The sequence below is a fragment of the Robiginitalea insularis genome, assembly GCF_052497835.1.
On sequence record NZ_CP199296.1, the window covers coordinates 1,983,647 to 2,027,500 of the forward strand.

36 protein-coding genes and 1 rRNA gene (2 of these 37 only partly in view) are annotated in these 43,854 nt (G+C 47.4%); 17 read left to right on the forward strand and 20 right to left on the reverse strand.

Annotated features, from left to right (window positions below; translation table 11 throughout):
- Positions 1-521, forward strand: the 3' portion of a protein-coding gene (gene era / locus ACT6NV_RS09025) for a GTPase Era (RefSeq protein ID WP_445384151.1). The gene continues 367 nt to the left of window position 1, outside the view; only the last 521 of its 888 coding nucleotides appear in the window; its start codon lies off the left edge, out of view; it ends in the stop codon at positions 519-521.
- Here era and ACT6NV_RS09030 read toward each other — a convergent pair whose 3' ends face one another.
- Positions 522-1,010, reverse strand: coding sequence for a GTP-binding protein (locus ACT6NV_RS09030; protein WP_445384152.1), 489 nt, complete (start codon positions 1,008-1,010; stop codon positions 522-524).
- 159 nt (positions 1,011-1,169) lie between these two features.
- On the opposite strand from ACT6NV_RS09030, the gene ACT6NV_RS09035 reads away from it, so the two are divergent.
- Together ACT6NV_RS09035 and der are read left to right on the forward strand one after the other, a co-directional pair.
- Positions 1,170-1,880 (forward strand): acetyltransferase, encoded by a 711-nt coding sequence (locus tag ACT6NV_RS09035; protein WP_445384153.1) that lies wholly within the window; start codon positions 1,170-1,172, stop codon positions 1,878-1,880.
- Between the two features lie 76 nt (positions 1,881-1,956).
- Entirely contained in the window at positions 1,957-3,258 is a 1,302-nt protein-coding gene (gene der, locus ACT6NV_RS09040) for a ribosome biogenesis GTPase Der (RefSeq protein WP_445384154.1), read from the forward strand.
- A gap of 2 nt (positions 3,259-3,260) precedes the next feature.
- On the opposite strand, the gene ACT6NV_RS09045 is transcribed toward der, so the two are convergent.
- From ACT6NV_RS09045 to ACT6NV_RS09070, 6 genes are read right to left on the reverse strand one after another with little or no spacing between them, the layout of a single operon-like run.
- Positions 3,261-3,719, reverse strand: coding sequence for a hypothetical protein (locus ACT6NV_RS09045; RefSeq protein ID WP_445384155.1), 459 nt, complete (start codon positions 3,717-3,719; stop codon positions 3,261-3,263).
- Between the two features lie 60 nt (positions 3,720-3,779).
- Positions 3,780-4,586, reverse strand: a complete 807-nt coding sequence (locus tag ACT6NV_RS09050; protein WP_445384156.1) for a TPM domain-containing protein — start codon at positions 4,584-4,586, stop codon at positions 3,780-3,782.
- On the reverse strand, positions 4,567-5,004 hold the full coding sequence (locus ACT6NV_RS09055) for a TPM domain-containing protein (protein WP_445384157.1): 438 nt from the start codon (positions 5,002-5,004) through the stop codon (positions 4,567-4,569). The genes ACT6NV_RS09050 and ACT6NV_RS09055 overlap by 20 nt, the downstream gene beginning before the upstream one ends.
- 9 nt (positions 5,005-5,013) lie before the next feature.
- Positions 5,014-5,613: a LemA family protein gene (locus ACT6NV_RS09060; protein WP_445384158.1), complete on the reverse strand. Its 600-nt coding sequence runs from the start codon at positions 5,611-5,613 to the stop codon at positions 5,014-5,016.
- A gap of 60 nt (positions 5,614-5,673) precedes the next feature.
- Positions 5,674-6,003 (reverse strand): MerR family transcriptional regulator, encoded by a 330-nt coding sequence (locus ACT6NV_RS09065; RefSeq protein WP_445384159.1) that lies wholly within the window; start codon positions 6,001-6,003, stop codon positions 5,674-5,676.
- Positions 6,003-6,980: a M23 family metallopeptidase gene (locus tag ACT6NV_RS09070; RefSeq protein WP_445384160.1), complete on the reverse strand. Its 978-nt coding sequence runs from the start codon at positions 6,978-6,980 to the stop codon at positions 6,003-6,005. The genes ACT6NV_RS09065 and ACT6NV_RS09070 overlap by 1 nt, the downstream gene beginning before the upstream one ends.
- A gap of 102 nt (positions 6,981-7,082) precedes the next feature.
- Between ACT6NV_RS09070 and alaS the strand changes: the two genes are divergently transcribed.
- Positions 7,083-9,704, forward strand: coding sequence for an alanine--tRNA ligase (gene alaS / locus ACT6NV_RS09075; RefSeq protein ID WP_445384161.1), 2,622 nt, complete (start codon positions 7,083-7,085; stop codon positions 9,702-9,704).
- 17 nt (positions 9,705-9,721) lie between these two features.
- Entirely contained in the window at positions 9,722-10,669 is a 948-nt protein-coding gene (locus ACT6NV_RS09080; RefSeq protein WP_445384162.1) for a GSCFA domain-containing protein, read from the forward strand.
- A gap of 12 nt (positions 10,670-10,681) precedes the next feature.
- Here ACT6NV_RS09080 and ACT6NV_RS09085 read toward each other — a convergent pair whose 3' ends face one another.
- The 3 genes from ACT6NV_RS09085 to ACT6NV_RS09095 all read right to left on the reverse strand — a co-directional run bounded on the left by ACT6NV_RS09085 (position 10,682) and on the right by ACT6NV_RS09095 (position 13,329).
- Complete coding sequence (locus tag ACT6NV_RS09085; protein ID WP_445384163.1) at positions 10,682-12,436, reverse strand: aromatic amino acid hydroxylase; 1,755 nt, start codon at positions 12,434-12,436, stop codon at positions 10,682-10,684.
- Positions 12,437-12,539: 103 nt separating this feature from the next.
- Positions 12,540-13,109 carry a DUF4136 domain-containing protein gene (locus tag ACT6NV_RS09090; protein WP_445384164.1) on the reverse strand — a complete coding sequence of 190 codons (570 nt, stop codon included), beginning with the start codon at positions 13,107-13,109 and terminating at the stop codon, positions 12,540-12,542.
- Between the two features lie 58 nt (positions 13,110-13,167).
- Entirely contained in the window at positions 13,168-13,329 is a 162-nt protein-coding gene (locus ACT6NV_RS09095) for a DUF5522 domain-containing protein (RefSeq protein ID WP_445381320.1), read from the reverse strand.
- Positions 13,330-13,501: 172 nt separating this feature from the next.
- On the opposite strand from ACT6NV_RS09095, the gene ACT6NV_RS09100 reads away from it, so the two are divergent.
- From ACT6NV_RS09100 to hemL, 4 genes are read left to right on the forward strand one after another with little or no spacing between them, the layout of a single operon-like run.
- Positions 13,502-13,837, forward strand: a complete 336-nt coding sequence (locus ACT6NV_RS09100; RefSeq protein WP_445384165.1) for a hypothetical protein — start codon at positions 13,502-13,504, stop codon at positions 13,835-13,837.
- Between the two features lie 8 nt (positions 13,838-13,845).
- On the forward strand, positions 13,846-14,748 hold the full coding sequence (locus ACT6NV_RS09105) for a 1-aminocyclopropane-1-carboxylate deaminase/D-cysteine desulfhydrase (protein ID WP_445384166.1): 903 nt from the start codon (positions 13,846-13,848) through the stop codon (positions 14,746-14,748).
- On the forward strand, positions 14,745-15,575 hold the full coding sequence (locus tag ACT6NV_RS09110) for a glucosaminidase domain-containing protein (protein ID WP_445384167.1): 831 nt from the start codon (positions 14,745-14,747) through the stop codon (positions 15,573-15,575). Before ACT6NV_RS09105 ends, ACT6NV_RS09110 begins: the two co-directional genes overlap by 4 nt.
- A 1-nt stretch (position 15,576) precedes the next feature.
- The gene (gene hemL, locus ACT6NV_RS09115) at positions 15,577-16,854 is read left to right on the forward strand and encodes a glutamate-1-semialdehyde 2,1-aminomutase (protein WP_445384168.1); all 1,278 of its coding nucleotides are present in this window, start codon (positions 15,577-15,579) and stop codon (positions 16,852-16,854) included.
- 69 nt (positions 16,855-16,923) lie between these two features.
- On the opposite strand, the gene ACT6NV_RS09120 is transcribed toward hemL, so the two are convergent.
- The 5 genes from ACT6NV_RS09120 to lysS all read right to left on the reverse strand — a co-directional run bounded on the left by ACT6NV_RS09120 (position 16,924) and on the right by lysS (position 23,805).
- Positions 16,924-17,355 carry a hypothetical protein gene (locus ACT6NV_RS09120; RefSeq protein WP_445384169.1) on the reverse strand — a complete coding sequence of 144 codons (432 nt, stop codon included), beginning with the start codon at positions 17,353-17,355 and terminating at the stop codon, positions 16,924-16,926.
- A gap of 101 nt (positions 17,356-17,456) precedes the next feature.
- A complete protein-coding gene (locus ACT6NV_RS09125) occupies positions 17,457-17,618 on the reverse strand; it encodes a hypothetical protein (RefSeq protein WP_445384170.1) in 162 nt (53 codons plus the stop codon).
- A gap of 191 nt (positions 17,619-17,809) precedes the next feature.
- Positions 17,810-20,311 carry a zinc-dependent metalloprotease gene (locus tag ACT6NV_RS09130; RefSeq protein ID WP_445384171.1) on the reverse strand — a complete coding sequence of 834 codons (2,502 nt, stop codon included), beginning with the start codon at positions 20,309-20,311 and terminating at the stop codon, positions 17,810-17,812.
- Between the two features lie 351 nt (positions 20,312-20,662).
- On the reverse strand, positions 20,663-22,096 hold the full coding sequence (locus ACT6NV_RS09135; protein WP_445384172.1) for an SLC13 family permease: 1,434 nt from the start codon (positions 22,094-22,096) through the stop codon (positions 20,663-20,665).
- Positions 22,097-22,116: 20 nt separating this feature from the next.
- Entirely contained in the window at positions 22,117-23,805 is a 1,689-nt protein-coding gene (lysS, locus tag ACT6NV_RS09140; protein WP_445384173.1) for a lysine--tRNA ligase, read from the reverse strand.
- 139 nt (positions 23,806-23,944) lie between these two features.
- Between lysS and ACT6NV_RS09145 the strand changes: the two genes are divergently transcribed.
- The 3 genes from ACT6NV_RS09145 to ACT6NV_RS09155 all read left to right on the forward strand — a co-directional run bounded on the left by ACT6NV_RS09145 (position 23,945) and on the right by ACT6NV_RS09155 (position 25,171).
- A complete protein-coding gene (locus ACT6NV_RS09145; RefSeq protein ID WP_445381330.1) occupies positions 23,945-24,100 on the forward strand; it encodes a YqaE/Pmp3 family membrane protein in 156 nt (51 codons plus the stop codon).
- Between the two features lie 20 nt (positions 24,101-24,120).
- Positions 24,121-24,831, forward strand: a complete 711-nt coding sequence (lipB, locus tag ACT6NV_RS09150; RefSeq protein WP_445384174.1) for a lipoyl(octanoyl) transferase LipB — start codon at positions 24,121-24,123, stop codon at positions 24,829-24,831.
- 115 nt (positions 24,832-24,946) lie between these two features.
- Positions 24,947-25,171 (forward strand): hypothetical protein, encoded by a 225-nt coding sequence (locus ACT6NV_RS09155; protein ID WP_445384175.1) that lies wholly within the window; start codon positions 24,947-24,949, stop codon positions 25,169-25,171.
- Positions 25,172-25,275: 104 nt separating this feature from the next.
- On the opposite strand, the gene ACT6NV_RS09160 is transcribed toward ACT6NV_RS09155, so the two are convergent.
- The gene (locus ACT6NV_RS09160; RefSeq protein ID WP_445384176.1) at positions 25,276-27,738 is read right to left on the reverse strand and encodes a hypothetical protein; all 2,463 of its coding nucleotides are present in this window, start codon (positions 27,736-27,738) and stop codon (positions 25,276-25,278) included.
- Between the two features lie 28 nt (positions 27,739-27,766).
- Positions 27,767-28,363 carry a ribonuclease HII gene (locus ACT6NV_RS09165; RefSeq protein WP_445384177.1) on the reverse strand — a complete coding sequence of 199 codons (597 nt, stop codon included), beginning with the start codon at positions 28,361-28,363 and terminating at the stop codon, positions 27,767-27,769.
- 222 nt (positions 28,364-28,585) lie between these two features.
- Between ACT6NV_RS09165 and ACT6NV_RS09170 the strand changes: the two genes are divergently transcribed.
- The 3 genes from ACT6NV_RS09170 to ACT6NV_RS09180 are packed head-to-tail and all read left to right on the forward strand — an operon-like array spanning position 28,586 to position 33,941.
- Positions 28,586-31,624, forward strand: a complete 3,039-nt coding sequence (locus ACT6NV_RS09170) for a SusC/RagA family TonB-linked outer membrane protein (RefSeq protein ID WP_445384178.1) — start codon at positions 28,586-28,588, stop codon at positions 31,622-31,624.
- 20 nt (positions 31,625-31,644) lie between these two features.
- The gene (locus ACT6NV_RS09175; RefSeq protein WP_445384179.1) at positions 31,645-33,096 is read left to right on the forward strand and encodes a RagB/SusD family nutrient uptake outer membrane protein; all 1,452 of its coding nucleotides are present in this window, start codon (positions 31,645-31,647) and stop codon (positions 33,094-33,096) included.
- Positions 33,097-33,107: 11 nt separating this feature from the next.
- Entirely contained in the window at positions 33,108-33,941 is an 834-nt protein-coding gene (locus ACT6NV_RS09180; protein ID WP_445384180.1) for a hypothetical protein, read from the forward strand.
- A 344-nt stretch (positions 33,942-34,285) separates the two neighbouring features.
- On the opposite strand, the gene ACT6NV_RS09185 is transcribed toward ACT6NV_RS09180, so the two are convergent.
- The 3 genes from ACT6NV_RS09185 to ACT6NV_RS09195 all read right to left on the reverse strand — a co-directional run bounded on the left by ACT6NV_RS09185 (position 34,286) and on the right by ACT6NV_RS09195 (position 40,028).
- Entirely contained in the window at positions 34,286-34,951 is a 666-nt protein-coding gene (locus tag ACT6NV_RS09185) for a hypothetical protein (RefSeq protein WP_445384181.1), read from the reverse strand.
- An 86-nt stretch (positions 34,952-35,037) separates the two neighbouring features.
- A complete protein-coding gene (locus ACT6NV_RS09190) occupies positions 35,038-35,751 on the reverse strand; it encodes a hypothetical protein (protein WP_445384182.1) in 714 nt (237 codons plus the stop codon).
- Complete coding sequence (locus tag ACT6NV_RS09195) at positions 35,748-40,028, reverse strand: thrombospondin type 3 repeat-containing protein (RefSeq protein ID WP_445384183.1); 4,281 nt, start codon at positions 40,026-40,028, stop codon at positions 35,748-35,750. Before ACT6NV_RS09195 ends, ACT6NV_RS09190 begins: the two co-directional genes overlap by 4 nt.
- A gap of 171 nt (positions 40,029-40,199) precedes the next feature.
- Here ACT6NV_RS09195 and ACT6NV_RS09200 point away from each other — a divergent pair, with 171 nt between their 5' ends.
- Both ACT6NV_RS09200 and ACT6NV_RS09205 read left to right on the forward strand, forming a co-directional pair.
- Entirely contained in the window at positions 40,200-42,185 is a 1,986-nt protein-coding gene (locus ACT6NV_RS09200) for a putative porin (RefSeq protein ID WP_445384184.1), read from the forward strand.
- A 479-nt stretch (positions 42,186-42,664) separates the two neighbouring features.
- Positions 42,665-43,854, forward strand: a 16S ribosomal RNA gene (locus tag ACT6NV_RS09205) (it continues 338 nt past the right edge of the window).

The window sequence follows — 43,854 nt, forward strand, 5'->3', positions numbered from 1 at the left end:
TTGATACCAGCGAACAGGAGAAGCTGGAAGCCCAGGTGCAATTCTGGAACGAAGAACTGCCCGCTGCGGAGGTGATCCCTATCTCTGCCCTGGAGCGATTCAACCTGGATACGGTTTTTAACCGAATTCTGGAGCTGCTTCCGGAAAGTCCGCCTTATTTTCCCAAAGATCAGCTTACCGACAAGCCGGAGCGTTTTTTTGTGAACGAGATCATCCGGGAAAAAATACTGCAGCATTATAAAAAAGAGGTTCCTTATTCGGTGGAAATTGAAACCGAAAGTTTTGAAGAAACAGACGATATCATACGGATTGGAGCCGTGATCATGGTAGAGCGGGAAACACAGAAGGGAATTATTATTGGTCATAAGGGCAGCGCCCTTAAAAGGGTGGGAACCGAGGCCCGAAAGGATATGGAAGCTTTTTTTGACAAGAAGGTCTTTCTGGAACTCTTCGTAAAAGTCAATAAGAACTGGCGCAGCGACAGCCGTCAACTCAGGCGCTTCGGCTATCAGTCTAAATAACTACCCCTGCAGGGCCTTTTGAAAAAAGTTGTGTAACTCCCGCATTTGCGGTTTACCCCTGGCACGTCCTGCCCTTCCGAAGGCATAGAGTACAAACCAGAGCACTACCATAAAAACCATAGCTCCGACAAGGATGCCGTAATCCCGGCCCAGGGCTGCACTGCTATAGGCCCAGATGCCAAAGATGATAAAGAGTGTGGCCACCCCGAAGTGCAGGAACATAAAGAAAGTCCACAGGGTAGGGTTTGGGCCAAACAGGCCATAGATCTTGCATCCTCCGTCTTCTTCATCCAGGATCTCCAATTGGAGCTGGGGAGACCAGAAATGCCTCCGGGCTTCACCTATCTTGATAAAGATGTGGTCATCCATGCGCTTCAGTTCAAAGGCAGGGTCATTAGACTGCTCCAGGCGCTGCAGAACCCCTGCTGCCGGTTCGGCCAACAGTTGCTGAAAGCGGGGGCGCAGGACTATTTCATTGGGTAGTGACAATGGATCGTTTTGATTACTTAAAAAACGCTTTAAATCAATACTTCACAAGTGGTTTTTTAAATTTTATTAATCTTTTATAGAAATCATTGAGTTCTTTTAGTATCTTCGAAATATCGATAAAGTGTATAAAAATATCGATGAAATGCAAAAAACATTATCATGAAATTAAAGAATATCATCATTTTTGGTGCTTCTGGTCATGGTAGTGTTGTTCTGGATTGCCTCGAGAAAGATAGCAAATACAAACCTTTGGGGTTTATTGATTCCTATAAAAAGAAAGGTACTAAAAAAGACGGATATGAAGTCCTGGGAAGTGAGTATGATTTGCCTTATCTAATTGAAAAATTCAATATACATGGGGGAATCGTGGCTATTGGTGATAACTGGGCAAGATCAAGGATGGTCAGGCGCATAAAGAAAATAGTTCCCAATTTTACTTTTGTAAGTACCACTCACCCAAGCGCCGTTATAGGTAAAGGAGTCCATATTTCATCGGGAACGGTTATCATGCCTGGAGTAATAGTGAATGCAAATTCACATATTGGACCTCACTGTATTCTAAACACTAAAGCCTCCCTGGATCACGATGGGTGGATGGGAGCGTATTCAAGTTTGGCACCGGGTTGCTGTATTGGAGGAAACTTTCATCTTGGTGAATATTCCGCTATTTGCTTAGGAACTAATATTATTGAAAACATTACTATTGAAGAACATAGCGTTGTTGGTTCAAGTAGTTTGGTTTTAAAGAATTTCCCCTCTTTTATTGTGGCTTATGGAAGGCCTGCAAGAATTATAGGTAACCGGAAAAAAGGGGATCCTTATTTATCCGGCAGCAAGTTGGATACTGAAGTTTTGGCCTCTGAGGACTAACACTGGTGACCTCAATTACTAAGTTTCGTTTTTTAAGTCTCTTAATAGCACTACCTTTACCGCCAAATTCAGGTATATGTCTGGTATTGTTGCCATTGTGGGAAGGCCAAATGTAGGGAAATCCACATTTTTTAACCGAATGATTCAAAGGCGGGAGGCCATTGTGGATGCGATAAGCGGGGTTACCCGAGACCGGCATTACGGCAAATCGGACTGGAACGGAAAGAAATTTTCCCTGATAGATACCGGTGGCTATGTGAAAGGGAGTGAAGATGTTTTTGAGCAGCAGATAGACCGGCAGGTAGAACTGGCTATTGATGAGGCAGATGCCATCCTTTTTATGGTGGATGCGGAAAGCGGGATTACGGGAATGGATGAAGATGTTGCCAGATTGCTGCGGAAAGTGGAAAAACCGGTTTTCCTGGTGGTCAATAAAGTGGACAATGCCAAAAGGCTGGAGGACGCCGTGGAATTCTACAACCTGGGCCTGGGGGATTATTATCCGGTTTCCAGTATCAACGGCAGTGGAACAGGGGAATTACTGGATGCCCTGGTGGAAGTACTGCCAGAGGAAGAAGTGCCTGAGGAAGACCTGCCCCGCTTTGCGGTAGTAGGCCGTCCCAATGCTGGCAAGTCTTCCTTTATCAATGCCCTGATCGGGGAGGAGCGCTATATCGTAACGGATATCGCCGGAACTACCCGAGACAGTATCGATACCCGCTACAATCGTTTCGGTTTCGAATTCAACCTTGTGGATACGGCCGGGATCCGCCGCAAGGCCAAGGTAAAGGAAGATCTGGAATTTTATTCCGTAATGCGTTCGGTACGCACCATTGAGCATTCAGATGTGTGCCTGCTGCTTGTGGATGCTACCCGGGGTTTTGACGGGCAGGTGCAGAATATTTTCTGGCTGGCACACCGAAACCATAAAGGGATCGTAATCCTGGTGAATAAATGGGATAAGGTAGAAAAGGATACCGCCTCCGTAAAGGAGTACACCAAAAAAATACACGAAGTGATTTCTCCTTTTGTGGATGTCCCCATCTTATTTATCTCCGTGCTGAATAAGCAGCGAATCTTTAAAGCAATTGAAACGGCAGTTGCCGTGTATCAGGCCCGTTCCCGAAAGATACCTACCCGAAAGCTGAATGACATTATGCTTCCGATAATTGAAAGGAACCCCCCTCCGGGTTATAAAGGCAAGTATGTCAAAATCAAATTTTGTACCCAGCTGCCAACCCCCTATCCGCAGTTCGCATTTTTCTGTAATTTACCGCAATACGTCAAGGAGCCCTACAAACGCTTTCTGGAGAATAAATTGCGAAAGGAATTTGATTTTACAGGGGTTCCCATGGATATTTTTATGCGGAAGAAATAAGATCAATTCAAAACAACAGTAAAAAAAGGTCCTCCGATCAGCGATTGCGGCTCCCCGTCAATTGAGACGGCGTTTACCACAGGGATGCCGCCGCAACAGCTTTCCGCTTCCGTAAGGCCCATATCTATCACAAGGGGAATGGAAAAGTCCGCCCCGAGTTTTAAAGTCAGTTCATAGACCTGGGGTTCCCATGTCGGGTTATTTAACTGCAGGCTCGTGATTTCGCCGGAACCGGTTTGGACCGGCTGGATTTCCAGGATCAGGGAAGCCTCATCAGTTCCGGTGACGGATATGGTTTCAAGAGTATAGGTCCTGTTTTCCAAAACGTTCTCATCATTAGAAATCAGCTCAAAAAGGAAAACAGGGGGCCCGGCACAAAGTACCGTGCTGCAGTCAATCCTGTTTTCATCGCAGGAGAGGATTAAAAGAAGTGTAAAAACGAGGATTAGCTGTTTTTTCATGGATAGCATTTTAAGAATGGGATGCTAACTCGTGAAAAAGGTTGCATAGGGCACAGGGGATTACCACCCACCAGAAGCCCCGCCTCCGCCAAAGCCGCCTCCACCAAAGCCGCCTCCAAAGCCACCCCCGCCAAAACCACCTCCGCTGCCGAAGCCACCACCGCGAGAACCGGAGCGTCCCATATTGCTGAGGATAATGATGTCCCAGATGTCCAGGCCTTTTTTGCGGCCACCGCCCCTGCCACCGCCACGGCGGTTTTTGCGTGAAGCCAGAATTACAATAATGATGATAAAAATGATAAAGGGCAACAGTGCCCGGAAAGGAAATTTATTGGGGCCCGGCCCTCTGCTTTCCGGGGCCGTAAATTCGCCGGTCAGGACCTGGAAAATCGCATCCGTACCCCTGTCCAGGCCCGCGTAGTAGTCGTCCTTTTTGAATTCGGGGATGATGATGCGCTCAATGATCCGTTTGGAGAGGGCATCCGTGAGGAATTCTTCAACCCCGTATCCGGTATTGATGGCAATCCTGCGGTCATCCCTTGCGAGCAGTACCAGGATGCCATTGTCTTCCTTGGCCTGGCCAATGCCCCATTTCTGGCCCCACTGGGCTCCCAGGTAGTTGATGTTTTCCCCTTCGGTACTCCCGATTATGGCAACTACAATCTGGGTGGAGGTACTGTCTGAATACCGGATCAGCTTTTGCTCCAGTTGACTGGCCTCTGAGCTGGTAAGCAAGCCATAATAGTCATACAGACTGGTTTGTTCCGACAGCGACGGTTTTTCGGGAATCTCAAACTGTGCCTGCAGCCAGTTGCTGCTGACGGCTGCCAGCAGTACCAGGACGATTTTAATTCCTGGATACCTCATTGCTCAGTTCGTTTGTGTCCCCGGGTTTCCATGGGAAATGTTTTTTTAATTCCTTTCCTGCCGACAGTACGCCTGCGATTATCCCTTCTTTAAATGCTCCGTTTTTGAAATGCTGGCCTATGAGGTCTCTAGTATTATCCCAGAAATTGTCGGGAACCCGTTTGTTAATGCCTGAGTCCCCTATAATGGCAAAGCGGTGGTCGTGTACGGCAATGTAGAGCAATACCCCGTTGGATTCCCGGGTATTGTCCATTTTAAGGCGATAGAAGAGCTCCTGTGCCCTTTTCATGTGATCACCTTTGAAACTGTGTTCCAGATGGACGCGGATCTCCCCGGAGGTATCCTTTTCGGCCTCCAGGATGGCCTGCACAATTTCCGCCTCGTCCTGTTTGCTCAGAAAAGATTCGACCTCAGACATACTTTAGATTTAATCAAATTCAAAATCCACTTCAGGGGCCTGTTCGGAACCCGGATCGGCTTTGTAACGAGGCATATCCTCAAAACCAAACCATCCTGCAAAAATACTGTTTGGGAATTTTGAAATGTGTATATCATAGGTGTTTACCTGCTCGTTAAAGCGGTCCCTTGCTACATTGATGCGGTTTTCGGTCCCTTCGAGCTGGGCCTGCAGTTCCAGGAAATTCTGGTTGGCCTTGAGTTCAGGGTAGCGCTCCACGGTTACCAGCAGCCTGGAGAGGGCAGAGGAGAGGCCGGTCTGGGCCTCCTGAAAGGCTGCCAGCTGTTCTGCGTTCAGGTTATTGGCATCTATAGTGGTAGAAGTTGCTTTGGCCCGCGCTTCGATGACATCCGTAAGGGTTCCTCTTTCAAAATCGGCTGCCCCCTGTACGGTTTTGACCAGGTTGCCGATTAAATCATTCCGTCGCTGGTAGCTGCTTTCCACATTAGACCAGGCTGTTTTGGCATTGGCCTCGTATTCCACAGCGGTATTGTTGAATCCTACGGCCCAGCGATAGAGTCCTACGCCTACAACCAGCAGGATAATTACGGGAATTAACCACTTTTTCATTTGTTTATCGGATTTAACGGTTAGTAAACTATTTGTAGCGAAAACCGGACTTTTGTTACACTAAAGCTGGTCCTTTATTTTGGTGAGTTCAGCCTTTACCCGCTCCAGTTTCCGGATGATTTCGTAATTGTCCAGGGTTTTCTGCTTGTTTTCTTTCAAGTGGATCTTTGCCCCTTCCAGGGTAAACCCCCTTTCCTTTACCAGGTGGTAGATCAATTCGAGGTTTTTAATGTCATTAGGGGTAAACTTGCGGTTCCCTTTGGCATTTTTTTTGGGTTGTAACACGTCAAACTCCTTCTCCCAGAAGCGTATCAGGGAAGTGTTTACGTCAAAGGCTTTGGCAACTTCACCAATACCGTAATAGCGTTTTTCAGGTAGTTCTACATGCATTAGTCAAGCGATTGGTTTTCCTGGCTGGCCGTTTTGAGCATGTTTTCAAACTCCTCGGCGGTTAAACTTCCATAATAGAAGTTGATGGGGTTGATCTTGTCCCCGTCTTTCCACACCTCATAATGCAGGTGCGGGGCTTCGGAACGGCCCGTGCTACCCACAAAACCGATAAGGTCTCCTCTTTTTACCTGTTGCCCCCTTTTAACATTGTAACGGCTCAGGTGGGCATAAAGGGTCATATAGCCGTATCCGTGATCTACACGAATGTGCTTTCCGTAACCGGAAGCATTGTTGTCTGCCCGGATGACCTTTCCGTCTCCGGTGGCGTAAACGGGTACCCCTCTGGGTGCTGTAAAATCCATTCCCCAGTGCATTTTCCGCGCTTTGGTAAAGGGGTCGGACCGCCAGCCATATCCAGAGGCCATCCTTGTAAGCTCTTCATTGTTTACGGGCTGTATGGCCGGGATGGCCGCCAGTAGTTTTTCTTTTTCTTCTGCCAGTTTGGTGATCTCGTCCAGTGATTTGGACTGGATAACCATCTGTTTTTGAATAATTTCCATACGCCTTGTAGTGGAAATGATCATTTCTGAATTGTTAAATCCTTCCAGGTCCTTATATCGGTTCACCCCTCCGAAACCTGCCCTGCGCTGTTCTTCCGGGATAGGGTTGGCCTCAAAATACAGGCGGTATATATTGTTGTCCCTGTCTTCAATATTGGTGAGTACCTGTTCCATCTGGTCCATTTTCCGGTTCAGGAGTTCAAAGCGGAGTTCATAATTGTTGAGCTCCCGCTGCAGGGCCAGTTCTTTGGGAGTATTTAGTAAATTGGTGTTTAACAGGAAGATCAGGCCCAGAAATCCAAAGAGGGCAGCACCGAGTACAAACAGGAATATATTGCGGTACTTCCTGGATTTTTTGGGTTCAATTTTCCGGTAGGATAAGGTATCCGGATCGTAATAGTACTTTACCTTAGTCATATATGGATTTTATCCTATTTTTGTGCGTCGATAGCTGCAAGTAACAAATATAAAAATTGTTTTGCACAAAAACTTAAATTTAAAGTAAGCCAGGCTTTTCCAATGACTTCCAGGGATATAAGAAGCAAATTTTTAGAATTTTTTAAGGAGAAAGGGCATAAAATAGTGCCTTCGGCTCCCATGGTAATCAAGGATGATCCTACCCTGATGTTTACCAATGCCGGGATGAACCAGTTCAAGGAATATTTCCTGGGGATCAGCAAGGCGAGCGCCCCAAGGGTTGCAGACACCCAGAAGTGCCTGAGGGTTAGCGGGAAACACAATGACCTGGAAGAGGTTGGAAAGGATACCTACCACCACACCATGTTCGAGATGCTAGGGAACTGGAGCTTTGGCGATTACTTTAAGAAAGAAGCCATCCCCTGGGCCTGGGAATTTTTGACAGGGGTCTGTAAGATAGATCCGGACCGTTTATATATCACCATTTTTGAAGGGACGAAGGATGCCGATAAGCTGGAAAAGGACCAGGAGGCTTTTGATTACTGGAAGGCTATCCTCCCGGAGGAGCGCATCCTAATGGGTTCTAAAAAGGATAACTTCTGGGAAATGGGGGATCAGGGACCCTGCGGTCCCTGCTCGGAGATCCATGTGGATATCCGCTCAGCAGAAGAACGCAAAAAAACGGACGGGGCACAGCTGGTGAACCAGGACCACCCGCAGGTAGTGGAAATATGGAACCTGGTTTTTATTCAATACAACCGAAAGGCCGATGGACGCCTGGAACCCCTGCCACAGCGGCATGTGGATACGGGTATGGGCTTTGAAAGGCTTTGTATGGTATTGCAGGGGGTGCAATCTAATTACGATACAGATCTCTTCACTCCCCTGATTCGGGAAATAGAGGCCATTACCGGCTCCAAATATGGTTCCGGGCGTGAGACGGATATTGCCATAAGGGTTCTTGCCGATCATATCCGCGCGGTTTCCTTTGCTATAGCAGACGGGCAGTTGCCGGCGAATTCAGGAGCGGGATATGTAATCCGGAGGATCCTCAGGAGGGCTATCCGCTACGGTTTCACTTTTTTAGGCGCCAGGGAACCTTTTATGTTCAAACTGGTAAAAGTTCTGGGCAATCTCATGGGGGATGCCTTCCCTGAGCTCAGGGAACAGCAACAACTTATTGAAAATGTGGTGCGGGAAGAAGAAGTTTCCTTCCTCAAAACCCTGGAGCAGGGTCTGGGCCTGCTGGATGATATTATCGGCCGCACTTCCGGGAAAATTGTGGATGGAAAACAGGCCTTTGAACTGTACGACACCTTCGGCTTTCCCATAGACCTGACGGCCCTTATCCTTGAGGAGAAAGGCTATTCCCTGGATGAAGAGGGTTTCCGCCTGGCCATGGAGGAACAGAAAAACCGCTCCCGGGCAGCCTCGGAAATTGCTCGTGATGACTGGACCGTATTACACGAGGGGCATCAGCCGGAATTTATTGGCTATGACCAGCTCACGGCAACGGTTCAACTGGTCAAGTACCGAAAGGTTTCTTCTAAAAAAGAGGGGGATCAATTTCAACTGGTCTTTGATAAAACCCCATTTTATCCGGAGGGCGGCGGTCAGGTAGGGGACAAAGGTTATCTGGAAACCGGGAACGGCGATGTCGTTTACATCCTGGATACACGTAAGGAAAACAATGAAATCCTGCATATCAGCAAAAATCTGCCTTCGGACCTTGAAGGGAAATTAAAGGCCGTGGTAGACCGTAAGCAGCGGGAGCGAACCGCGCGAAACCATTCGGCCACCCACTTGCTGCACCAGGCGCTGAGAACGGTCCTCGGAACCCATGTGGAACAAAAGGGTTCAGCGGTGCATTCCAAATACCTGCGTTTCGACTTTTCGCATTTTTCCAAACTCTCCCAAGCAGAACTGGAGCAGGTGGAGTCTTTTGTCAATGCACGTATCGAGGAACAGCTGCCGCTTGTTGAACAAAGGAATATTCCCCTGAAACAGGCACAGCAGGAAGGGGCTATGGCGCTTTTCGGGGAGAAATACGGGGATTCGGTACGTACCATCCGCTTCGGGGAATCCATAGAACTGTGTGGGGGTACGCATGTGGCCAATACGGCCGACATCTGGCATTTTAAAATCGTGTCGGAAAGCGCTATTGCCGCAGGGGTAAGGCGTATAGAGGCGATTACCTCCGATGCCGTAAGGGATTATTTTGCCGAGGCAGACCACACCCTGCATGAAATAAAAGGACTGTTGAAAAACGCCAAAGACCCGCTGCAGGCCATTAACGGACTGCAACAGGAAAATTCGGAGCTGAAAAAGGAAATAGAGCGGCTTACTCGTGAAAAAGCCGGACTGCTCAAGGCGGAACTCAAAGAAGCCATCCGGGAGGCAAATGGCGTGCATTTCCTCGCCAAAAAGATTGACCTGGATGCAGCTGCCATAAAGGACCTCTGCTTTGAACTGGGACAGGAGTATTCAGACCTCTTTTTGCTGCTGGCTACCGAGCAGGAAGGCAAGGCCATCCTGAGCTGCTATATTTCGAAACCAGTTGTGGCAGAGCGGAATTTAAATGCGGGGGCCATTGTCAGGGAATTGGGTAAGCATATTCAGGGCGGTGGTGGCGGTCAGCCCTTTTTCGCCACCGCCGGGGGCAAACGACCCGAGGGAATACCCGAGGCTTTAAAGGCTGTTGAGGCCTATCTGGAAACGTCCTGACCCAAAGAGCATAATGCATGAAATGGAGCACCGAAGTACCTGTAAGGCAGGGAGAACCCCTAATCGGCTATGAGCAGCCGGTAGTATTGCTGGGATCCTGTTTTGCAGCCCACCTGGGTGCTAAATTAGCCCATTTCCAATTTCAACAACTCACCAACCCCCTTGGAATTTTGTACCACCCAAAGGCCATTGAAACAGTTATTGACCGCTCACTGGCCGGGCACTCTTATGTTAAGGACGATTTTTTTAAAAATCAGGACCTCTGGCGCAATTTTGAGGCCCATTCAGACCTGGCCGGGCCTGACCTGAACAAAACTATAACCCTCCACAATGAGGCACTACAGGCGCTTTGCGAAGACCTGGGACGGGCTTCACATATCGTTATTACCCTGGGCACTGCTTTGGCCTACCAGCTTTTGAGCAGTGGGGACTGGGTTGGAAACTGCCAGAAAATGCCCGCATCCCTGTTTGAAAAGCAATTAATGGACCCCGGGCAGTTGGAGGAATCCCTTTTTCGGGCCTTGTCTAAAATCAGGGAGGTCAATCCGGGGGTGCACTTCCTAATGACCGTATCCCCCGTTCGCCATATCAGGGATGGCCTTGTCGAGAACCAGCGCAGTAAAGCCCATCTATTGGCAGCAGTGCATAAACTGGCAGACTCCGGTCTTGTTCAGTATTTCCCGGCTTATGAGATCATGATGGATGAGCTCAGGGATTACCGCTTCTATGAGCCGGATCTGGTTCACCCTAATGCTATGGCAATAGACTATATCTGGGAACGATTCAAAGCTAGCTGGATAGACCCGGAACTGAATCCGGTGCTGGAGGAAGTAGACCGTATTCGCAAAGGCCTGGCACATCGCCCTCTGCACCCCGATTCTGATGCCCATCGCAACTTTCGACAAAAGCTGGAGGGACAGATAAAGGAGCTGGCAGGGCGCTATCCTTTTATGGATTTCTCATAAATCAGGATACATTCAAGAGGTAACCCGGGTACCCTCCGCAAGGGCAATCCCGTCATCTATTAAATGCCCAACTTCCGGCCGCTGTTGTTTTACGGTTTCCAGGTGGTCCCGTATTTCTTTTGCGAACGGGGCATCCTGGGCCCCTGTGGCCAGTTCCAGCAGCTCCACAGACAACAACCAGTCTTCGGGGTGGTTTGCCTGTAATTCCTGTAATACTTTGTTTCGGGATATGGTGGTGTTAATCCCTTCACGGAACTCCCTGATTTGCCCGTAGAGGCGTTCCAGTTGCTGCCGTTTCTGGTCCTTTTTGACTTTGATAGTAGTGCTTTCTGTTTTGTGCGTAACCAGGTCAAAGCTGTTCAAATCTGCCGGACCGTTAAACGCGGCCACGATTTGCTCCCCCACGGCCATATGGTACAATCCCCATTCGGGTTTGAACAGGATTTCATCCCTGTATTTTACCAGACAATTCTCGAAAGTAATCAGGATAATTTCCCCCCTTAAATTTCTGGTTCCTGTGATAATATCCCCGCTAAGGGTAATTCCTCCCGTAAATTCAAGATCTACACGTTCCCCCTCATATATTTTATAAGCTTTCAGGTCCCTCGGGCTCATATCTTCGATAGCCAGGTTGATCCCTTTAAGTTTCCCAACCGGGGCCCCGAACCCATCCGGGTGCTGTGCAGTGCTGTGCCCGATCAATTCCTTCTCCCGATACGCCAGGGCTGTAGGTCCTTTCGTTTGCAGGTAAATTGCCTTGCCATCGTGTTCAATGGCCCGGGTAAATATTCCTGAAATCTGCAGGCCTGTACTCAGCTCCACGGTTCCAAGTGCCTCAGAGCGTATCAGTTTCTGCAGGCCGTCCAACCCGCCTTTCCGAAGCGCCATGGTGTTGGCAAACTCCTCCAGCACCTGGCTCAGAAAAGCAAAATCCGGTGTTACAAAAAGCTGGGGTTGCGGTTTTGTAATGTCAAAAGAAGTACGGGCCGCTTCTATGGAATAGGGTATTTTCTTGACTTTGTCTGTCATACACCAATTGCTTTCCCCAATAGAGGACAGCAAACCGGCCCCGTATATCTTAGGATGCTCCAGGCTTCCGATCAGCCCGTATTCTACAGTCCACCAATGCAGGTTACGGATCAGGGCCATCTCGCTGGGCTCCCCCATATTTTCCTGTAATACTTCAATTTTTTGTTCAGCCTTCTCAATATCCTTCTCATCTGTACCGGGGGCCTCTTTTATGATGGAGAGGTGCCTGACGGCTTCATATAATTCGTAGTCTTTGGCACTGGAGATCGCCTTACAGCCGATTTCACCGAAACGCCTCAGGTATTCGGCGTATTCCGGATTCGCAATAATGGGGGCGTGACCGGCCCCTTCGTGAATGATATCGGGCGCCGGGGTGTATTCAATATGCTCCAGTTGCCGGATGTCTGAGGCTATAACCAGAACATTATACGCCTGAAACTCCATAAAAGCAGCGGGAGGAATAAATCCATCCACGGCTACTGCAGCCCACCCGATTTCTTTCAGGATACGGTTCATTCCATACATATTCGGGATATGGTCAATGGAAATCCCCGTTTTCTTAAGACCTGAGGTATACGAATCATGAGCCACCCTGCTGAGGTAATCCACATTTTTCCGCATTACATACCGCCATACAGCCTGGTCTACAGGGGAGTAATCTTCATAATTCTGTGGTTTGATATACTGCTGTAAGTGCTTGGGCAGCCGGTCCAGAATTGGGTTGCTTTCGTAACTCATGAATGCTTTTTTTAAGGTCCCATAAAGATACAAAAACCCGGGAAATCCCGGGTTTAAACCTTGGCCTGGCCTCCGGGCTGGACCCGGGATGGTTTTGTATTATTTACCGGCCGGCACCCATGGGTTGCGGCGGGTATTTTTCCATGATTTTTGAGACAAATTCCCGGATACGGGCTTCTTTCTTCCGGACATCCTGCATATTGCCAAGGGTTCCCGTACCACGGCCCTGCCAGACCAGTTCTTTGCGTTCCGAATCAATCAGGTCTATATAAAGGGCGCCCTCGGTTCGTGTACTAACGCTTGGTCCGTACCAGCCCGGGCCACCCCAGAACCAGGGGTTCCAATAGCCCCAACCGTAACCCCAGCCCCAGCCAAAATTATTGTTGTAGACATCTACCCGCTCTTTTTCGGTAGTAAAAATACTTACCAACAAATCGGGGTTTTCAGATTTCACAAATCCTTTTGATGCCATTTCGGTTTCGATGGCCCTCAAAATCCGTTTTTTATCGAGATCCGAGATCTGCGCCTTATCTATGCCAGTTTTGTAAAAGGCATAACTTCTGTATTGATTGAAGTTTGTATTGGTGTCGTAATCGGAAATTACGCGGACGGTAGAACAACTCATAAAAAGGGCTGTTCCCACAAGTAGCAGGAGGAAACGGATGGATTTCATAACGGCAATTTTTAGCATTTTTATTTAAAATTAGTGCAAATATCATGCCGAACCAAGCTTATTTATAGCCGCTTGTTTTAGGATTGAATCCATACGGACAGTGCCTGCATCCGCTTTCACAGCAGTAGCCCCTTTTTAGCAGATATTGAGCGGTAAAGACCCGGTAACCTTCCTCAGTCCAGTAATAATCTCCCGCTTCCAGGGGTATTTTTTCTGCCATTTTTGTCTTGCTGTATACACCGTTTTCTCAACCGCAAAAATAAGCATAAAAGCCAAACTACCCTCCGGGCCAAAACCACCCTATTGTTTATTAATCGTAGATAACTCCCGTCCGTTCAGCGAAAAGGACAGTGTTGAAAACAATATATTTGTAGTGAAACGTTTTATAGCAGATGATCCTGGTTTTTAAACATCTCTTTTACCGGAATTACGTCGGGCTATCGCTATGGCCCTTTATCATCCTGCGAAATAAAAACCTGATGGAGGATGCGGTTCTGATCAATCACGAACGCATTCACCTGAGGCAACAGACGGAAATGCTGGTCGTTTTTTTTTACCTCTGGTATTTTACCGAGTGGCTTATCAGGAGCCTGATCTGTCAGGATTTTTACCAGGCTTACAAGAACATCAGTTTTGAACGCGAAGCCTATGCCCGCGAAAGGCATCTGGAGTATCTTTCCGGGCGCAAACCCTTTGCTTTTATCAATTATCTCTTTAAAAAACCCTGAGCTCTGTTTTGAAATCTGTGACTCAGCTGCTAAAGCTACCCCTTCTTGAGCATAAAAAGGTAGAGCTTTATGTAAAAAGGGAAGACCTGCTTTTTCCGGAACTCTCCGGGAACAAATACAGAAAGCTGAAATACAATCTGAAAAGGGCTGCTGAAAGGGGTCATGGGGCTTTGCTTACTTTTGGCGGGGCTTTTTCCAACCACATACATGCTACAGCGGCGGCTGGAAAATTATTTGGCTTTAAGACCATTGGGCTCATCCGGGGTGAGGAATTGGCCGGGAAGCCATTAAACCCCACCCTGCAGGCTGCCAGTGATAATGGAATGCAGTTGGTTTTTATAAGCCGGGAGGCATACAGACAGAAAGCGGACCCCGGATTCCTGGAAAAAATAAATGTAGAGTACAAGTATCCGTATATCCTTCCGGAAGGTGGGACCAATGAAGCGGCCATAGCGGGCTGTTCGGAAATCCTCAGTCCTGAAGATCAGCAATTCCATTATATCTGTTGCAGTGTAGGCACCGGAGGTACGCTTGCGGGCCTGGCTTCCGCTGCGGCCCCCAATCAGACCGTATTGGGATTTCCGGCTCTGAAGGCGGAGGGCTTTTCCAGCGAATTAAGCAATTTAATACCATCAAACAATTGGGCTCTGGTAGACAAGTATCATTTTGGGGGGTACGGCAAAATAAACAGGGAACTTATCGAATTTATCAATGGTTTCTACCGGGAAACAGGTATACCTTTGGATCCTGTTTACACCGGGAAACTGTTCTATGGGATTCTGGAAGAGGTTCGGGTTGACGGTTTTAAAGCGGGGTCCAAAATCCTGGCAATTCATACCGGGGGCTTGCAGGGAATTGAAGGGATGAATCCGAAATTGCAGAAAAAGAACTTACCTTTGTTGGAGGTATGAAAAGAATAGTAGGGTATTTATTCCTGTCTTGCCTGTTCCTGGCGGGATGCGGGACAAAAAAACGCAGCACACTTAACAAGGGTGAAACCAACTCGGTTTCCAATCGATCAAACCCCCCGGAAGGTAATTATCCTTTACCACCGGACCAGGGCAGGTTTAAATTTGTCCCAACGGCCTCCCCGGAGGAGTATATTCAGAATTTTTCCGGGATAGCACAGGCCGAAATGCAGGCTTATGGTATTCCTGCCAGCATCACGCTGGCACAGGGGCTTTTGGAAAGCGGTTTTGGTAACGGTCCCCTGACTCGTAAAACCAATAATCATTTCGGGATTAAATGCCACACCGGCTGGGAGGGGGATTATGAACGACATGATGACGATGCCCGGGGGGAATGTTTCCGTAAGTACAACCACCCGATGTATTCCTACAGGGACCACAGTATATTTCTGACCACCCGCTCACGTTATGCCAGCCTTTTTGAACTGCGTAAGAACGATTACAAAGGATGGGCCAGGGGTTTAAAGGCGGCAGGTTATGCCACCGACCGTAAATACCCCCAGAAATTGATTGCCCTGATCGAGCGCTACCGGCTGTATCGATTTGATTCAGAAGTGTTAGGGGAAGAATTCACGGTAACAGCCGGGCTTGCTTCCTCAGATGTTGGCGGACATAGTGTTCATGAAGTTCAGGCCGGAGATACCCTGTATGCGCTCTCCAGGCGATACTACATGACCGTAGAAGAATTAATGCAGATAAACGGCCTGGACAGTACTGAAATCTCCATTGGCCAGCTTCTTAAAGTTAAACCCGAAAAGGTAAAAAAGTAAAATGCGATACACCCGAAGCAGTGCACTGTTCCGCAAAGCGAATCAGGTCCTGCCCGGAGGGGTTAATTCCCCAGTCCGGGCTTTTAAGGCGGTAGGAGGCACACCTGTTTTTGTAAAAGAAGCCAAAGGGGCTTATTTTACCGATGAAGACGATAATACCTACATCGACTTTATTGCCTCCTGGGGCCCCTTGCTTTTTGGCCACGCCTACCAGCCTGTTGTGGACGCAGTGGTCCAAAGAGCCAGGCTGGGCACTTCTTACGGGATGCCCACCAGCCTGGAAACAGAACTTGCTGAAAGGGCTGTATCCATGGTTCCGAACATAGAGAAAATACGATTTGTAAACAGCGGCACGGAAGCCTGTATGAGTGCTATCCGTCTGGCCCGGGGGTATACAGGCAAGGAAAAAATCATAAAATTTGCGGGCTGCTACCACGGGCATGCCGATGCCTTTCTGATTCAGGCCGGCAGCGGGGCAGTAACATTTGGAAGCCCGAATAGCCCGGGGGTGACCCAGGGTACCGCCAAGGACACCCTTCTGGCTGCTTATAACAATCTGGAAAGCGTGGAGCGCCTGGTTGAGGCCAATAAAGGGCAGGTAGCCGCAGTAATCATAGAACCCGTTGCCGGGAACATGGGCTGTATTCCGCCTGAACCGGAATTTATTGAAGGGTTGAGGGAGCTGTGCTCATCTGAAGGAATCCTATTGATATTTGATGAGGTCATGACCGGATTCCGCCTGGCCAAAGGAGGCGCCCAGGAAACATTGGGGATCAGGGCAGACCTGGTCTGCTTTGGCAAGGTTATCGGAGGCGGATTGCCCGTAGGTGCCTTTGCGGCAAATACAGAGATCATGAGTTATCTGGCTCCGGAAGGCCCCGTCTATCAGGCCGGAACCCTTAGTGGCAACCCCCTTGCAATGGGTGCCGGACTTGCCATGCTGGATAGCATGGAAAAGGATCCACAGGTTTTCAAAAGGCTGGAAGAGAAAACGGCCTACCTGCATAAGGGACTACAAACCGTTTTGAGCAACAAGGACATCCCTGTTCAGATAAACCGTTACGGTTCCATGATTTCTGTTCATTTTACGGATCAGCCTGTTCGGGATTTTGAATCGGCTGCAAGCGGGAATAACCCGCATTTCAACCGTTACTTTCATGGTATGCTGGACAGGGGAGTGTATCTGCCTCCGAGTGCTTTTGAGAGTTATTTCCTGAATGACGCTCTCAGCTATGCCGACCTTGACAAAGCAATTGAAGCTGCAAGTGAAGCTTTGTAAGAGCAGTATTCAAATGTAAACCGCGATGTGTAAGAGTTAAAAAGCAGGGACTTACCCTGCTTTTAATTATTATCTTATCACTGCAGGATGCCTTTTTCCCCGGTGTTTGGCAAGATTAGCTTTTTTCCAGATCCCGTATTGCTCTTCTGAAAGGATGCCTTTCATTTGGTTTTGAAAGGCAATCTGTTCTTCCAGTAAGGCATTCAGATATTCAAAGCGCTGCTCCGGATCCGGGGCCACAGCTGAGTCCCTCATCACTTTTCTACGGGCCTGCATTTCCTTTTTGCTTCCAATCTGATCGATCAGGATTCTTTCTAAATGCTGCCGCTGATCTGAAGACAGATCCAACAACAGGGTCATCCTTTTGGATTGCAGGATAGCCTGCTGTTCTACACTTAAGTTTGTTTGGGCCATCTTTTTGCCGTGGAAACCACGATGTTTTCCCTGCGCTGCCAGACTGAAAGAACAAAGCAGTAGCAGGGCAATCATTACATTTTTCATGCGATTCGATTTATATTACTAACCTTTCTTAGAGAAGGAGAATCGCCTTAGGTTTAATGCAAAAGATGGTTTTGAGGAATATTTAACAGCCACTGAGCCACTCAGGGAGCAATGGCTGCCTGTGTGCTGGTGGTTTGGGAATGCGCAACCACTTCGGCGTTTTTTTGAGATTGCTGATTTTGCCCGGAGTCCAAATTGTAGTATATCAGACTGGCAATAATAAAGGCAAAAAGATAAAACAGGCTTTTGATTTTATAAGTCATCTGTTTGGGGGTTTTGTTTACTACCAAGATATTACGAAAAGAGGCGCCTACACCGTCTTTGTTGTGATTGTACCCACCCTTTGTTGTAAAATGGCCCAATTTTGTGGTAAACCAGCCCTGTCTTAAATGAAAAAAACCGGCAGCCCGAGGGGTATACCGGTATTTTTTGCTTTTTATCGGTTAAGAAAGACTTAACTGGGGTTTAAGATCTGGTTAATTCTTTCAGCCACATCCTGCAGGTGATAACGGCTCATGTCATCAGAAGTTCTTCCAATGGCCGAACGGATACTGCGTTGCAGGGCGTTTAACTCTGCCCTCGCTACGGATCGTATATCAGACTGGCTGGTGGTTACTGCTGTAGATTTTCTGTAACCTCCGAAATCTGGTAATTTGCGCTGGCTTTCGGCAGTCATCAGGTATTCCAGGCGATCTATATGCGCTTTTTGTAAATTCCGTCTGTAGGTATCTATACTTCTGCCGTTGCGCAGTTCTGACCACAAGCCATTGCGCAGATCTTTCATCATTTCGGGTAGGGTGTATGCCTGGTTTCCGTTCAGGGTCTGGTTTTCCACCAGTCTTGCCAGTTTACCCAGACTCAGGATGTTATTCAGGGTACGGACCTGAATGGCCCGGATCCGCTCTACAGATCCTGAATATTCAAATTTTTCAAAAAGCTCCTTATCAAGCATCCATTCGGGCGTCTGAAAGAGTTGTTCCTGCAGGAAAGCCATGCACTTTTCCTGATGGCCCTTAGGGACGTGGGTATAAACGGCTCCTTCCTGATCATAGGTCTTGTAGTTTTCATATACGCCCCCGATATTATTGGAAACATGCCCCATGTAGCGGCGGAACTGCCCCACTACCTGTCCGTACATGGTTTCAAGGTCTTCGTAATTCTTACCCTCTTCCCGGGTCCATTCAATTAAGTTCGGGACAATTCGCTTCAGATTGGCAATTCCGTATTCGCTGGCTTTTACAGCATCATCTCCCAGGTCCTCCGTTTGGGAGCTCGGATCTACTACATCCCCTACCTGCTGTTGCCCGAATCGGTACAGCGGGTCTCCTGCATGTTCCATGATCCACTGATCCAGAATGGGCTTTTCTTCCTCCGCCGTTTTACCCGGGATGGGACGGTAACCCCATTCAATGGCGTATTTATCATAGATTCCAATGTTGGGCATCAGGGCTACCCCTTCGTCCCCTGGTTGGGCTACATAATTAAAGCGGGCATAGTCCATAATGGAAGGGGCTGTACCGAATTCCTTTGTGAAGGCAGCCGAACGCAGCGAATCTACAGGGTAGGCCACGCTGCTTCCCATATTGTGTGGCAGACCCAAAGTATGCCCTACTTCGTGAGAAGATACAAAGCGGATGAGCCTTCCCATCACCTCTTCCTCAAAGGCAACCCCCCGGGCATCCGGGTTAATGGCAGCGGTCTGTACAAAAAACCAGTTTCGGAGCAGGCTCATTACATTATGGTACCAGTTGATGTCCGACTCCAGGATTTCCCCGCTTCTCGGATCACTCACGTGTGGCCCGTTTGCATTTGGAATGGGGGAGGCCAGGTAACGTACCACCGAATAGCGGACGTCTTCCGGCGACCATTCCGGGTCTTCTTCGGGGCTGGGCGGGTCTTTTGCTATAATAGCATTTTTGAAGCCGGCGGCCTCAAAGGCAACCTGCCAGTCCTCAATTCCCTGTTTGATAAAGGGAACCCATTCTTTTGGAGTGGCCCGGTCTACGTAGTATACAATTGGTTTTTTGGGTTCCACCAATTCCCCACGTTCAAATTTCTCACGGTCTTCTTCCTTAACTTCCAATCTCCAGCGGTCCAGGAACTGCACGGTTTTGCTTCGCTGTTCGTTCAGGCCGTAATCTACCTGATCGGTAGTGAACCAACCGACCCGCTGGTCATAATACCTTCTCTTCATCGGTTCCTTCGGCAGCAGGATCATGGAATTGTTGATCTCAATTGAAATGGAACCCAGGCTGCCATTGGATGGGGGGTTGCTGGCTGCATAGGTTTTTACATGCCGGGCTTCAATGTTCAAAGGGTAACTCTTTATTGATTCAATATAGCTCCGATCTCCGTCGAGCCGGGAAACTTTGTAGCGCTGCCGGTACCGATTGGGCATCCCAAGAGCCTTGACGTCTTTAGTGAACAAGTCATCAATTTCAATGACCGTTGCCGGGCTGATGGAGTCTTTTTTCAGGGCTTTGATATCGAAAGCAAATAGGACAGGTTCAAAATTGGAGTTTACGACTGCCTCGTGTACCGGAAGGGAATCTGCTGCCACCACATCATAGCTGACTACCCGCAATAACACTTTTTTGGGCTTTTTTTCCCAGCGCAGTACCTGGGTGTTAATTTTTCCGCCCCCGAAACCAATTCCGGAAGCGGTTTTGGCAATCCGGCTAACCATCAGCATTTCCCGCCCGAAAAGGGAATCCGGGATCTCGTAATATTTTTTGTCTTCTACAGTGTGAACATCAAATAGACCTGCATCTGTTTCGGCATCTTTGGTAATAACCTTGGAATAGGGTTTAATCCCGTTTTTGTCGCCGGAAGGTTTCTCAGCCTTTTGTTCTGTTTTTTTCTTTTTTTTCTTGAATAATTGGGCTTCTGCAGGCTGCAGTGCCCCGAGGATTAGAAAGGATAATAATAGTGTTCTCAGGGTAATTTTGAGTTTCATAGGGGGTTTTTAAAAAATTGCGACCCAAATAAATAAAAAATCAGAGAGAAGGGCTGTTAAGAAAATCATAAGCCACTATCCTAAATCCTTGAGGAGTTGCGGGAAGAACTGAACAATAGCAAGGCTTTCCAAAATATAGGCAATTTGCAATGCGGTTTCGTATTTCAAAAAGGGCTGTTAAAACCGTACCCATTTGTAACATTCTGATCTTTAGCCCGTCTTATATTTAGAATGACCTTCGATATATAATATACGAAGGCTCCATATATAGTGATAGAATAATCTCATTTCTGTCAGTTATTTGAATTAGTCAGCCGTAAAGCCCCTGTAAAACACAGGGGCTTTACTTGTCTAGAAAAGGAGCGGAATTATAAACTGGAACAGAAAAACCAATAAGGCAATCGAAATAACATTAAGGATAAAGCCGGCCCTTGCCATCTGATGTACACGGATATACCCGCTGGCAAAGACAATGGCATTGGGGGGAGTGGCCATTGGCAACATGAAGGCACAACTACTGGCAATGGTAACCGGGATCAGCAGATATAACATCGGGATCTCAAGGCCAATTGCAATTCCTGCTACAACGGGTGCCAGAACGGCTACCAGGGCAACGTTACTCATCAGCTCGGTCATAAAAAGCATCAGGGTGATCAGCAGGACCGCTGTAAACAAAATGCTGATCTCGCTGCTGGCGATAGCGGTGGAGACCAGGTCTACCAGCCCGCTGGCAGACATCCCCCGGGCCAGTGCCAGTCCTCCGCCAAAAAGGATCAGAATCCCCCAGGCGAGGCGTGAGGTATCTCCCCATTGCAGTATAAATTCTCCCCGTTTAAGGTTGTAGGGAAAGGTAAACAGGGCAATAGCTCCGAACATACTGATAGCCGTATCGGTAAGTCCCAGACCCGGTATAAGTTCGTTGATCAGCGTCCTGAAAATCCATAAAAAAACCGTCACCCCAAAAATGACCAAAACCATCTTCTCATGGCGGCTGGCTGGCCCCAGTTTCCGTAACTCCTCGCGGATAACGCCTCTGGAGGCGCCAAAGCTTAGTCCTTTGCAGGGGAACATCCATTTGACCAGAACCAGATAGGAAATGCCGATCATCACCAAAGAAAAGGGCAGGCCTATGGTCATCCACCTCAAAAAGGAAATCTGAATATTGTATTCGTTCTCCAGCAATCCTATTAAAACCGAATTGGGGGGCGTTCCAATGACAGTGGCAATCCCTCCGGCGTTGGCAGAGAAGGCGATCCCCAGCATCACACTCAGTGCAAAATTCCGGTCTTTGGCAGTGAAGCCGTCCTCATCCTTAATCAGTAAGTTGATAACAGACATGGCTATCGGCAGCATTACGACCGTACTGGCGGTATTGCTGATCCACATGGAGAGGGTAGCCGTAGCAATCATAAATCCCAGGACGACCTTTTCCGGGGTAGTTCCGGTGAGGTTGATAATGGTCAGGGCAATGCGTTTGTGGAGGTTTACTTTTTCCAGTGCCAGTGCCAGCACAAAGCCCCCGAAAAACAAGAATATGATCGGACTGCCGTAATTGGCCCCTACATCGGCCAGGGGCATAACACCCAGCAGCGGGAAAAGCAGCAGGGGTAAGAGGGCAGTAACCGAGATGGAAACAGCTTCTGTAATCCACCAGGTAATCATCCAGAGGGCAGTGGCTATCACAGCATTGGCACCCGGGTTTCCGGAAATCATTTCAGGAAGGCAGTTGATGCCTATAAATAATAAGGGTCCTAAAAGTAGCCCGATTATTCTGCTCAGGTGCATGTTGTATTTACTTGAAACTGCTATTTAAGGCGGCACAACAGGGTGTCACCTTCTTTGCTTACTTCAGCAACCCCCAGCTTGGTCAGGCCTTTAATGCCCTTGTCCCAGGCTTTATTACTCAATCCGGTTGCAGCCTTAAGCTGCTCCAGGGGGAGTTCCTTTTCCTTTTTCAGGTAATCTAAGATAGTCTTTTCATTTTCCTTCAGGTCAAGCGGCTTTTTTTCAGGGCGCATTTGAGGAAAAAATAATACTTCCTGAATGGAGGCATTGTTGGTGAGCAACATAACCAGCCGATCGATCCCGATCCCGATTCCGGAGGTAGGGGGCATTCCGTATTCAAGGGCCCTTAGAAAATCCTGATCGATAAACATGGCCTCATCATCCCCTTTTTCCGAAAGTTTCAGTTGCTCTTCAAAGCGTTCGCGCTGGTCTATGGGATCATTCAGCTCAGAATAGGCATTAGCTATTTCCTTACCGTTGATGAGTAACTCAAAACGCTCGGTAAGACCGGGCTTTGAGCGATGTGCCTTGGTTAGCGGGCTCATTTCCCTTGGGTAGTCAATGATAAAGGTAGGCTGCACATAGTGGTGTTCACAGCATTCCCCGAAGATCTCGTCTATCAGCTTCCCTACTCCCATACTGTCATCAGTTTCCAGACCCAGTTTTTTGGCCACTGCGCGAAGCTCTTCTTCATTCATTCCGCCAACTTCATATCCGGTGTGTTCCTTAATGGCGTCTAGTATAGGCACCCTTGGGTAGGGGGCTTTAAATTCTATGGTATGTCCGCCGGCCTTAATCTGGGTCCCTCCGCTAACTTCCCTGGCTACACCTTCCAGCAATTGCTCGGTGGTTTCCATCATCCAGTTGTAATCCTTGTAGGCAACATACAGCTCCATTACCGTAAATTCAGGATTGTGGGTACGGTCCATCCCTTCATTGCGGAAATCCTTTGCAAACTCATATACCCCGTCAAAACCTCCCACAATCAGTCTTTTCAGGTAGAGTTCATTGGCAATCCTGAGGTAAAGGGGGATGTTAAGCGCATTGTGGTGCGTAACAAAAGGCCTGGCAGCTGCTCCTCCCGGAATGGGCTGCAAAATAGGTGTTTCCACCTCCAGATAGCCTTTGTCGTTAAAAAACTTCCGGATGCTGTTGGTGATCAATGTTCGTTTTAAAAAAGTGTCCCGCACCTGTGGATTTACGACCAGGTCCACATAGCGCTGTCGATAGCGCTGTTCCGGATCGTTGAATTCATCATATACATTTCCTTCGGCATCCTTTTTTGGCAGAGGGAGCGGCCTGAGGGCCTTGCTCAGCAGTGTAAAATTTTTGACCAATACCGTTTTTTCACCAACCTGAGTAGTAAAGAGGCTGCCTTCAACCCCAATAATATCGCCAATGTCCAGCAACTTCTTGTAGACCTCGTTGTAAAGGGCCTTATCTTCCCCTGGGCAGATTTCATCCCGGTTAAAATAAAGCTGGACGCGCCCACTGCTATCCTGCATTTCGGCAAAGGAAGCCTTTCCCTGGATCCTGCGGGACATTAGCCTGCCGGCAAGAATGACCTCTTTCCCTTCCCTGTAGTCCTTTTGCACCTCAGCAGCAGAACTGTTTATTGGATACAGGGCAGCCGGATAAGGGTCAATACCCAGTTCCCTCAATTTTTTCAATTTGTCCCGGCGGATGCTCTCTTGCTCAGACAGTTGCATAGGTGCGAATATTTAGCCCTGCAAATATAGCCACATTGGGTAAACGGACAATGTAATTGTGGATTTAGAAAGTGCGGGACTGTAACAAATGTTCACTACCCACGACAAATGATTGAACATCAATCAAAAATCACCTCCAATGAGCTTTTTGCGCGTATTGCTCGCCATTATTTTTCCGCCGCTTTCTGTGATCGGGAAAGGCTGTGGCTCTGTCCTTATAGTCTTTTTACTTACCCTTTGCGGATGGGTCCCCGGGGTCATTGCAGCCCTGATCATTCTGAATAATCCCAACTGATCGTTGTATCTTTGCCTGCGATGAATAAGCAGGTTCTAATAGAGAATATCGGTTTTAAGGATTACAAGGAAAGTTGGGATTACCAGGAACAACTTTTTCAGGAAATCCTTAAGATAAAGGTGCACAACCGTCGATCCGGGGAGCAGCAGCCTACCCCCAATTACTTATTGTTTGTAGAGCATCCCCATGTCTATACCCTGGGTAAAAGCGGAGACATCAACAACTTACTGGTAAGTGAGAAGGTGCTTTCCCAGCGCGGGGCAACTTTCTACAAAATCAACAGGGGAGGGGATATCACCTATCACGGTCCCGGGCAGGTTGTGGGGTACCCCATCCTGGACCTGGAAAATTTTTTTACTGATATTCATAAATACCTGAGGCTGCTCGAGGAAATGATTATTCTGACCTTAAAGGATTACGGGCTTCAGGGAGAACGCTCCAAAGGGGAAACCGGGGTGTGGCTGGGGGTAGGAACCCCCAGGGCACGGAAAATATGTGCTATGGGCGTCCGGGCCAGCCGGTGGGTAACCATGCACGGCTTTGCCTTTAATGTCAATACGGACCTAAGTTATTTTGACCTGATGGTCCCTTGCGGGATCCGGGATAAAGCCGTTACATCCCTAAGCGCAGAGCTGGATCGATATGTGCCTATGGCAGAGGTCCGTGAAAAATTACAGGGGCATTTCGCCTCGCTTTTCGAGGCTGAATTGAAGCCCGTAGCCGCTCAATAATTCCAGGCAATAATCATAAGCCCCATCTTTTAAGGGAATTTTAAGTCTTTTAATGTAACATTTAGTGCTGCCAGGCGTCTTTTAGTATATAGAACCTACGTTAATAACTACTGAGATGTCAAGCATTAGAACTCAATTTACACACAAAAGCATTATGCTGGGGATTTGTTTTCTGGGGATGTTGCTTAACTCACGATACGAAGCCTGGAGCTCCCCGGATGCAGAGGCGAACCATTTGAAAAGCCCTTCTATTGAAGCTAAGGCAGAGCAATCCCAACAAAACGATTCTCTGGAAGCTAAGAAAGAGGAAGCCGAGGTAAGCATGGCCTGTTTTGGGTAAAACGGTTGTGAATTTAACAAGCCGGAAACGCTATTTTTTCCAGCTTCGCTGCCTTTAAAAAGAACGGGATACTCCATTTATTTTCTACCAAGGAAGAAAATAGATTACCGCCTAATTCTATAAATTGCAAAAGCACTATCCCTGAACTGTACCGCCAATTCGGGATTCCGGTCATTATCGGTATCAGCCATATCCGCCAGGCCGTTCCCTTCCACCGGAAAACCTTTAAGGGGAGAGACATCGGAGCGGAAAAGGAACACCCGCTGGCTTTGAATGTCGGTTACGGCCACATAAATGATATCATGCAGATAAAAAATGCCCGGATGGGTGTAGACTCCCAGGTCCAGCTCAGCACTTTTCCCTTTTATTCTCAGTTCATTGTCATTCATCACCGCGAGAGTTTTGGTGGTGGCGTCTATCCCGTGGTCTTTATTAAGGCGTAAAGGAATCCGTCCAACCTTCCCTCTGGGATCAATGGTAACCAGCATGCCATCGGCTTCCGTAAAAGCAAAAGTGTTTTTGTAGAGATACACCGGGTTGTCTGAGAAATCAAAGCGATCTGAGACTTTCACGCGGGTGTCACCAACGCGGTTAAGGATTTTCAGCTGCCCATCTTCCAGCTTGAAGATCAGGTAATCTTTAGCTCCTATCCGTAAATGCTTTGGGGTTCCCTTTACAGGGCTTTCTGCTTCCCGGAACTTAAAGCCGCGCACCTCGCGTCCCTGCCCGTCAAACATAAAAATCTTGCTTCCCTGGCACAGCACCATACGGTAGTTTCGATTATTTTCATAATCAAAAACGGCCAGTTCGCTGAGGTTACCTCCCGGAAAAGATTTTGGAAAAGGCGCTACTTTTTCCCCATTGCGATCCAGGACCATCAAATCGGAACTCGTATTGAAGGCCATTTGTAACTTTCCGTTTTTAAACAGGTCTACCTGTGATATTTTTCCCCTTACTCGGCCATTGAGCTCTTTCTCCCAGTAAGGTTTGCCGCGGTCCGAAAACAGGTATAATCTATTGTTTTCATCCTGAACAGCTATATCCATCCGGCCGGTCAGATGGTTTTTTAAAAATTGGGGCCCCCAGCTGATCCCCGCTTCCAGTTGCCGGGTAAATTGAAGTTCCACTGCTTGTTTTTCAGTTTCAGCAGAAGGTTTCCCGCGGAGTTGATACGATAGTAATGAATATTCCGATGCGGTATTGATTTCTGCCAGGTACAGGTAGTCGGGTGGCAGGCTTGTCAGAATATTCTCAGGAAGGCTGAAAATAGTAGCCGGATCCTTCAAAAGCTTTGCCTCACCCGGGTTGGTCACTAAAGCCAGAGCAGAAGCCTCTGTCGGCAGGGACTGGCTGATGTTTTCGAATGATTTCTGAAAGGCGTAGGTATCCTTGCGGGAGTAAGCGCTGATAAGGCCCTGAAGCGCCTCCAGATTCTTTGAAAAGATGAAATAGTTTTCAAGATTACAATAGAAATTGGGGGGCTCGATTTTATTGAGCAGCGGTTCAAAGGCCTGCTGCAGCAAGCCGGCATCCTTCAGGCTGGTGATTGAGCTGCCCTGGAAAGAGGAAACCTCGCCCTTAAATGGGCGCAGGGCTTCTTCCATAAGGTCCGTATTGACAGATTTGACCGCAAAAAGCGTTTCATTTGAGATCTCAAAAAGGCTCAGGTGTTCTGTGCTTTCAACAATACTGGCATGGGTGTTTTTCCGTGCGAGCAATACGTATTGATTGGCTAAAAACCGGGAGGGATCTGCCAGGGAATAGCTGTAAATCCCCGCAGTATTGGTAGGCGCAATACGCGCCACCTCTAAAAGCGGTAATACCGGGATATCTTTAATCAGACTGCGGTTATTAAGTGTTGAGTCTGGCTGTGTTTCCGTTCCCTGCAGCCTGAAGGAGTCGTAGGCCATATGTAAGTCATAGGCAGCCCATTTACCAGCATCCAGCGATGTTCGAGAGGCGAGATTTTCCGTCAGCAACCATTGGGCTGGATGAATATCCGATTCAGGCAGAATCAGCGAGGCACTGGCGTAGGGGTTGGTGGTTTGCAACGCTTTGCGAAGACCTGATTTCAATGCCTCCGGAATATCCCCGGAGGGTTGCAGGAGGCGCTCGCTTGATGCTACTAATTGATACCTCTGTGTTTTTCGGGATGCGAGTTCAGAGGAATCCGGTAATTTCCATTGCAGATTTTCTGTGCTCGCGTCGGCAGCTTGTTTATCTGTAGCAGGCCCCGTGAGGGTTGGGGGCGTCGCGTTGTCCTTAAATATGTACAGCCAGGAATCGGGCTCTGTGGTCATCATCAGAAAACCTTCCCCGGAAACATTCAGATCCAGAATGCGCTCCAGGGCAGACCTCAGGGCGTTTTCTTTTGCCCCTGCAAAAGAACTGGCCGTAAGGTCGCAATTCCGGTAATCGGAACGGAGTCGGTCAGGATCCTTGATTTTTACAATCAGGGAAACCTCTTCAGGCAGGTAATCCAGGACTTCCTCTTGAGGTGAAGAGCCGGGTCTGCAGGAGGTAATCAAAAGAAAAAGGAAAAATAATGCAACACCTGCTGCTCTCATGTAGATAAACTTTACCCAAAAGTACTGCCTAGAAATCAAAATTCAATTGCCTGGGTAATAATTGAAAGCTTTTTCTGTGGTGCTCGGTTATGCCGAATTTTTTGATGGCGACTCGGTGGGCACGCGTCGGGTACCCCTTGTTCCGGTCCCAACCGTATTGAGGGTATGTCTGGTGAAGCTTTTCCATATAAGCATCCCTGGCCGTTTTGGCAAGTACAGATGCCGCAGCAATATTTAGAAAACGTGCATCTCCTTTTATGAGACAAGAATGAGGAATGTCCTGATATGGGTAAAAACGATTCCCGTCCACAGCTATGGCTTCAGGCCTTGTGGCTAACTGATCCAGAGCCAGGTGCATGGCCCGTATGGAGGCCTTAAGGATATTGATTTTGTCTATTTCTTCAGGGAAAACATGGGCAATCCCAAATGAAACTGCCTCCTGCCTGATTTGGCTTTCCAGTAGCTTTCTTCTGGCTTCAGAAAGTTTTTTGGAATCATCCAGTATTGCGCTACTGAACTGCTCCGGTAAAATAACAGCTGCCGCCGTAACCGGCCCGGCAAGGCATCCCCGGCCCGCTTCGTCGGTTCCGGCCTCACTTGCGCAACTGTAAACCGTTTTTAGCATCTAAAGCTTGTTAATAATTCTTATAGAAATAGAAAAAGACCGAAAAAGCACAATTTTTTTCTGTTAAAAAATTAAATAATGTTTATCAAAAAACAAAAAAGATTAAACAAATCGTAAAACTGAATTATTTTTTAACAGTTGGTGTTTTTGTAACAAAATGTGTTTTGGAAAAGTAACTAATTATTGGGATTTTTGCCACCGGCTAATTCAAAAACTAATTAAATGAGATCAAAACTAACTTGGATGCTTACGCCATTATTATTGGTGTTGAGCATTAATTTCTCCTTTGCACAGGAGAAAACGATTTCGGGTAACGTAACCGACCAAAATGGCTTGCCATTACCTGGAGTTTCAGTAGTGGTTGTAGGAACAACTCGCGGAACCCAGACAGATTTTGATGGTAACTACTCCCTTAATGCCTCTGTTGGAGAAACATTGAGGTATAGTTATCTGGGTCAAAAAACAGTGACACGTGTGGTAGGTGCATCCAATACGTTAAATGTTCAAATGGATGAAGATGCAGAGACCCTCGAAGAAGTAGTGGTAGTCGGATACGGAACGCGATCCAGCGAACTGAGTACTTCTGCGGTTGCAACGGTTAAAACGGATGCAATCGAGTCCTTTGTTCCATCCACTTCTGTAGATAACATTCTGCAGGGTCAGGCTGCCGGTGTGCAGGTAACTGCCGCCAACGGGCGTCCGGGACAAACGGCATTCGTTCAGATTCGTGGGGTTGGTTCCATTAATGCGAGTACTACTCCGTTATATGTAATAGATGGAACGCCTGTGGATGCTAATTTTGTAAACAACCTTAACCCCAATGACATTGAAAGTCTTTCTATCCTGAAAGATGCTGCCACCGTTTCCAAATATGGATCACGGGGTGCAAACGGGGTTGTCGTTATTACAACTAAAGGTGGTCGTTCCGGCGAGGCTCAGGTAGTTTTCAGATCTTCCTATGGTTTTGGAGAGCGAATTCCGGATCCATTTGACCTGATGAATACCGAACAAAAACTGCGTCTTGAAAAAGAATTTGCAGACCTGGGCGTGAACGCGGCTCAAAGCCTGCCGGGTGCTAACGCCTCTCCGGAAGAGCGTGCCCGTCTTTTGGCACTGGATACGAACTGGGAAGAAGAATTATTAAGAAAGGCAGCTATCCAATCTAACTCGCTTACTGTTTCAGGGGGGAGTGAAGATTTGACTTACCTGCTTTCTTTAGGTTATGATAAAAATACGGGTATTATTGATCGTATTAAAGGATTCGAAAGGGTAACTGCTCGTTTGAATACCACCTATCAGGCAAAAGAATGGTTGAATATTGGAGCAAACATCTCATTGTCTCGCAATACAACAGATCTGCCAAGGGACCGGAACAACGTTCAGAACCCCTTCCGTGCTATGTACGATTACAACCCATGGGACCCGCTTTTCCTGAGGGATGACAACGGGGCTGTAGTTACAGATTCCGATGGGAATCCTGTTTACAACCCTACTACAACCGGGTTTCCAATTGCCCTGGCCCTTCAGACAGAGCCAGAAAATAACAGGAACTTCCTGATTGTAGGTAACCTGAGTGCCGATATGACGCTGTCCGATAAATTCACTAACAGCTTTGCACTGGGTGCAACCAATAACCGTTTCAACCGTACCAACCGGTCACTGGCCGGAGGGGTCCTGCAAGGATTTGTAGGTGACGCTAACTTCCCAGGTACCCAGACGGATAATTTCAGCAATACGCTTCAATATAACGTTAGTAACTTATTTACCTATAATGATACGTTTGGAAGCAGCCACAATTTAACTGCTAGTTTCCTCCTGGAATACAACGAACGAATCTTTACTTCTTTATTCGCCACGAGCCGAGGATTCCCTTCTCCTGACATTCCTTACCAGAATGTAGCAGCGGAGGCTTCCAACGCTGGTTCTAACGAAGCCAGAAGAATTCTTTTCTCACAGGGTCTTTTCGTAGACTATGACTACGACGGAAAGTATATCGTTTCCGGATCCCTTCGTCGTGACGGTTCTTCCCGATTCGGTCCGGACAACAAATACGGTACCTTCTACAGTGGAAGTGTGGCGTGGAACATTGCCCGTGAAAGCTTTATGGAAAACACCCCTTTCAACAACCTGAAGCTGAGAGCTTCTTACGGTACTTCGGGTAACCAGAACATTGGGGATTTCAACTTCCTGAACCTATTAGGATTCAATACGTACAATGGGCAGACCACTGCCATTCCATTAGGAGTGGGTAACCCTGAGATCCAATGGGAATCACAGGCGATACTGGACATAGGTTTGGAATTCGGCTTATTCAACAACCGTATTAATGGGGTAATAGATTACTTTAAGAAAAACTCCAAAGACCTGTTGCTTAACCGTCCATTGTCGCAGACAGTTGGTGATGAAGATAATTCTATCCTGGCAAACATTGGTGAAATTGAAAACAGCGGGGTTGAGATCTCTCTGAATGCCGATGTAGTCCGCGGGGAAAACTTCCTGTGGAGCGTGGGTGGTAACATTACCTTCCTTGATAACCGAGTAGTTTCATTGGTAGACGGAGAAGACATCATCAACGGTAATACAATCCTGCGGGAAGGAGAAGAAATCAACTCTTTCTACCTGGAGCGTTATGCCGGAGTGAATCCTGCCAATGGTGAGCCGTTGTATCTGGATACTGACGGAAATGTAACCAACGAATACAGCCCGAGCTTCCAGGTATTGCTGGAAGACAAATCTCCGGCTGCTGACCTCGAAGGTGGATTTTTTACCTCCTTTAAATACAATGGATTCGGACTCCGTGCCGACTTTGTTTACAAAGCTGGGAACTATATCCTGAACTTCCAAAGGCAGCAAGGTATCGCAATAGGGAACATCAACCGTAACCAACGGGTTGAAGCCTTTAACTACTGGAAAAATCCTGGAGACCAAAATGTACTTCCAAGTCCATTATTCCAGAATACAGCAGACCAGGGTACAGACCGGTTCCTTGAAAAAGGAGATTATGTTCGATTGAGAACCTTAACGCTTGACTACAACCTCCCAAGCAGATTTGTTAATGATATAGGACTGGATTCCTTCCGTTTCTTCGTAACCGGTCAGAACCTCCTTACCTTTACAAATTACAATGGGGATCCTGAGATTGGACTGGGTTCTGCAGAAACTGCTGCACCAGGTAACGCAGGGTTCGTGCCCGGAGAGTTTTCGCTCTTTAGTTACCCTCAAACCAGGTCTTACACCTTTGGATTTGAAATAGGATTTTAATAAAAAAAATGAGCAAAGAAATGAAAAATAGGTATTTACAAATATTGGTTTTTGTTCTCGCATTTGGCTTTGTAGCCTGTGACGATGAGCTAAATGACCTGCAGCCATTTACACAAGGAAATCCTGAGACATTTTTCAACAGTGTTTCATCTTTCCAAAATGGTGTAGACGGTATCTACAGCCAGCTCTGGAACTATTATTCCAGCCCGGGCAGTGGGATGCAGGGAATTCCGGATATCCTCTCTGATAATGTCGTATTGGTACAGACAGGAAGGACATCCAACGAACTTTACTACGATTACCGCTACGTTCCAAACTCCGGTGGTGCTATTCCACTATACTGGAGCGAGGCTTACGAGGCAGTAAACGCTGCAAACCTGATTATCGGTCAGATCGATAACCTGGCAGACGGTCCTGAAAAGGATAACATCCTGGGGCAGGCCCTGGCCGCCCGTGCCTGGGCGCACTTTGATCTGGTACGTACTTTTGCCCAGATTCCAACCCAGAGTGCCAATGCTGGTTCTTCTGATGGAATCGTATATATTAAGGTGGAAGACGGGGATACAGGTGATCCTTTTGCACAACCCAGCCGGGAAACCGTAGATAGTAACTATGCTGAAATTATCGGCGACCTGCAAAGGGCAAGCCAGTTGATTGGTGCATCCAACGGAGAAGGAAGACTGAATCGCAATGGTGTTTTTGGAATGCTATCCAGAGTATATCTTTATAATGGAGATTATCAGGATGCTATCGATGCTGCAAACCAGGTAACCACTTCGCTGGCTACTGCGGCTGAATTACTGGATATGTATGAGGATACTACTAATTCGGGAATCGTAATTGAGTTGTCCGTTAATACTTCTTCTGAGAGTAACTTCAACAATGTTGGGGTATTGTACAGCCAGTCCAACTCTTCTTCTACCATTTCGGAATACGCGATTGAATATGAATTCTTTACCTCTATAGATCCTAATGACCTTCGCAGGAATGTGATTCAGTTTGTGGGTACGAACCAGGGGAATGATTACAATGCTATTCGCAAATTCCTTGGAGAAGCCGGACAGGTGAACGGACGTCTCGATATTAAAGTTATGCGTGCAGCAGAAGTATTGCTGAACAAGGCTGAAGCACAGTTCGAGCTTGGATTGGAGCCTCAGGCCCTTGCAACGCTCGACCAGTTGAGAGCCCAGCGATTCACCGGCTTTAGTTCACCCGGGGAAACCGGACAGGCCCTCGAGGATGCCATACAGTTTAACAGAAGGGTAGAACTCTGCTTCGAAGGACACCGCTTCTTTGACCTGAAGCGTCGTGGAGAAGCCGTTCAGCGCTCTGCTTTTGGTGATATTATAGATGGATCCGGGACTCCGGCTGAGGTTCAGACCTTATCTGCAGGTGATTTCAGGTTCCAGTTACCAATCCCGATTGCAGAAATCAATGCAAACCCAAATATGGCCCAAAATAGCGGTTATTAAAAAGTAGAAAAATGAAGAACTTAGTATATAAAATTTCATTACTTCTCGCAGTAGCCCTTATTGGGATATCCTGTGAGGACAACGGAACGCCGATTTTCGATGTAGAAAACGGCCGAGCAATTGCAGGGTTCAACGGAGGCTTGGAGTCAACCCGTATTACTTTTAATCCTGCTGAGAATACAGATAATACTATTACTGTTGGGGTATCAACCCTGTCTGACTCTCCAAGGTCTGTAGTTTTGGAAGTGGATGCATCGTCTACGCTGGATCCTTCTTTCTACAGTATAGATAACCTTTCGCCTTCGATTGCGGCGGGAGAATTCACTGCAGATATTACCATAACCACGATCCCAGGTGTAGACCTGCCTTCAGCCACTGACGCTATTGTTTTAAACCTTGTGTCTGTTGAAGGAGCTGAAATTGGAGAAAACAGCATAGACGTCCTTTCTGTAGGTTTGGATGTACAGTGCCCCAGTGTGATTATTGAAGACCTTGTGGGGAGCTATGATGTAGTAGCTTCTACTTTCGCAGGTTTCTTCGGGGAGACTGACTTCACCCGTGAAGTAGTCCTCGGACCAGGTGAAAACCAGATCACAATAGTTGACGGTACATACATTACTGAAGGTGCTGAGGATCTGATTCTGACTATTGACCCGGAGACAGGTGCAATTGTAGCGGTAGATGAGACTAAGATTAACTCAACTGTTAGTTTTGGACCTAACTTCTACCGATTACTTCCAGGAGGTCGTGTACTTACCTGTGTTGGAATCATTGAGATGACACTGGATTTCAGCGCAAATATCGCTGGAAACCCACACGTGTTTAACCTGGTTAAACAGCCGTAAATAACCAAACGCTTATTCCTGTCAGGGAATAAAAGAGTAAAAGAGCCTTCCATTGGAGGGCTCTTTTTTTTATTAGCACACCGGCATTTAGCGCCGTTTATGGTATGGTCTGCTATATCCTCCCTATAATAGATATAGATCTTGATATAGGTGCATTACCTTGTAGATAACCTATTCTTAAACAAAAGGAATTAGGGTTATGTGCTGGGCCATAAAAGATGAGCAGGGATATTTGCCAACAGAATCAGGATGTATATCACGGCAAACAGGTGCACGCTTATACTTTGCTATACCGGGAAAGCCCGGGAAAGCCGCAGATGGGTCTAATTGCTGACGGAAGTGCTCTACAAGCTGTTGTAGTAGTCCAGGAGCACAATTACATCGGACTCCTTGCGTAGATTAAGCTCATTGCTGGAAATATATTCCTGCAGTACTTTTTTCTGGTCGCCAAGGGTCTTTAATACCCATTTCTTGTTCAAGCGGATTTTTTCAGCCGGGGCCTCTCCTTTTTTCAGGTAATACGAACTGATATCGATATAGGTGGGGGGTACATATTTACCGTAATTCGTGTCCGGAACCCTTCCCTGGCGTAGTTTTACTTCCGGTTTAAATAGCAGGACAACCTCCCCTTCGTTAAGCGGATTAAAATATCCTACCCTTTGTAATTCCTTATCGGTGGTGTAGGGAAGCATTTTGTACGTTTTGTCTCCTATTTGGGCTGTAATATAAGCTCTTTTCAGCAGCGGGGCGTATTGCTTTTGTCCGGCAAATATTTCTATTTCGCTGATGTACGCATTATACCTCATAGGTTTTTCAAGGGAAACATCCCCATTGACATATACCTTCCCGCCTTTAAATTCATCTTCCAGGTATGGGGAGCCGTCGGTCTTAGTCTGATCATAATTGCGATTAACTGTGGATAATTGAAGGACCCCGCCTTCGGGGTTATTCAGGGTTAACTGAGCCGACCCAATAATGGGAATAAAGAGCAAAAGCTTGAATGCTTTCATAAATAGTGTTCCTGTTTTAATTTAAATATTTTCTTATTAGGCTTGCTTTTAGGTTGGGTAGCAGTTGTGATTTCAGTCAATGTATTTTATTCTACTGCAAACTGGAAGACCTCTGAAACAGAACTGTTCCCAGCCGCATCTTTACTGACCACCTGCCAGTAATAGACCGAAGAAGGGGAGACAGTGACCTCAAGGAAGTTTTCAGAAGTTGTACCTATCAGGGTTTGTGGGCCGGTATTGTTTTCTTCCAGATATACCTCGAAAGAGGCCAGATCCCCGTCTATGTCCGAAGTTTCCCATTGTAGCGTTATCGTTCCTGCATTAGTGAGGGTACTTCCCCGTTCCGGGAATATAGCTGTAGCCGGAAAGGGGGCATAGTTACTAACACCTTCCCCGGCATTGTAAAACCGCCATACCGGGCTGCTGGCTGTTTGGTTAGAGCCCCTGGCCCTGGAAGTTACAGACCACTCATAAGGGGTGGCCCGCTGTATGACTATGGCCGCTTCATTGGTATTGGAGATGGTACTAGTGATGGAGTTCGTATTAAGATTAGTAAGGCGCACCTCATAACTATCTGTGTTTTGCGAGGCATTCCATTGAAAGGTAACACGGCTCTGCTGAGCAGATAAGATCTCCCCTTCATTACACTCTGTATTGTTGGCTGGAAAAATCAGTATAGCTGCAACAGGATCGGGCACAGGTTGTGGATCCGGGATGCCCCCAGAAGAATCCCCTCCGCTACAGCATAGCATAAGGGTGGCAACAATTCCAAGGCTTAATTTCTTGTATATTGGTTTCATTTTTTAATGACTTTGTAATTGTACAACTTATCACCCTGTTTTATGTTCAGCAAGTAAATCCCATCGGGATAGATATCCATATTCAGGATTAGTTTCCCGCTTAACAGGGTTGCATTCCGGGATATCAGTTGTTGCCCTCCCAGGGTATGAAGCGAAACATTAATGGTCGTTTCTGTTGTGTCGGGCAGCAACACTTCCAGATTGCCACTTGCAATAGGGTTTGGGGAAACCAATGGGGTACTGCTTAAATTGATAAGCTGTTTAAATTCCCCCTGGCAATCCAGTTCCGAAACTACCCGCAACTCTGTAACATCTCCGTTCAGTGGCAGGCTTATACTGGAATCAGAGGTCTGATAAAGCCTGTCGTTCAAATAAATGAGGTAGGTCTTTCCACCCTCCAGTTCCAGGTTAATCTGGCTGGTCAGGCTGAGCACTTTGGCACTTACGGATAAGGGTTCGGGTTCTGAAATTTCCAAAATATAACAGGCCTGATAATCTGCCTGTCCCACAACTCCAAGGCACAATTCATAAGTGCCTGCAGGCAGTTCGGTAAAACTGGCTTCCTGCTCAAAGTTCTGCGTTTGCAGACTTGCACCAGCCTGGCTGAGCTCTGCAGTGTAGTCCAGTGTTTCTGCAGCTGTGATCAGGATTTGACCATTATCCTCAGAAATACAAGTTTCACCCAAAGTCTGTATACTGAAATTGGTTGGAGGGAGTGAAAACACTTCACATCCGTCTATATCGACCACAGCACCCGGCGGCGTGTTATCACAAAGATCCCTGTCATTTGGGACCCCGTCGTTGTCTAAATCGGGATCACAAACGTCTCCTATCCCGTCATTATCTGCATCAGCCTGATCCGTATTGGCAACAAGCGGGCAATTGTCTTCAGTGTCCGCAATGCCGTCGTTATCGTCATCCGGGTCGCAGGCGTCGCCTATTCCATCGCCATCTGTATCCAGCTGATTGGCATTCCCGGTCAAAGGACAATTGTCATCTAGGTCCAGTACTCCGTCATTATCGTCGTCATCGTCGTCCTGAAAGCCTGTAACAACAAAATCATCAATGACAACACCTTCCTCGTTCACAAACTGATCTGAAGCGAATGTTATACGGAAAATAATACTATCCTCGGACCTGAGGTCCGTCTCTCCCTGTATGGCGTTTGCCGTAAAATCATAGCTGTATTCCGTAAGGGTGGTATTCCTGCCCGTCCACTGGGCTCCAGGGCACAGCTGGCAGTCGTCATCTGTTCCGGAACTTGCATTGGTCCGGTCACTGCTGTACCAATTGGGCTGGCTGTTGACATTTCCAAGAACCTCCCAGCTCTGGCCTTCGTTGGTGGAGTATTCCACGTAAACTATGTCAAAATTTTCTTCCAGGTCATAGGCCATTTTAAAGGAAAGTACAGGTGCCAGAATAGAAGAAAATTCGTAACAATTGCTGACCAGGTAAGATTTGGCCGCATCAGGATAATTACCATCCAGGTTGGTCCCGTAAACCTCTGTCCCGGAAGCTGCCTCGTTCAGAAGCGTACCTTCCGGCACTCCTTTTTCCCATACACTGTTACCTCCGGTTTCATTATAGGTAAGCAGGGTGGCATTGGATGCCTCAAAATCATTTATGGCATCTCCAATCCCGAAATCATTGGTATAAAAAGTAGTACTGGCCGAATTGTTGTCGGCAAAGGCATCTCCTGAAATACTAACGGATGCTTCGATAGTAATTTCTGTTTTAGCTGTCAGGTTCAGGGAAGGAAGGGAAATTGTAGCCTGCTCGTTGGTAAGCAGGGTGCTTTCACTCCATGTAAAGCTCTGAACAGCGCCACCATTGATGCTGTATTCCACATCTATCTGGCTGATGGGGTTGATACCGTTGTTTTCTGCTACTATTTCCGGAAATATTTCACCGCACAGAATACGCAGGGGATTCGGGGTAAGGGATATCAGTTTCACGTCGTTGTCCGGGTCCTGTGCGGGGATGGGCGAGACCCAGACGCCCCTGCCGTAGGTGCTTGCCACCAATACTTCATCATCAAGGCTTATTTCCAGGTCGCTTACAGCCGTATTTGGTAAACCGGTACTGTATTCTTCCCATTCGCTCAGGGTATCGTCCAGGCGAAAAACCCCCACACTGGTTCCCACATATATGGGATTGTTAAGGTCCCGGCCCTGATGGGCTACTGAGAAAAAGGCCAGGTCCGTGGGAAGGTTAAGGGTGATGTCTTCCTCAGTGGCTGTATTGCCGCTTACCGTTAATTTAAAAACACCTCTTGTTGCAGAGGTACCCGAGTCCTGGGGACGCCCCACCCTCCTTGAGGTAGTCACATACAAAATATTGGGATCCTGGCTGTTAATGGCAATATCCGATATCTCGGCATCAAACCTCTTCAGGAACAGAAAGGTGGCCCCACCATTCTGGCTGCGATATATATTCTCACCCTCAGCAATATACATCACCTGTGGATTGATCGGATCAATCTCGAGGTCGTCAAGGGCATCGGTTCCTATACTTGCAGATACTTTTTCCCAGGCATTACCACTCAACTTGTAAACCGCATCATATGCCGCATATACCTCTCCGTCTCTGCTTATGGCCAGGGGCGTAATCCATTCCCCTGAAATAGGATTGCCGCTGGAATTCCTGGGGGCCCCAACCGCTCCCAGGTTCTGTCCGGAATTGGTGCTGATAAACAACACGGAGCCAAATTGTACAAAACCGTAAACTTCATTGGCATTTACCGGGTTTATCTCGTAATCCATCCCATCGCCACCGGTATAAATATTCCATTGCTGGTTGTTGTATATAAAACCGGAATTATCCTGGCTTCCGGCACTTATTTTGGAGGCGTTGTTTTTGGCGATGGACATCCGGTAAAATTGGGTCACTGCCAATCCGTTGTTGTAATCCGTAAAACTTGAGCCTCCGTCATCCGTAACGTAAAAACCTCCATCGGTGCCCGCATATAATTTATTGTTGAAGAATTTCAGGGTATGGATGTCTACATGCGTATAGGCCTGGCTAACGTCTGAGTCGTTATTATTAAGCCGGACAAAGGAATCCCCTCCATCTATGCTTTTCCAGATATTGATGGCTCCTGTATATACTTCATCTGCATTGGTAGGGGAAACAGCGATACAGAGGTCATACCAGGCCTGGTTGCGTTCAAAAATATCGGTGGTGTTCAGTGTTTTGGTAAAGCTTTGCCCGCTGTCATCGGACCGGTATAAACCAAGGAATGCGGAGTCGTTTTGAAGTGTGTCTGCCACCAGGACATAAACCACTGAAGGGTTGGCAGGGGATACCCCTATGACCATCCTTCCGGCTCCGGAAGGAAAGGGTTGTATGATTCGGGTAAAGGAGACGCCTCCATTTGTGGATACGTGAAAAGTATTCTGTGTAACGAGGTATATGGTATTCGGATCTCCGGGTTTCAGGCGAAAGTCTCCCACCTGGCTATCAAAAGTTCTGCTCCAGGTGGCTCCTGCATCGATAGATTTATATAGGCCTCTATTGGTGGCCACCCAAACGATACTGGAGTTGGTAGGGTCGATGAAGATCTCGTTCATGCTCCAGCTGTTGTCAATTATTTCAGCATTGAGGCCTGTTGCGTTCCAGTTCAAACCCCCGTCGGTAGATTTGAAAACGCCGATACTGTAGGAATCAAAAGCGTCATCATCCCCGGTAGCTATATAGATAGTATTGGAGTCATTTGGGTCAATGGCGATGCCGGAAACCCCTATTTGTGCAAAATTATCGAAAAGGTTTACCCAGGTGTTGCCTGCATCGACTGATTTCCAGATTCCTCCGGCAGGTGCCCCAGCGTACCAGACATTTTCATTATTGGGGTCTACGGCCACGGCATTGATGCGTCCGGCACCCGGTTGTCCTATGGCCAGGGTGCCACTTGAAAAGGGGCCCAGCGCAGTCCAGTTACTCACGGGATTGACCTCTGCATTGAGATTCTGTACCTCCTTCCAGGTGTCCCAAAGCTGTTTGGAGGTAGGGATGTAGCCGTTTTCGTCCGCAAAATGCTGCCAGTAATTTTCCCACCTCATATAAGGCTTGAAGCCACTGCCTTTGGCCAGTGAATCTTTTCCTTTCCAGTATTGGTGGAAGGCATCCGAAATTTCATTCAGGCTATATCGTTGTTCCAAACCTTTAGCGGAGGTGGCTTTAGAATCCTTCAGGCTCGCCATCCAGGGGGCAGATTCATTAAACTGAGCCATGACAATGCTGCTGCACAATAAGCACCCTATGAAGAATACATGCTTCATTGCAATTTTTTTGTAAATATGCCGAAAATCGGCGGATTTATCAACTTTTTCCGTTTAACGGATGTGTTAATCTGCTGCTAAAAAGAAGAACAAGGTTTTGGATCGAAAGCTCTGAAACTTTCACTTTTCATTCAGAACAAAAAAGGTAACTTTGCCAGCAAGAATGTTCCTATGCGCTTATCCGTATTGATATTACTGGTCCTGAGCATGTCGGGCCTTAAAGCTCAGGAGCTTCCCAGGACCCTTCGACAGGAAAAGGATTCCACGGCGCTCTCCAGGCGGATTGACTCCAGGAAAGCCCAGGCGCAACAACAGGGGGAAGTGATCAGTATAAAAAACTACCAGATCATCTCCCAGAACAGGGATACCGTTATTCTGGACACCTCACTAACTATTCAGAAAGAATATCGTTATAACTTCCTGCGCAGGGATGATTTTGAATTGATGCCCTTTGCCAATGTGGGCCAACCCTACAACCGGTTGGGCGCAGACCTTTCAGATCTGCCCTGGCTGCCGCAGCTGGGAGCAGCTGCCCGCCATTTCAATTATTTTGAAGCATCCGATATAAAGTATTACAATGTGGCGACCCCGCTTACAGAGCTTTTTTTTAAGACCACCTTTGAACAGGGGCAATTGCTGGACGCCATGCTAACCTTCAATACTTCCAGACGCCTTAATTTTTCATTGGCCTTTAAAGGTTTTCGCTCTCTTGGGAAATACCAGGAAGACCAGGCCCAGTCCGGGAATTTCAGGGCTACCGCTAATTATGTAACCAAAAATGGCCGTTACCGCTTTATGGCCCACATAGCCACCCAGGATCTGGAAGCGGAAGAGAGCGGGGGGCTGTTAGATAAGGAAACCCAATTCGAGTCTGGAAATGATGATTTTACGGATCGTTCCCGTATTGATGTATTATTTTCCAATGCACTTAGCCGGCTCAATGGGAAACGCTATTACCTGGATCAGGAATACCGCCTTGCGGGCGGGGTAAAAGACAGTGTAAAGAGGCGTGGCTCACTCTATATGGGGCATCGGTTCACCTATGAAACTAAATGGTACCAGTACAATCAGGGAACCAATTCATCGGAATATTTCGGCGGCTTGCTATTCGAACCGGTGCTGGATCAGGCCTATTTAAAGACATTTTACAATGAAGTGCGGCTAGGGGTGGACAACAGGATATCCGGAAGGCTGGAGGGGTCTGTTACGCATTTTAATTATTCGTATTATTTCACCAGCTTGCTGATAACCGATTCAGGCACTATCCCGAACAGGCTTGAAGGGGACGAAATTCTCTTGGGCGGAAGTTGGAAAAAACATTTTGGCAAGTTGCAACTCAATGCCAGGGGAGGGCTCGGGCTCTCAGGAGAACTGGCGGGCTCCTACCTGGATGCTGGTATTGAGCTCCCGCTCGGGAAGAATCATCAAATCGCCGGAGGGATCAGGCATTCGGCCAGAAAACCTGACTTTAATTATTTGCTCTATCAGTCTGACTACCTTAATTACAATTGGGATAACACTGATAATTTTGAAAACCAGCAGGTGCAGAGCCTGTACTTTAATATAGATTCCAAATTGTTCGGAAGCCTGCAGACGCAGTTTTCCACTACTGATAATTATGCTTATTTCGAATCGACCGCGGATGCGGACCAAATTGCCAATGGAGAAGAAAGGGCGCTAATCAGACCCTTTCAGGCTGGTGAGCGCATCAGCCATTTGCGGGTTAAATACCAGAAGGAATTCCGCCTGGGTAAATGGGCCCTGAACAACACCCTCTTATACCAGGAGGTAGACCAGGGCAGCAATATCCTGAACCTCCCGACCCTGGTTACACGGAATACCCTTTACTTTTCCAGCGATATCTTTAAAAAGGCCATGTTTATCCAAACCGGAGTAACCCTTAAGTATTTTACGGAATACTATATGAATGCCTACAACCCTTTACTTTCTGAGTTTTATGTTCAGGACAGGGAGCAGCTGGGCGGGTTTCCCATGCTGGACTTTTTTATCAATGCCCGTATCCGTCAAACCCGGGTGTACCTCAAGGCAGAGCATTTTAATTCTTCCTTTAGCGAAAATCGTTTCTATTCCGCTCCCAATTATCCGTACCGCGATTTTGTGATACGCTTCGGGTTGGTATGGAATTTTTTCTCCTGATTTTTCTTAACCTGACGAAAAGGCGGGTCGTTGGAAATTTAGGAATCCTACATTTACACCTCTGATAAGCAGTAATGGAATGGATTTGATTCTTTTTTTAATCTACGCTTAATTGTAAGTAACTTGATTTGAGGCGGTTAGTAAATTGGGAAAGTTTTAAGTGATTTTTTTTCGAAACTAGTTTGTGGAAGCCAAAAAACCATTTTATATTTGCACCCGCTTTTGAGGCGAACTTTAAGAGGTTCGTTTGAGGGGCGAGAAGAGTAAGAGAAAGTTCATTGACATATTGACAGACAGCGTACGCTTTTTTTTTGGGTTTTGGTTTTGACAGACCGGGGCTTATATGAGAGAAGCATTTTGTACAAATAAACAACATCCGTCAAGGAATTATATAACAACCTGGACCGAGTTGGGAGGACTGTTTCTGGTGAGATATTTTGGTATTGCATTTTATTGATAAGTACAATATTTAAGAATCTACGATGAAGAGTTTGATCCTGGCTCAGGATGAACGCTAGCGGCAGGCCTAACACATGCAAGTCGAACGGTAACAGGGAAAAGCTTGCTTTTCCGCTGACGAGTGGCGCACGGGTGCGTAACGCGTATGGAACCTACCCTTTACAGGGGGATAGCCCGGAGAAATCCGGATTAATACCCCATAGTACTACTTTAAGGCATCTTATTAGTAGTTAAAGTTTTTAACGGTAGAGGATGGCCATGCGTCCTATTAGCTAGATGGTGAGGTAACGGCTCACCATTGCTACGATAGGTAGGGGCCCTGAGAGGGGGATCCCCCACACTGGTACTGAGACACGGACCAGACTCCTACGGGAGGCAGCAGTGAGGAATATTGGACAATGGTCGAGAGACTGATCCAGCCATGCCGCGTGCAGGAAGACGGCCCTACGGGTTGTAAACTGCTTTTATACGGGAAGAATAATACCCACGTGTGGGTAGATGACGGTACCGTAAGAATAAGGACCGGCTAACTCCGTGCCAGCAGCCGCGGTAATACGGAGGGTCCGAGCGTTATCCGGAATCATTGGGTTTAAAGGGTCCGCAGGCGGGCTAATAAGTCAGGGGTGAAAGTTTGCGGCTCAACCGTAAAATTGCCTTTGATACTGTTAGTCTTGAGTTGTGGTGAAGTGGCCGGAATATGTGGTGTAGCGGTGAAATGCATAGATATCACATAGAACACCGATTGCGAAGGCAGGTCACTAACCACACACTGACGCTGATGGACGAAAGCGTGGGGAGCGAACGGGATTAGATACCCCGGTAGTCCACGCCGTAAACGATGGATACTAGCTGTCGGGACTTCGGTCTCGGCGGCCAAGCGAAAGTGATAAGTATCCCACCTGGGGAGTACGTTCGCAAGAATGAAACTCAAAGGAATTGACGGGGGCCCGCACAAGCGGTGGAGCATGTGGTTTAATTCGATGATACGCGAGGAACCTTACCAGGGCTTAAATGTAGTGGGACAGGTCCAGAGATGGACCCTTCTTCGGACTCATTACAAGGTGCTGCATGGTTGTCGTCAGCTCGTGCCGTGAGGTGTCAGGTTAAGTCCTATAACGAGCGCAACCCCTACCGTTAGTTGCCAGCATGTAAAGATGGGGACTCTAACGGAACTGCCGGTGCAAACCGTGAGGAAGGTGGGGATGACGTC

Coding starts and splice junctions, on each gene's coding strand:
- der (WP_445384154.1), top strand. CDS start 1,957: ATGTCTGGTATTGTTGCCATTGTGGGAAGGCCAAATGTAGGGAAATCC.
- ACT6NV_RS09070 (WP_445384160.1), bottom strand. CDS start 6,980: ATGACTAAGGTAAAGTACTATTACGATCCGGATACCTTATCCTACCGG.
- hemL (WP_445384168.1), top strand. CDS start 15,577: ATGCGATACACCCGAAGCAGTGCACTGTTCCGCAAAGCGAATCAGGTC.
- ACT6NV_RS09045 (WP_445384155.1), bottom strand. CDS start 3,719: ATGAAAAAACAGCTAATCCTCGTTTTTACACTTCTTTTAATCCTCTCC.
- ACT6NV_RS09145 (WP_445381330.1), top strand. CDS start 23,945: ATGAGCTTTTTGCGCGTATTGCTCGCCATTATTTTTCCGCCGCTTTCT.
- ACT6NV_RS09165 (WP_445384177.1), bottom strand. CDS start 28,363: ATGCTAAAAACGGTTTACAGTTGCGCAAGTGAGGCCGGAACCGACGAA.
- ACT6NV_RS09200 (WP_445384184.1), top strand. CDS start 40,200: ATGCGCTTATCCGTATTGATATTACTGGTCCTGAGCATGTCGGGCCTT.
- lipB (WP_445384174.1), top strand. CDS start 24,121: ATGAATAAGCAGGTTCTAATAGAGAATATCGGTTTTAAGGATTACAAG.
- ACT6NV_RS09090 (WP_445384164.1), bottom strand. CDS start 13,109: ATGAAATCCATCCGTTTCCTCCTGCTACTTGTGGGAACAGCCCTTTTT.
- ACT6NV_RS09155 (WP_445384175.1), top strand. CDS start 24,947: ATGTCAAGCATTAGAACTCAATTTACACACAAAAGCATTATGCTGGGG.
- ACT6NV_RS09060 (WP_445384158.1), bottom strand. CDS start 5,613: ATGAAAAAGTGGTTAATTCCCGTAATTATCCTGCTGGTTGTAGGCGTA.
- ACT6NV_RS09035 (WP_445384153.1), top strand. CDS start 1,170: ATGAAATTAAAGAATATCATCATTTTTGGTGCTTCTGGTCATGGTAGT.
- ACT6NV_RS09195 (WP_445384183.1), bottom strand. CDS start 40,028: ATGAAGCATGTATTCTTCATAGGGTGCTTATTGTGCAGCAGCATTGTC.
- ACT6NV_RS09080 (WP_445384162.1), top strand. CDS start 9,722: ATGAAATGGAGCACCGAAGTACCTGTAAGGCAGGGAGAACCCCTAATC.
- ACT6NV_RS09190 (WP_445384182.1), bottom strand. CDS start 35,751: ATGAAACCAATATACAAGAAATTAAGCCTTGGAATTGTTGCCACCCTT.
- ACT6NV_RS09100 (WP_445384165.1), top strand. CDS start 13,502: ATGATCCTGGTTTTTAAACATCTCTTTTACCGGAATTACGTCGGGCTA.
- ACT6NV_RS09050 (WP_445384156.1), bottom strand. CDS start 4,586: ATGAGGTATCCAGGAATTAAAATCGTCCTGGTACTGCTGGCAGCCGTC.
- ACT6NV_RS09130 (WP_445384171.1), bottom strand. CDS start 20,311: ATGAAACTCAAAATTACCCTGAGAACACTATTATTATCCTTTCTAATC.
- ACT6NV_RS09160 (WP_445384176.1), bottom strand. CDS start 27,738: ATGAGAGCAGCAGGTGTTGCATTATTTTTCCTTTTTCTTTTGATTACC.
- ACT6NV_RS09125 (WP_445384170.1), bottom strand. CDS start 17,618: ATGACTTATAAAATCAAAAGCCTGTTTTATCTTTTTGCCTTTATTATT.
- lysS (WP_445384173.1), bottom strand. CDS start 23,805: ATGCAACTGTCTGAGCAAGAGAGCATCCGCCGGGACAAATTGAAAAAA.
- ACT6NV_RS09120 (WP_445384169.1), bottom strand. CDS start 17,355: ATGAAAAATGTAATGATTGCCCTGCTACTGCTTTGTTCTTTCAGTCTG.
- ACT6NV_RS09055 (WP_445384157.1), bottom strand. CDS start 5,004: ATGTCTGAGGTCGAATCTTTTCTGAGCAAACAGGACGAGGCGGAAATT.
- ACT6NV_RS09085 (WP_445384163.1), bottom strand. CDS start 12,436: ATGAGTTACGAAAGCAACCCAATTCTGGACCGGCTGCCCAAGCACTTA.
- ACT6NV_RS09065 (WP_445384159.1), bottom strand. CDS start 6,003: ATGCATGTAGAACTACCTGAAAAACGCTATTACGGTATTGGTGAAGTT.
- ACT6NV_RS09180 (WP_445384180.1), top strand. CDS start 33,108: ATGAAGAACTTAGTATATAAAATTTCATTACTTCTCGCAGTAGCCCTT.
- ACT6NV_RS09175 (WP_445384179.1), top strand. CDS start 31,645: ATGAAAAATAGGTATTTACAAATATTGGTTTTTGTTCTCGCATTTGGC.
- ACT6NV_RS09185 (WP_445384181.1), bottom strand. CDS start 34,951: ATGAAAGCATTCAAGCTTTTGCTCTTTATTCCCATTATTGGGTCGGCT.
- ACT6NV_RS09110 (WP_445384167.1), top strand. CDS start 14,745: ATGAAAAGAATAGTAGGGTATTTATTCCTGTCTTGCCTGTTCCTGGCG.
- ACT6NV_RS09095 (WP_445381320.1), bottom strand. CDS start 13,329: ATGGCAGAAAAAATACCCCTGGAAGCGGGAGATTATTACTGGACTGAG.
- ACT6NV_RS09170 (WP_445384178.1), top strand. CDS start 28,586: ATGAGATCAAAACTAACTTGGATGCTTACGCCATTATTATTGGTGTTG.
- alaS (WP_445384161.1), top strand. CDS start 7,083: ATGACTTCCAGGGATATAAGAAGCAAATTTTTAGAATTTTTTAAGGAG.
- ACT6NV_RS09135 (WP_445384172.1), bottom strand. CDS start 22,096: ATGCACCTGAGCAGAATAATCGGGCTACTTTTAGGACCCTTATTATTT.